The sequence below is a fragment of the Thermonema rossianum DSM 10300 genome (assembly GCF_000426825.1).
Taxonomy (GTDB): Bacteria; Bacteroidota; Bacteroidia; order Cytophagales; family Thermonemataceae; genus Thermonema; species Thermonema rossianum.
The window spans coordinates 1-47,284 of record NZ_AUGC01000018.1 but is presented as its reverse complement, the minus strand read 5'-3'; the positions used below and the strand labels follow the sequence as shown (position 1 = coordinate 47,284).

The 47,284-nt window shown below is 49.9% G+C and carries 37 protein-coding genes; 16 read left to right on the top strand and 21 right to left on the bottom strand.

Annotated features, from left to right (window positions below; translation table 11 throughout):
- Nucleotides 1–344 precede the first annotated feature (344 nt).
- Both K384_RS11130 and K384_RS11125 read right to left on the bottom strand, forming a co-directional pair.
- On the bottom strand, nucleotides 345–1,766 hold the full coding sequence (locus K384_RS11130) for a hypothetical protein (RefSeq protein WP_038032392.1): 1,422 nt from the start codon (nucleotides 1,764–1,766) through the stop codon (nucleotides 345–347).
- 84 nt (nucleotides 1,767–1,850) lie between these two features.
- Nucleotides 1,851–2,657 carry a CHAT domain-containing protein gene (locus tag K384_RS11125; RefSeq protein WP_051633352.1) on the bottom strand — a complete coding sequence of 269 codons (807 nt, stop codon included), beginning with the start codon at nucleotides 2,655–2,657 and terminating at the stop codon, nucleotides 1,851–1,853.
- 148 nt (nucleotides 2,658–2,805) lie between these two features.
- Between K384_RS11125 and dut the strand changes: the two genes are divergently transcribed.
- The 3 genes from dut (at nucleotide 2,806) to K384_RS11110 (ending at nucleotide 5,817) form a co-directional block, all read left to right on the top strand.
- Nucleotides 2,806–3,240, top strand: a complete 435-nt coding sequence (gene dut, locus K384_RS11120) for a dUTP diphosphatase (RefSeq protein ID WP_456243268.1) — start codon at nucleotides 2,806–2,808, stop codon at nucleotides 3,238–3,240.
- A 78-nt stretch (nucleotides 3,241–3,318) separates the two neighbouring features.
- Complete coding sequence (locus tag K384_RS11115; RefSeq protein ID WP_038032405.1) at nucleotides 3,319–3,969, top strand: oxidoreductase; 651 nt, start codon at nucleotides 3,319–3,321, stop codon at nucleotides 3,967–3,969.
- A gap of 39 nt (nucleotides 3,970–4,008) precedes the next feature.
- Entirely contained in the window at nucleotides 4,009–5,817 is a 1,809-nt protein-coding gene (locus K384_RS11110) for an acyl-CoA dehydrogenase (RefSeq protein ID WP_038032390.1), read from the top strand.
- A 111-nt stretch (nucleotides 5,818–5,928) separates the two neighbouring features.
- Here the strand turns inward: K384_RS11110 and K384_RS11105 are convergent, their stop codons facing one another.
- From K384_RS11105 to rsmI, 4 genes are all read right to left on the bottom strand, one after another.
- Entirely contained in the window at nucleotides 5,929–6,771 is an 843-nt protein-coding gene (locus K384_RS11105) for a hypothetical protein (protein WP_038032387.1), read from the bottom strand.
- A 43-nt stretch (nucleotides 6,772–6,814) separates the two neighbouring features.
- On the bottom strand, nucleotides 6,815–7,261 hold the full coding sequence (locus K384_RS11100) for a hypothetical protein (RefSeq protein WP_038032385.1): 447 nt from the start codon (nucleotides 7,259–7,261) through the stop codon (nucleotides 6,815–6,817).
- 108 nt (nucleotides 7,262–7,369) lie between these two features.
- Nucleotides 7,370–8,329, bottom strand: coding sequence for a magnesium/cobalt transporter CorA (gene corA, locus K384_RS11095; protein ID WP_038032382.1), 960 nt, complete (start codon nucleotides 8,327–8,329; stop codon nucleotides 7,370–7,372).
- A gap of 72 nt (nucleotides 8,330–8,401) precedes the next feature.
- Nucleotides 8,402–9,127: a 16S rRNA (cytidine(1402)-2'-O)-methyltransferase gene (gene rsmI / locus K384_RS11090; protein ID WP_038032381.1), complete on the bottom strand. Its 726-nt coding sequence runs from the start codon at nucleotides 9,125–9,127 to the stop codon at nucleotides 8,402–8,404.
- A 167-nt stretch (nucleotides 9,128–9,294) separates the two neighbouring features.
- Here rsmI and K384_RS11085 point away from each other — a divergent pair, with 167 nt between their 5' ends.
- The 3 genes from K384_RS11085 to K384_RS11075 all read left to right on the top strand — a co-directional run bounded on the left by K384_RS11085 (nucleotide 9,295) and on the right by K384_RS11075 (nucleotide 11,378).
- Nucleotides 9,295–9,777 (top strand): GNAT family N-acetyltransferase, encoded by a 483-nt coding sequence (locus tag K384_RS11085; RefSeq protein WP_051633351.1) that lies wholly within the window; start codon nucleotides 9,295–9,297, stop codon nucleotides 9,775–9,777.
- Between the two features lie 105 nt (nucleotides 9,778–9,882).
- The gene (gene purE, locus K384_RS11080) at nucleotides 9,883–10,392 is read left to right on the top strand and encodes a 5-(carboxyamino)imidazole ribonucleotide mutase (RefSeq protein ID WP_038032380.1); all 510 of its coding nucleotides are present in this window, start codon (nucleotides 9,883–9,885) and stop codon (nucleotides 10,390–10,392) included.
- Nucleotides 10,393–10,409: 17 nt separating this feature from the next.
- On the top strand, nucleotides 10,410–11,378 hold the full coding sequence (locus K384_RS11075; protein ID WP_038032379.1) for a D-2-hydroxyacid dehydrogenase: 969 nt from the start codon (nucleotides 10,410–10,412) through the stop codon (nucleotides 11,376–11,378).
- A gap of 731 nt (nucleotides 11,379–12,109) precedes the next feature.
- Here K384_RS11075 and K384_RS13620 read toward each other — a convergent pair.
- The 3 genes from K384_RS13620 to K384_RS11060 form a co-directional block, all read right to left on the bottom strand.
- Entirely contained in the window at nucleotides 12,110–12,583 is a 474-nt protein-coding gene (locus K384_RS13620; protein ID WP_071837496.1) for a MerC domain-containing protein, read from the bottom strand.
- 99 nt (nucleotides 12,584–12,682) lie between these two features.
- Nucleotides 12,683–13,174: an NUDIX domain-containing protein gene (locus K384_RS11065; protein WP_038032377.1), complete on the bottom strand. Its 492-nt coding sequence runs from the start codon at nucleotides 13,172–13,174 to the stop codon at nucleotides 12,683–12,685.
- The gene (locus K384_RS11060) at nucleotides 13,167–14,378 is read right to left on the bottom strand and encodes a CaiB/BaiF CoA transferase family protein (protein WP_038032375.1); all 1,212 of its coding nucleotides are present in this window, start codon (nucleotides 14,376–14,378) and stop codon (nucleotides 13,167–13,169) included. Before K384_RS11060 ends, K384_RS11065 begins: the two co-directional genes overlap by 8 nt.
- 47 nt (nucleotides 14,379–14,425) lie before the next feature.
- Here K384_RS11060 and K384_RS11055 point away from each other — a divergent pair, with 47 nt between their 5' ends.
- Nucleotides 14,426–15,610 carry a tetratricopeptide repeat protein gene (locus tag K384_RS11055; RefSeq protein ID WP_038032372.1) on the top strand — a complete coding sequence of 395 codons (1,185 nt, stop codon included), beginning with the start codon at nucleotides 14,426–14,428 and terminating at the stop codon, nucleotides 15,608–15,610.
- A gap of 1 nt (nucleotide 15,611) precedes the next feature.
- On the opposite strand, the gene K384_RS11050 is transcribed toward K384_RS11055, so the two are convergent.
- From K384_RS11050 to K384_RS11025, 6 genes are read right to left on the bottom strand one after another with little or no spacing between them, the layout of a single operon-like run.
- Nucleotides 15,612–21,794 (bottom strand): PKD domain-containing protein, encoded by a 6,183-nt coding sequence (locus K384_RS11050; protein WP_038032370.1) that lies wholly within the window; start codon nucleotides 21,792–21,794, stop codon nucleotides 15,612–15,614.
- Between the two features lie 16 nt (nucleotides 21,795–21,810).
- Nucleotides 21,811–23,091 carry a hypothetical protein gene (locus K384_RS11045; RefSeq protein WP_038032368.1) on the bottom strand — a complete coding sequence of 427 codons (1,281 nt, stop codon included), beginning with the start codon at nucleotides 23,089–23,091 and terminating at the stop codon, nucleotides 21,811–21,813.
- Between the two features lie 36 nt (nucleotides 23,092–23,127).
- Complete coding sequence (locus tag K384_RS11040) at nucleotides 23,128–24,252, bottom strand: hypothetical protein (RefSeq protein ID WP_157630144.1); 1,125 nt, start codon at nucleotides 24,250–24,252, stop codon at nucleotides 23,128–23,130.
- Nucleotides 24,188–27,304 carry an nSTAND1 domain-containing NTPase gene (locus K384_RS11035; protein WP_038032365.1) on the bottom strand — a complete coding sequence of 1,039 codons (3,117 nt, stop codon included), beginning with the start codon at nucleotides 27,302–27,304 and terminating at the stop codon, nucleotides 24,188–24,190. Before K384_RS11035 ends, K384_RS11040 begins: the two co-directional genes overlap by 65 nt.
- A 1-nt stretch (nucleotide 27,305) precedes the next feature.
- On the bottom strand, nucleotides 27,306–28,562 hold the full coding sequence (locus tag K384_RS11030; protein ID WP_038032362.1) for a hypothetical protein: 1,257 nt from the start codon (nucleotides 28,560–28,562) through the stop codon (nucleotides 27,306–27,308).
- Between the two features lie 5 nt (nucleotides 28,563–28,567).
- On the bottom strand, nucleotides 28,568–31,414 hold the full coding sequence (locus tag K384_RS11025) for a hypothetical protein (protein WP_157630143.1): 2,847 nt from the start codon (nucleotides 31,412–31,414) through the stop codon (nucleotides 28,568–28,570).
- A 295-nt stretch (nucleotides 31,415–31,709) separates the two neighbouring features.
- Here K384_RS11025 and thrS point away from each other — a divergent pair, with 295 nt between their 5' ends.
- Nucleotides 31,710–33,668, top strand: coding sequence for a threonine--tRNA ligase (thrS, locus tag K384_RS11020; protein WP_038032357.1), 1,959 nt, complete (start codon nucleotides 31,710–31,712; stop codon nucleotides 33,666–33,668).
- 3 nt (nucleotides 33,669–33,671) lie between these two features.
- The gene (locus tag K384_RS11015; RefSeq protein WP_038032354.1) at nucleotides 33,672–34,451 is read left to right on the top strand and encodes an alpha/beta fold hydrolase; all 780 of its coding nucleotides are present in this window, start codon (nucleotides 33,672–33,674) and stop codon (nucleotides 34,449–34,451) included.
- Here the strand turns inward: K384_RS11015 and K384_RS11010 are convergent.
- The 6 genes from K384_RS11010 to K384_RS10985 form a co-directional block, all read right to left on the bottom strand.
- Nucleotides 34,431–35,705 (bottom strand): PP2C family protein-serine/threonine phosphatase, encoded by a 1,275-nt coding sequence (locus tag K384_RS11010; protein WP_038032350.1) that lies wholly within the window; start codon nucleotides 35,703–35,705, stop codon nucleotides 34,431–34,433. The two genes, K384_RS11015 and K384_RS11010, sit on opposite strands and share 21 nt — an antisense overlap.
- The gene (locus K384_RS11005) at nucleotides 35,683–36,180 is read right to left on the bottom strand and encodes a Rab family GTPase (protein WP_038032346.1); all 498 of its coding nucleotides are present in this window, start codon (nucleotides 36,178–36,180) and stop codon (nucleotides 35,683–35,685) included. Before K384_RS11005 ends, K384_RS11010 begins: the two co-directional genes overlap by 23 nt.
- Entirely contained in the window at nucleotides 36,119–37,021 is a 903-nt protein-coding gene (locus tag K384_RS11000; protein ID WP_051633350.1) for a hypothetical protein, read from the bottom strand. The genes K384_RS11005 and K384_RS11000 overlap by 62 nt, the downstream gene beginning before the upstream one ends.
- Entirely contained in the window at nucleotides 37,014–37,664 is a 651-nt protein-coding gene (locus K384_RS10995; protein WP_084147212.1) for a peptidoglycan-binding domain-containing protein, read from the bottom strand. Before K384_RS10995 ends, K384_RS11000 begins: the two co-directional genes overlap by 8 nt.
- Before the next feature lie 106 nt (nucleotides 37,665–37,770).
- Nucleotides 37,771–38,505: a LytR/AlgR family response regulator transcription factor gene (locus K384_RS10990; protein ID WP_038032339.1), complete on the bottom strand. Its 735-nt coding sequence runs from the start codon at nucleotides 38,503–38,505 to the stop codon at nucleotides 37,771–37,773.
- A gap of 58 nt (nucleotides 38,506–38,563) precedes the next feature.
- Nucleotides 38,564–39,082: a DUF4296 domain-containing protein gene (locus tag K384_RS10985; protein WP_038032335.1), complete on the bottom strand. Its 519-nt coding sequence runs from the start codon at nucleotides 39,080–39,082 to the stop codon at nucleotides 38,564–38,566.
- Between the two features lie 43 nt (nucleotides 39,083–39,125).
- Between K384_RS10985 and K384_RS13490 the strand changes: the two genes are divergently transcribed.
- The 7 genes from K384_RS13490 to K384_RS10950 form a co-directional block, all read left to right on the top strand.
- Nucleotides 39,126–39,986: a DUF58 domain-containing protein gene (locus tag K384_RS13490; protein WP_051633349.1), complete on the top strand. Its 861-nt coding sequence runs from the start codon at nucleotides 39,126–39,128 to the stop codon at nucleotides 39,984–39,986.
- A gap of 79 nt (nucleotides 39,987–40,065) precedes the next feature.
- Nucleotides 40,066–41,553, top strand: coding sequence for a Na+/H+ antiporter NhaC (gene nhaC / locus K384_RS10975; protein ID WP_038032397.1), 1,488 nt, complete (start codon nucleotides 40,066–40,068; stop codon nucleotides 41,551–41,553).
- 139 nt (nucleotides 41,554–41,692) lie between these two features.
- Nucleotides 41,693–42,133 (top strand): hypothetical protein, encoded by a 441-nt coding sequence (locus K384_RS10970; protein ID WP_038032330.1) that lies wholly within the window; start codon nucleotides 41,693–41,695, stop codon nucleotides 42,131–42,133.
- Nucleotides 42,134–42,137: 4 nt separating this feature from the next.
- Nucleotides 42,138–42,794, top strand: a complete 657-nt coding sequence (locus K384_RS10965) for an SCO family protein (protein ID WP_038032327.1) — start codon at nucleotides 42,138–42,140, stop codon at nucleotides 42,792–42,794.
- On the top strand, nucleotides 42,781–43,197 hold the full coding sequence (locus tag K384_RS10960) for a c-type cytochrome (protein WP_051633347.1): 417 nt from the start codon (nucleotides 42,781–42,783) through the stop codon (nucleotides 43,195–43,197). The genes K384_RS10965 and K384_RS10960 overlap by 14 nt, the downstream gene beginning before the upstream one ends.
- Before the next feature lie 114 nt (nucleotides 43,198–43,311).
- A complete protein-coding gene (locus K384_RS10955; RefSeq protein WP_038032393.1) occupies nucleotides 43,312–44,238 on the top strand; it encodes a hydrogen peroxide-inducible genes activator in 927 nt (308 codons plus the stop codon).
- 131 nt (nucleotides 44,239–44,369) lie between these two features.
- Nucleotides 44,370–47,284: Ig-like domain-containing protein (locus K384_RS10950; RefSeq protein WP_169737650.1), on the top strand; the 2,915-nt coding region annotated here is incomplete at its 3' end.

The window sequence follows — 47,284 nt, the reverse complement described above, 5'->3', positions numbered from 1 at the left end:
CGTCATTTCAATTCCACATTGGTGCGATTAAAAGTACTCCGTTCACATACAAAGCCGTTTGTTCCTGCTCATTTCAATTCCACATTGGTGCGATTAAAAGCCGTAGGAAATATAGAAGAAAAGTGTGAAAAAGGCAAGAGCAGGCGGTGTTTTTTTGTGAAAGAAAATTAAAAAGTCGTCGAACGGCAGTAGTGCAATTTTGCCCGGGCTTCGACGACTTTTGTTAATTTATTGAAAATCAGATATTTATGTATTGTTTCTCAGGAAAGTAGTCGTTACTTTATGCCTTTTTCCTTTCCGGAAAGTGGCGATCGACGACCATTGATTTTTTAAAGTATTGATAATCAATTGTTTATCTCCATATAGGTGTCTCCACCCTCGAAGCTGTCGCTGCGCAGGGCACGCAGGCGCGCGGCTTCTTTCAGCTCAAAAGCCGGCTGTTCGAAGCGGTAAATCAAGCTGCCGTCGTTTTGTGCCACAGCCTCGCCATGCCAGTCAACGATGAGTTCTTTCATTACTTTGCGGGCTGTAGCCTGTGGCACCTTGATGCTGTTTTTAGGGTCATGGAGCAGTTGTGTTTCGGGCAAGGTGTCGTTGCCGCTGCTGATATTGGTAAATATGTTTTTCATGACCAGCTTGCGCACATTGTTGCGCAGGCGCTCTTTTTCCTTCCGGCTTACCCAAAACGCCCGCAAGACAGGCACAGTGAAGAAAATCACCGAGAACAAGAAAGGCACCCAGCCCAGTATGATGTCGGCATGTGCCCAAAAGCCGCTTGCTACCGGAGAGGGCTTGTAGGCAAAAGCAAAGAAGGCAGCAAAAAGCAAGTTGAATGAGTTCATGGCAGTGATGCCTACATTGCGCCATGTGCTGTTGCCGGTCATGAGGTAGGGGGCTTCGTATTCGTTCCAGTACCACACGACCGGATGGTCGCCTTCTTTCGAAACGCTGCGCGTGAGCTCTTCGAAGTCGCCGTACAAAACACCGTTTTCAGATATGCGGGCTTGCCCGTCGTAGCGCACCAGACACTCGGTCAAGAAATCATTGGCTTGGTCTTCGTTCCATCCTGCCAAGGCTTTCACTTCCGGTATCACCACAATGCCTTTGTTTTGGCGGGCAAAGGCAGCCAGCTCTTTGGGATTGTTCAGCGGGTCTTCTTTGGGGCGTGGCGGTCCGAACACAAAATCATAGACCGAAGCAATGAAGCTTTTCTTTTTGGTCTTGCCTATCTTTGCCGTACGCGGCTCATGAGCTTTGTAGGGGAAGCCGTACGGGTCTTGGCGGTAAACGGTGGCATCGGTGAGGGTGTTCCAAATCCATATTTCCTGAAAGATGCGCGCAATCATGTAAAACACCCCCGAGAGGTCGGGACCCCGGTCTTTGTCGTCGCGATTGGCAGAGGTGAGTGCCAGCAAGCCTGCAATGAGCAGAAGCACAAAAATGACGAAATAGACGACCAAGGTAACGGCAATCCATGCTTTAAAGAACACCTGAAACCCTTTCCAGAGGGCAGCTTTGATTTCGTCCCAGCGCTCGCTCCATGTTTTTTCGTCGCGACGGCGCAAGCTGTTGCCGAAATCATAAATCAAGTCGCCCCCTTGGGTTACCCTCAGGCGGCAGTGATAGCGCTCCATGAGCAGCTGCATGGCTTCGCGCACGTCGTCGAGTGGCAGGCCGCTTTGGGCAGCGGCGTCGGTCAAGCTGAGGTGCTTGTTTTTTTCTATTACATTTTCAAGTGTTTTTACTTTTTGTTTCAGTTCTTCCATTTCGAGTACGTCCGTTTTTTTAGTTCTGTATCAGCATGAAGGCGCTTTGTTAGCATATAAAAGTAGTCTTTCTTGTCGTTTTTTTTAGTTCTGTATCAACACGAAGGCGCCCCAGTAGTAAGGGGCAGGATATTCTGCTTTGAGCATTTGTATGGCATGGCTGAAGGCTTCGTCGATGCTTTGCTTTTCCCGAATATAGAAAGAATAAAACAATTGCATCAGCTTTTGGGTGGCTTGGTCATCTACGCGCCACAGACTCATGATGACGGCTTCGGCACCGGCTTCCATAAAAGCCCGCTGCAGACCATAGACGCCTTCGCCGTTTTGCAGTTCGCCCAAGCCGGTTTCGCAGGCAGAAAGGACCACCAGCTGGCAACCGAGCAGGGGCAACTCTTGCACCTCGGCAGCAAACAAGATGCCGTTCTCTGCTTCGCCGCCGGTGTCGCCACGCAAAGTGTTTTCGGCGCCTGCCAGTAACAAACCTGTACGGTAGAGCGGGTTTTGTATGATTGATTGCCCGGGTGCATCGCCCCACTGCATAAAACGGAAGGCCTGCATTTGCTCTACGGGCAGGAAAAAACCGTGTGTGGCTATGTGTAGAATAAAAGGCTGTTTGATTTGCTTGAGCAATGCTTTTCCGGTTTGCTGCATTTTTTCATAACCGGAGGCTAAGAGGTAAGTAAGAACTGCCAAGTCAGTGGCATCGGGCGATGCTTCCTTTTCGAGCAATTGTAAACTTTTTTCTAAGAAAGGGGCTGCTTCTTGGTAGCGTTCCGCTTGGTAAAGTGTCCATCCTTGTTGGAAGGCTTCCTGCCATGTTTGAGCTTGGGCTGTGAAGGGGAGCGTGGCGCCACACAGCCACAGGATAAAAAAGAAGAGAGCAGGTTTCATTATAGGGAGTGTAATTACGTTCTTTCCTGAAGATACAAAAAGAGAAGGCTACTTTAGCTGCTGACAAGAAAAAACCTTTCTCTTTTTATGCCTTTCTCCTTTAGTGAAGCTGCTTTGTTTTCGTTAGCTTTGTCGAAAAAAAGGAATGTTGAAAGTAAAGATTGTCAACAAATCGAAACACCCTTTGCCTTCTTATGCTACTGCGGGCTCGGCAGGCATGGACCTGCGTGCCAACCTTAACGAAGCCGTTACCTTGCAGCCCTTGGAACGTGCACTCATCCCCACCGGCTTGTATGTGCAGCTGCCCGAAGGCTATGAAGGGCAGATACGCCCACGCAGCGGACTTTCTATCAAAAAAGGCATCACGCTTATCAACTGCGTGGGCACCCTCGATTCGGACTATACCGGCGAAATCAAACTGGGCGTAGTGAACCTGTCCAACGAGCCCTATACCATAGAGGACGGCGAGCGTCTGGCGCAGCTGGTGGTTGCCCGCTACGAGCAGGTAGAATGGGAGCCGGTAGAGACCCTCGAAGCAACAGAAAGGGGCGAGGGGGGCTTTGGCAGCACCGGCATCAAGTAGTTGTTTTTCGCAAGAAAAAGCCTTGCCGGCAATCTTTTGCTTGTCTTTTGGGTTTTCTATGAAAAAACACGTTTTACTATGGAAAACAAACAAGCAGCCGTTGCCGGCGCTACGGGTTTAACAGGCAGTTATCTCTGTCAATTATTGGGAAAAAGTGATGCTTACGCAAAAGTGTGGGCGCTCGTCAGGCGGGAAACAGACCTGCCCCAAGGGGTGAGCCCCTTGCTTGTCGATTGGGAGCACATCGAAGCGACACCCCCGGATGCCCCGCTCGATGAAGCCTTTTGTTGCTTAGGCACCACCATGAAAAAGGCCGGTTCCAAAGAGGCTTTTCGCAAGGTGGACCATGACTATGTGCTTGCCTTTGCCCGTTGGGCTTATGCGCATGGTTGCCGCCGTTTTTTTGCGGTTACGGCTATGGGGGCAGACAAACGCTCTGTTTTCTTTTACAATAGAGTGAAAGGAGAAGTGGAAGAGGCTTTGGCTCAAATAGGCTTTGAAAGCCTCTATATCTTTCGCCCTTCCTTGCTCTTGGGGCAACGCCACGAGTCGCGCCCCGCAGAACAAATCAGCGCCCGCCTGTCCGCCTTTTTCCGCCCCCTCATACCGCTGCGTTACCGTCCTGTGGAAGCCGGGCGGGTAGCTTGGGCTATGTATCGTTGTGCGCAAAATCCGGAAAAAGGAAAATTTATTATTGAAAACGACCAAATATTGAAATTATCTTCCTGATATGCTAACTTTCGCACAAGCATTAAACCCACCAATGACATGGAAGAAAAATATGTAGATCTCAAAAGCCTGCAATTCGTTTTGTATGATGTTCTGAATGCAGAGCAACTTAGCCGGTACGAGCACTATAAAGACCATGACCGCAGCTCGTTCGATATGGTCATAGAGGCAGCCAAACAGATAGCAGACCGCCTGTTGTATCCCAACTATCGTGAGATGGACAAGCAGGAGTCTGACTTTGTGGATGGCAAGGTGACGGTGCATCCGGCTATTTTGGAATACGTGAAAGCCATGGGCGAAGCCGGCATGATTGGTGCCACCTTCTCGTATGAAGACGGAGGGCAGCAGCTGCCTCAGCTGTTGCAGATGGCAATGAACTACATTCAAGGGGCAGCCAACAACGGCGCTACCATGTTTGTGGGCTTGACTGCCGGTGCCGCCCGTCTGATAAAAAATTTCGCCAAACAAGAGCTGAAGGATATTTACCTTCCCAAAATGTTGTCGGGTGAGTGGCAAGGTACCATGGCACTTACCGAGCCGCAAGCCGGCAGCTCATTGTCTGATATCAGCAGCTCGGCAAGCCCCACAGACCAAGAGGGGGTGTATAAAATCAAGGGGCAGAAAATATTTATTTCGGCAGGTGACTACGAAGGTGCCGAAAATGTGGTGCACTTGATGCTGGCGCGCATCGATGGGGCACCGGCAGGTACCAAAGGCATTTCGCTTTTCATAGTGCCCAAGTACCGCATAGAAAACGGACAACTCGTAGACAACGATGTGGTGACTGCCGGTATTTACCACAAGATGGGACAGAAGTGCACCCCCGCCGTGCACTTTGTCGCCGGCGACAAAGACAACTGCTACGGTTGGCTGGTAGGTGAGCCGCACCACGGCTTGAAGTACATGTTCCAAATGATGAACGAGGCACGCATAGGCGTGGGCATCATGTCGGCAGCCATCGCTTCCATGGCTTATCATGCTTCGCTGAAATATGCCAACGAGCGTCCGCAGGGACGTCGCCTCAGCGAAAAAGACCAAAAAACCACGCCGCAGACCCTCATCATCAACCACCCGGATGTGCGCCGCATGCTGCTTTTCCAAAAAGCGGTGAGCGAAGGCGCCTTGATGCTGACGGCACAAGCCGCTTTCTATGCCGATATGCTGGAAGTAACCGAAGGCGAGGAACGCGAGCGCTATCAGTTGCTGCTCGACCTGCTCACCCCCATAGTCAAGACCTATCCTTCGGAGTATGGCATTCAGTCGGTAAGTGCCGGGCTGCAGGTGCTGGGTGGTTACGGATATACGACCGATTTCCCGCTCGAGCAGATGTATCGCGACATACGCATCACCACCATTTACGAAGGGACCACAGGCATTCAATCATTGGACTTGCTGGGGCGTAAAATCGTTGCCAAGAACGGCAAGGCTGCCATGTTGTTGACCGAAGAGATAGGCAAAACACTGCAGGAAGCCCTCACCTTTGACGACTTTAAACCCTACGCAGAACTGCTGCAAAAAGAGATGGGGCGCCTGCAGCAAGTCATGCAAAAGCTGATGGGCTATGCCATGAAAGGCGACGTGGAGCGCTACATGGCTGATGCTGTTTTGTTTATGGAGATGTCGAGTCTGATTGTTGTGGCGTGGATGTGGCTGAAGATGGCAGTGGCTGCCAAGCAGAAGTTGGTTGCCGGTGGCTTGGACGAAGAAGCGCAGCGCTTCTATGAAAGCAAGGTGCATACCATGCGTTTCTTCTTCCACTATGAATTGCCCAAAACCAAATGGCTTGCTACCCGCCTCATGGATGATGTGTTCTTGACCTTGCCCGAGGAAAAAGAGGTAATCATTTAAGCAAGTATGCAGGGCATACGCCCACTGTAGTTGAAAAGCCTGCTTTTGCCGTGAACAGACAAAGGCAGGCTTTTTTTATTGTGCCGTTTCGTCTCTTGAAGCTTACTTTGTTTATTCCTCTTCTTTTTGTGAAATGTTGATGACAGTAATGGCGCCACGCATCTTTTTGCAGTACGGTTCTTCTTTGACGGCATTTAATAGTGCGTCATAAGCCGCTTCATCCAAAGAACTCACCACACTCAGGCATTCGTAGATATAATCCTTGAAGGCGGGACTCTGCACATAGGCGAGGTCTTGCGATGCCTTTTCTTTTTCCTGCTCGTTGAGTTTATCGTAGCGACGGTTGTAGTTGCTCACGATGTGGTCGCTGTCTTCGAGGTCTATGAGCTCAATCAAAAACTCTTGCACGATGGGGTGCAGGCGGTCTATCTTCCTGTAGGCACAGTCGCATATGTCCTCGGCAAGGGCACTTGCTTCTTGATTGGGGTCAATGGCAGAAGGGGTGTCTTTTTCTTTTTCTTCCGTTTTGCTGTCATTGCTGTTGGTGGCAATGTAATAAAGCAAAGGGTAGCATTGTTTGTTGTCAGACAGCTCTTGTTTGAGTACATCCATTTGGGCATCAGACAGGTTCATGCCTTTGATGGTGCTCAGGCAGTTGCCTACTATGCTGCCAATTTCGGCATCCAGAGCGTTGATATCTTCTTGCACCTGCTGTTGGGCTTCGGCACTGAGTCCGGCATAGCGCGATTTGAGGTTGCGCCCTGCAGTTTCTTCGCCCAGGTCCACATAATCGTACATATATTGCACGATGATTCGATGATACTGCTTTACTTTGCTATCGATGCATGCGCAGGCTTCGCCGGTAAGCCGGCGGATGTCTTGTGCCTGTGTGGGTGCCCACAGCAAAGCCATGAAGCTGAAGGCTAAAGAAAGGGAAGCAAGGGGACGTTTCATAAAGTTGAGGGTTTGGAGGTGAGAAATGAGAAATAAAATGAGTTTACTCGCTTGCTTGCCGGGCTTGTCCCAGCAGCATGAAGGTGCGCATAAGACTGCAGGCAGAAGCATTCATGAGGTAGTTTTGAAAGTCAAGTGCTTGCTCATCGCTCATGGTAGCATCCTGCACCAGTTGAGCACAGCGGGCAAATGCCGGGTCGTTGGCGATGTCTTGCATACGCTGCGCATCTTGTTGCACTTTTTGCTGCTCTTCGGCAGACATGTTTTCTATTTTTTCACTGAACAGGCGGGTGGCTTCTGCTTCCCCCAATTCCAGCATGTCTTTCATGTAGCTCTGAATGGCGGGGTGCATGCCTTCAAAATAATCGGAAACGCAGGTGCAAAGGTCATGTGCCAACTGTTCTGCTTGGTTTGCCGGCGGTGTGTTGTTTTGAGCATAAGTAAAAGAAAGGCTCAGCAAAAGAAAGAGGAGAAGGAGAGGGCTTTTCATAATAAACGGTTGTTTGCTTATACTCTTGAATATAAGCAAAATTGATACCGTACCCAATGGGTCATCGCCTTTTTGGGTGTAAAAATTATTTTTTTATCGCCGCCGGCTTTACAGCCACTTCTTCTGTTTGAAGTACCACAAAAACAAAAGGGAGGAGGTAACCATCATAATCAGTGAAAGCGGATAACCATAGGTCCATTTAAGCTCAGGCATGAATTCGAAGTTCATACCGTAGATGCTGGCAATAAGGGTGGGGGGCAAGAAGACCACCGTCACCACCGTAAATATCTTGATGACGTGGTTTTGTTCTATGTTGACCAAGCCAAGAAAGGTGTTTTGTAAATACTCGAGCCGTTGAAAGCTGAAATCAGCGTGTTGGAGCAGTGAGTTGATGTCTTTGATAACAATACGCAGGCGCTCTTTCTCTTCGTCCGGAATCATGATGCTTTTGAGCAGAGACGATACCACCCGCTGTTTGTCTATGATGCTTTCGCGGATAAGGATGGTGTTTTCCTGCAGCTCGGTGAGTTTGAGCAGTATCTCTTCTTGGTACTCTTTGTCCCGGATGATTTTCTTACTGATGTGGTTGGTTACCCGACTCAGATACTCGATGAAGTCGGCATCCAGGTCGATGCGGGTTTCCAGTATCATCATCCATATTTGTGTGCCGCGGCTAATATAACCGGGCGGCATGGTTTTGAGCCGGCGCACCACGTCGGCAAAGGCTTTGAGGTCGTTGTTGCGCAGCGTAAACAAAATACCGCCTTTCAGGATGAAAGACACCTGCCGTGCCACATAGAATTTGTTTTCATACACAACAAAGGTGTTGTTGGCTTCAATCACGCGCTGGTCTTCGTAGTAACGCGAGCTGCTCTCGATTTCGGCGGCTTCTTGTGGGGTGAAAAACTCTATGCCGTAGACTTCTTCTACGATGCGCTTTTCCTGTTCGCTGGGTGACTGCAGGTCAATCCAAATGACGTTTTGAAAATCCTGTATTTCATCTTCCGGATTGTTCAGTTTCACCCATTTGATTTCTTGTACTTCATTGAGGTAAAAAACGCGAATCATACCCCCGCTTGTTTTAGAGGTTCTACCATGCGCAACAAAGGCATCGGCAAGTTAATACGAAATTTATTGTAATCATAACATGGCAGCCTGTTTGTTCTTTTCCTTTTCAAGCCCCCCTATAACCAAAACAAATTCGCCCTTGATGGTGCCGCCTTCTGCATAATGAGTAAGGACGGAATCGATGGTGCCGCGTATGGTTTCTGCAAACAGCTTGCTTATTTCGCGCACGACCGCTATGGGGCGTTCACCCCCGAAATGCTCTTTGAGCTGCTGCAGGGTTTTGAGCAGGCGGTGGGGCGACTCGTAGAGCACGATGGTGCGCGTTTCGCCGGCCAACTCTTGCAAGCGGGTTTGGCGCCCTTTCTTATGAGGCAGGAAGCCTTCGAAAACGAAGCGGTCGCAAGGAAGACCTGACTGCACCAAGGCAGGGACGAAGGCCGTAGCGCCGGGCAGGCATTCTACTTGCAGCCCTGCTTGCACACAAGCACGCACCAACAAAAAGCCGGGGTCTGAAATAGCCGGTGTGCCGGCGTCGGATATAAGCGCCATGCGTTCGCCCTGCTGCATGCGGGCAATCAACTTATTGACTTGGGTGTGCTCGTTGTGGGCATGGTAGCTCTGCAGAGGGCGTTGTATGTCGAAGTGCCGGAGTAGCTTTTGGGCATTGCGTGTGTCTTCGGCAAGGATGGTATCTACACTTCTGAGCACATCGACAGCCCGGAAGGTCAGATCCTGCAGGTTGCCAATGGGGGTGGGTACCAAGGTGAGGTGAGCGACGGTAGGTTCATGCTTGCTCATACTATGTTTACTTAAAGTCTTCAATCATTTTTGCAAAGGTAGGACTTTCTTAGGTGAAAAGCAGCGTAAAGAAAAGAGGCACTTTCCTTCTTTCAGGCAAAAAGGCAGGGAAGGGGTTTTTGTTAGCCTGTTGAAATATGTAGATTTGAAACCAAAACTTTTTGCTTATGGAATCAAATGCTTGTACAATACGGGCAGCGGTGCTCGACGACATGCCGGCCGTGCACGCACTCATTGCCGAGCTGGCAGCCTATGAAAAGGCGGCGCATGAACATACCAATTCACCGGAACAGCTCAAACACGATTTCGCAAATGGTTATTTCGGCTGCCTGGTGGCAGAACAAGAAGGGGAAGTAGTGGGTATTTTGTTGTACTGTTTCCCTTATTCTACCTGGAAAGGGCGCGTGTTCTATGTAGAAGATATTGTGGTGAAAGAGTCGGCACGCGGGCAGGGAATTGGCAAACGTTTGTTCGATGAGGCTTTGCGCTTGGCTCAGGCCGCAGGTGTGGGGCGGGTAGCCTGGCAAGTGCTGGAATGGAACGAGCCGGCCATTCGCTTTTACAAACGCATGCCGGTAACTTTTGATGCCGAATGGATCAATTGCCGCATGACACCCGGACAAGTGGAGGAATATCTGAAAGGGCTTTAAAGTAAGGGGCTCACTTGCTTTGTTTGAAAGGGTTTGAAGTACCAAACAGATTTAGTGTGCCATTGACAAAAACAAAAGTTTTACAATCGTTAACTGTTTCATTTTATGAAAGATATTTCACCAAAAGTAGGGATTATCATGGGCAGCAAGTCCGATTGGCCTGTGATGAAAGAAGCAGCCGCCTTTTTGGACGATATGCAAGTGCCATACGAAGTGCAAATCGTATCGGCACACCGCACACCCGAGCGCATGTTTGATTATGCCCGTCAGGCACGGGCACGTGGCATACGGGTGATTATAGCAGGGGCAGGCGGTGCCGCACACTTGCCCGGTATGGTGGCTTCGCTTACCACCTTGCCGGTTATAGGCGTGCCCGTGAAATCGCGCAATTCCATAGACGGTTGGGATTCGGTCTTGTCTATTCTGCAGATGCCCGCAGGTGTGCCGGTAGCTACGGTGGCACTCGACGGCGCGCGCAACGCCGGCATTTTGGCAGTTCAAATATTGGCTACTTCCGATGACACACTTGCCGGCCTGCTGGAACAGTTCAAAGAAGCACTGAAAGAGAAGATATACCGGCAGCAACAGGACTTGGATGAAGAAAGAGATGTATAGGGTTTGAGTTTGTGAATATGAAAAAGGAAGAAACACTTGAAATTGTGGTGTTGGACAGCCGCCCGCTGGATGTGGGCGATTTGGACTGGTCCGAACTGCATGCTTTGGGGCACTTGACTTTGTATGAGCATACTGCCCCCGAAGAGGTGCTTGCCCGGGCTTCGGCTGCCGATGTGTTGCTCGTCAACAAGGTGGTGCTGGACCGCTCAATCATTGAACAGCTGCCCAAGTTGAAATACATAGGTTTATTGGCCAGTGGCTATAACAATGTGGACATAGTGTGCGCACGCGAGCGTGGCATCATAGTAACCAATGCTTCGGGTTATGGCACCATGTCGGTAGCGCAGCATACACTGGCTTTGATGCTGGCCGCTTGCAACGAGATCCCTTTGCATCATGAAAGCACACATCGCGGTGAGTGGAGCAGCAGTTGGTGCTATTGGAAACGTCCCATCGTGGAGTTGGCAGGCAAACAGTTGGGGGTTGTAGGGTTGGGCAATATTGGTTATCAGGTGGCGCGCATGGCACGGGCTTTGGGTATGTGGGTGGTGGCATACCATCCCGACAAAGCGGAGGTGCAACGCAAAGGGGCACGGTGGGTACCCTTGGACGAGCTCTTTGCCACCAGTGATGTAGTGAGCCTGCATTGCCCCCTGACACCTGAAACGACAAAGCTGGTCAATGCACATCGTTTGTCTTTGATGAAGCCCACGGCCGTGCTGGTCAATACAGCCCGGGGAGCTCTTATTGATGAGGTGGCTTTGTTCGAAGCCTTAAGCAACAACCGTATCAAAGCAGCTGCATTGGACGTATTGGCACAAGAGCCCCCGCCGCCCGGTCATCCCCTGCTTACGCTGCCCAACTGTATTGTGACACCACACAACGCATGGAGTAGCCACGAGTCGCGCAGCCGTTTGCTGGCTATAGTGGCAGACAACCTGCGTTCGTTCATAGAAGGGAAGCCGAAAAATGTGGTCAACGCCTGAAAATGATAGCATTCTTTACTATGCGGTAGGCGGTGGCTGGGGGCATGTGCATCGTTCATTGCGTATTATCGAACAGCATTTATTCTCTGTTGCCAGAGTCTATTTGGTAACGAACCATCACCGCTTTGGGTATGTGCCCCCTGCTAATGTAGAGGTGGTGTATATGCCGCCTTCTTTGGCATACGATGCAGATGCTTATGCCCGTTATTTCCGGGAGCTGCTGCAGCTGACTGCCTGCCGCACCTTGTGGATAGATGTATTCCCTTGGGGGGTACAAGGCGAACTTTTGCGGGTGCTTCCTTTTATAGAGCACCTGCCGAAGGTGCTGGTGAGCCGTTATGTGCAATGGGAGCGCTACATGGGGCATTGCGCGTGCAAGCCCCCTGCTTTGGAGGGGGTTTATTTATTGGAGGAATGCCATCCGTTACAAAAAGCCACCTTTGACGCTTGGAAGGTAGAAAGGCAACCACTGACTTTAAACTTCCCTTTGCCGGAAGGCGATTGCTCTTTGCCGGAGCAGCCTTATGGGGTGGTATTGCATACAGGGAACCATCACGAGTGGCAGTGTCTGGCTGCCTATGCCGGGCAACGGGCGCCCCATCTGCGCTGGTATTACGTGGCGCCCCGTCCCTGTCCTGTATTGGGGAGTGCTTGGCACTATGCGGGGAGTCGCCCTTTGCGTTTGTTGTTGGAAAATGCCAGTTGTTTGGTATCGGCAGCAGGCTTCAATACTATGAAAGAACTTGTTCCTTTTCGCGAAAAGCATCATGTGCTGCCTTTTGCCCGGAAGTACGATAATCAATTTTGGCGATGGGGGCGCCATCGTTTGAACAGCCCGTTTCACGATAACGCTTGAAGTGCGTCCATGCCAGCATCACCGAGGCGAAATAAGAAAAGTATTCGAAGAAAGGATATCCGGAGTGCCCTATGAGCAGGCTTATGGCGAAAATACTTGCCCATAACCAGAGCCAGCGTATGGTAGGGGTGTAAGCCGGCGACTTCCGGGCTACACGCCACACGGCAAAATAACTGATGGCAATAAAAACCAGGTCCAGCCATATGCTTTCAAGCAGCAAATGGCTGAAGCTGCCTATGGTGGCCAGCAGGGGTAATGCCAGGCAGTGTACCAGGCAAATCAGGGCATTGAGCATGCCCAAGCGGTCAGCCCAACGAGTGCCGGAGGTAGAAGAAGAAGAGACAGGCATGAAGATGACAGTTAAGTATTGAATATGCCGTTCGCGACGGTTAAATAACCATTATTTTTGCAACAAAGTTGCAAAAATAAGCAAAATGCCCCAAGTCTTTCAGTTGGAAGTGATGAAATATCCTTGTAAATCAAGGATTTGTTGAAGGGAAAAGCGCCGCAGCAGGGGGTGCTTCTGCTCATGAGGCAGCCGGCTGAGCTGCATGTCATCGAAAAAAGCCAGTTGATCTATGATGGGCGTGTTTACTTCCGGGTCGTGCCCCGGCTGTAAGATTTGGGGAAGCGCTTGTGCAGGTGTTACTTCAAAAAACAACTCGATGCCATGCAAAGGCGGAAGCAGCAGCTCGTGCACAAAAAGGAAACGCCGCGGGGTGACATCCAAGCCACATTCCTCTTCAAATTCCCGTTTGAGGCAGTCGCCTGCCGTTTCGCCGAAAAGCATGCCACCGCCGGGCGGTGTCCATAAATAGCGCCCTTCGCCCATGCGATGGCGTATGAGCAACAGCCGATTATCATGAAACAGCAATCCGCAACAGCGCACGCGCAGACGGTTGCCGAAAGTATCTACTACTTCTTGTGATAGTTCAGACACAGCGAATCACCTTTTTTTCTTGTAGTACTTCTATTTTAGCGGCATCTATGCCCAAAGCGTGCAGCAGCTCACGGGTGTGTGCGCCCAGTGCGGGTGCCGGTGTGGGGGCTGCCGGCACATGATTTTTGAAGCCAATGGGCAGGGCAATGCTGCGGTAGCTGCCCAATACCGGGTGAGGGATTTCCACGAATGCCTGCCGGGCTTGCAGGTGCGGGTCTTTTTCCAGCTCATCGAGTTGGTACACCGGGCTGATGAGCAGCTCGTGTTCGGCATCGAGCCGCAACCATTCGTCCCGCTCTTTGCTTTCGAACAGGGCAGCCAGCCGGGCTTTGCATGCTGCCTTCTTTTCGGGCGAAGTGTTTTGCTCCAGACCTAAGCCTATCAATTCGGGTTTGCCGACGGCTTCGCAAAAGCGCATCCAGAACTTGGGTTCAAGAGCTGCAAAAGCAATCCATTTTCCGTCTTTGCAACGATACACCTCGTAATTGATGAGACCGCCCGAAAGCGGCATGTTTTCGGGCTCGGGTACTTGTCCATTTGCCCAATACTCTGCCATCAGCAGGTGCAGCATAGGAAGGGCGCCTTGGGTCATAGATACGTCCACGTGCTCGCCTTTGCCGCTTCGATGCCGCGCCAAAAGAGCGGCCAGGGTGCCCATGACAGCCATATAGCTGCCTCCGGCTATGTCGGCTATCTGTATGGGGGGTAACAGGGGCTTGCCTTGATGCGTATGCAAGCCCAGAATGCCGGCATAAGCAATGTAATTGAGGTCGTGTCCCGCGCGTGAGGCATAGGGACCATGCTGCCCGAATCCTGAGATGGAGACATACACCAATCCCGGATGTATGGCGGCGAGGGTATTGTAGTCCAAACCGTATTGTGCGAGATAGCCGGGACGAAACTGTTCTACCACTACGTCGGCCATCCGTATGAGTTCTACGAGCAGCTCACGTCCTTCGGGGCGCGTGTAGTCGATGGCTATGTTTTTTTTGGAGTGGTTGAGCGTGAGGTAGTTGGCAGAGAAAGTGTCGCCTTGGGCGGTGGTATAGAAAGGAGGGTAATGGCGCACGTAGTCGGGTTGTTGGGGCAGCTCTACCTTGATGACCTCGGCGCCCAGGTCTGCCAAAAAGAGCGTTGCCAACGGGCCCGGCAACAAACGGCTTAAGTCAATGACGCGTATTCCTTGTAAAGGGGCTTGAGGCATGGTGTATGGGATTTTTTCTTTAACATTGCTTGAAAATACAAAAACTCATGAAGTGGCGCTACCTTTTACCAGTCTTATCGTTTGCTTGCCTTAGCCTGGGGGCTTGCAGTGGGTATGAAGCAAGTGATGACCGTATTTATCCGATGCCCGAACAGGCAGCCGTTACAGGAGAAAAAGCGAAGGAAGTACTTGAAGAGGCAGCCGAAGAGGCGCCTTCTGCCTATGTATATACCAAGCTGGCACAGTGGGCATGGCACAACCGGCGTGTGCCTGTAGCAGCTGCTTATGTAGAAGAAGCACTGCGTCTGGATTCTACCTATGCTTGGGCATGGTATTGGCGTGGTCATTTGCTCTTGCAACAAAAAAAAGCAGGGGAAGCACTCCTTGCGCTGGAAAATGCCCACCGCCATGGCTACGCCGATGCTGCTTTGTGGCTGGATATGGGAGAGGCTTATCGTGTGACAGGTGATTCGGCCGCTTGCATGCAGGCGCTCTTGGAGGCACGTCGCTGCATGCCCTATAGTGCTTCCGTTTTCTTGGCTCTGGGAAAGGCGTATGTGCACTTTGGAGCACCTGCCGAAGCAGAGCAAGCATTGCGTACTGCCTTGGCACATGACAGTCGCAAGGCAACGCCTTATTATTTCTTGTTAAAAGCATTGGAAATGCAGGATAAAAAAGCGCAAGCCGACAGCCTGCTGGAGGTGGCTTTGCGCCGGGTGCCCCGCTCCGATACCATTTGGTATTATCATGCACAACGCTTGGTTAGTAAGGGCATGATAGATAGTGCCTTGGTGTGCTATAAAAAAACTTTGCAGTTGAATCCCTTGCACGTGGCAGCACGCTATCAGTTAGCAGAGCAGTTGGCTCTACGCTATGCGTGGGAAGACGCTTGCGCGCATTTTCGTTATCTGGCAGACCACGGCCAATTGCCTGTACGCACAGCTTTTTACCTGGGACGCTGTGCCATCAAGGAGAAAAAATATGAGGAGGCGGTGGAGTGGTTGGAAAAAGCAACGGAATTGAATCCGTCGGATACGCAAGTGAAAAGCTACTTATACTATGCACGCAGCCTGCGCGACGGTACTTGGGTGCCACCTGCACAAGACTCTGCTGCCGGCGAAGCGGAAAGCAGCGAGGGGGTGCCCATGCCGGCAGTGCCGCCCCCGCCGTCTTTGGAGGTGCCGCAGCCGGTCATTCGAACGCCGCTCATGAAAAAAGATTCGCTTCCTTAAACTACCATTTCACCAAGCGCAGGATGGTGGGCTTGCCGGTGAGGATGTGCAGACTATAAACCCCCGACGGTAGCGCTTTGACGTCCAGCCAGTATCCTTCCTTTTGGGCAGGAAGCGACTTTGACAGCACCAACTTCCCTTGTGCGTTATACAAACGTGCCGTTGCCGCTTGCGCTTTGTTGCCCTGACGGGGTATGAGAAAACATTTGTCTTCTGCCGGGTTGGGATACAGCAGCCATTCATTGTCTGTTTGGGAAGGCATGGTGGCTGTAATTCCACCACCGGTGGGGCTATAGTTTATAGCCCCCCACACTGATTGATATACTTCTTTGGAGTTTGTGTTACTGTTTTGCACCCAAGCTACTACCCACAATTTATCTTTGTCATATAAGTTTTCCGGTAGCCAGGAGAAGAGATATTGCCGCTGTTCGCCTGCTTGGATGGGCATTGTCAGCGGGGTGCCCGAAGGGTCGGGTATCATCTGACGCACTACATAATAAAACCGGAGTCCACTGAGAGAGCCATCAGATAGTGCTTCGCCCTCTATGACAGGCTCGACCGCCGCCACAAAGAGGTTTAAAGTAGTATCTATTGCCGACTGTGCATCTAAAGTGATTTTAGCATTGACGCTTTCTACCGGGTTGCTGATAAACTGTAAGCTCAATTGTAGGGGAGATTGTATGAGTGTTTGCCGGTTGTAATAAGTGCTGCCCCAGTTGTCAAATGCTTGTGATTCGGTGTATCCGTCAATGATGGTTTTGGGCACTGCCGATACCCCGTAGAAAAGCCCACGGGCACCTGCGGCGGCACTACTGCTCTGGTGCAGAGGGTCATTGGCAGAAGGGAAAGAGGTGTGATAGCTGATGAAAGTAGCTTCAGAAAAAGTAGTACTCAGCCCATTGTAAATGCTGCTTACCTCCTGAATGGCATCGTTGTCATAGGTGTTGGTAAAGGTTTCGATGAGTACGTTTCTGTTTCGCTCGCCAATGAATATGTTGTCAATGGCTACTCCATCAAAACTACCGGCACTCACATTGTCGGCATTGCTGCCAAAAGCCAGGCGCAAGCGCAATTGTCCGGCACCTGAGAAGGCATCCAGCGGATAGGCGGCACGCACCCAGCCTTGGCTATTGCCCGACCAACCGACCAAGGCTTGCCCGCCCGGTTGCCCTGCAATGCCTGCGGCATTGTACCATGCAATCCCTTCATTGATACTGCCGACGGTTTGCCAGCTAAGGCCGTTGTCTGTGCTTGCCTGTACTACCAGTCCATCGCTGATGTCGGTATGATAGTAAAGCTCGAAACGCAGCATGGGACGCTGCAGCGTACTGATGTCGAAGCAGGGACTTTCGATAAATGACTGCTCGTTGTGGGCATAGGTACCCCCCTGTGTTTTGTTGAGCCAACAGTTGGTAGCACTTGCAGCACTTAGTGTGGGAACGCCATACGCCCAGCTGTATTGGTTATTTTGTGTTGCGATGCTGCCGAATGGAAGCCAGCCGCCGTTGCCACTTTCGAAGTCTTCGTAGTAAGGTTGAGTGGCTTGTATGCTTATTTGCGGGAATACAAGCACGTAAAGGCTGTCTTGCGCGCTGCAGCCCACATCACTGGTTACAGTTTGCACGATTTTGTATTTGCCCGGCGCCGCATAGTGGTGTGTCGGATTGGGAAGAGAAGAGGTATTGCCGTCACCGAAATCGTAAAGATAGGTTTGTATAAAATCGGGCGAGGTGATGGAAGCCGTGCTTTGAATGTCAATGCCTTCGTCTATGCAAAAATTCTGTACAGTAAAGCCTGCCTGCGGGATGGCACCCACCCGTATCACTTGGCTGTAGTTTTTAGTACAAGCTTGGGCAGTCGTAACCGTGAGGGTTGCATTGTAATTGCCCGCATTGGCATACGTATGTTGAGGGGCATATCCATCATTCAAGGTGCTGCCTTGGTACACTTCGGTTTGGTTGTCGCCATAGTCCCACTGTATTTGCGTGATGGGGTTGTTCCCGTCGAAGTCATTAAGTGTGATGGAAGCATTGAATTGAGAGGGGCTGCCAAAACAAACGACAGGTGCCGAGAAAGAAAGCTGCGGGACGTCATAGATAGTAAGTGTTTGCGGCACTGAACTGTTCGTGCAGCCGTTTTCATCGGTATAATGATAGGTTAGCTGGTAAATACCGGCGCCATCCAGCTCGCTGCCTATGTCCACGGTATTGTCGCCTGTATTCAGTGTGTATGTAAAAGAGCCTTTGATGAACCGGAAATACCCGCCGGCAGGTGTAAGTGTACCGTTGCTGCGTGTGGGAATAAGCGTAACTTCGCCGGCATCTATGCAATAGCTGCTCTGTCCGCCGGAAAAGCTAAAGCTTACTTGTGGTAAAGGGTTTATGTCAAAGGTATAGGTAGGGCTCCGGTCACTACAATTGCCATCGTCATAGGTATAGTAAACGCTGTAGGTGCCTGTGCCTGCTTGGGCTACCAGTTCACTGCCAATCGACACGTTATGGTCGCCGTTGTTTAGTTGCAGGTTGAATGCCCCCTTGGTAATGGTGAAATAACCGGAAGAGGGCGTGATTGTACCTCCATTTACAAAAAAGGGAGAAAAGCTGACTTGTGTATCGGATTCGCAATAGCTGTTACCGCTGGGCAAGGTGAAATCGACTTCGGAGAGTGGGTTGACATAAACGGTTTGAACAGGGCTTGTTCCGGTGCATCCATTCCCGTCTGTGAACTCATATTTGATTTCATAAGTACCTGCACGCGCATTCCGGTCGGCGTCTGCCGGTGCAGGAGGAAGTGGCTCGGAAGGCAAGGGCTCGTAGGGTTTAAATACATTGCCCGCTAAGCTTTCCCAAGTGGACAAAGACGGGCTTATGCGGCGTATGTAGAAGGTGCCGCCCGATGCCGGCAAGGGCGTAAGTGCAATATTTTGTTGGTCGTTGACACAATAAGTGCTTGATAAGCCGGTAAAAGAGGGATTAGGAACTGACAAAATATATAAATCTTTGGCTACGGAGGTGTTGCTGCAACCGTTTTCATCGGTGTAGTGATAACGCACACGGTAGGTGCCCGGTCCTGCAAGTTCACTCCCCGGAACTATGTCGTTATCGCCATTGGCAAGCCTTAAAGAAAATGCGGGGCTGCTTCTGCTGATGGTAAAATAGCCGTTGGCAGGTGTAAGCGCTCCATTGCTACGCGTGGGAGAGAGTTCGATAACAGTCGAGTTGGCGCAATAAGTATCACTGCCATTCGTATAGGCAAAATCTACATCAGGTAAAGAGTATATGGCAAAAGACTGCGTACTGCTCCGGTTGGTGCATCCGTTGGCGTCCGTGTATTCATAATAAACTTCATAAGTGCCGGCATGGGCATTGCTGTCGGCAAGAGTAGCGCCCGGGGGGAGCGGTTCCGATGGCAAGGGGGCTGCCGCAGAAAAAGTGTTGCCGGGCAGCGCTTCCGGTGCAGTAGAAGACGGTGATAGCCGGCGTATGTAGAAGGTGCCACCGCCAGGCGTGCCGCTCAACGTTACATTTCCGCTATTTAAACAATATCCGCTTGCCAGTCCACTGAAACTGACAGTGGGTAAAGTAAGAATAGTAAAGGTTTGCTCCGTAAAAGCGATATTACAATTTTGATAGCCGGTATAGGTATAGCGCAGCTTGTAATTACCGGCAGTAAAAGCAGGCAAACCTAAGCTTAAGATGTGTTCACCGTTGGAGTAGTTACGAAGCAGGTTGCCGCTATTATCGTAAACACTAAAATAGCCTTTGGCGGGGTCAAAAGTGTTGCTTGGATTACTGACGTAGTCAGGATGGGAAGGATCCGTGGTAGTTGAAGGGTCTAATACAAGCACCGCGCTGCCTTCGCAGTATATGCTGCTGCCGGTGAAAGTAAACAAAGGAAGAGGATCCGGATAAGTAGATATGGTCACGGTCTGTGTCGTTGTGCAGCCGCTGCTTCCGCTGCTGCCTCTTACTTCAATTTCATAGTCTGTGCCTGCAGAAAGCATAGACGAAGGCACCACATTGGTAGGCAGTGCCTGCCAGACACCGCCGGGCAGTTGACGTATGCGATAACTTAAATTGATACCGGCGTTGCCGTCCTGCGAGCTTGTAATTGAAATGTTGGCATCCGTGCAATGGTAGCTGCCATTGGCCGGTGCCGTAATGCTTAGTGAGGGGGCGTCATAAATGACCATATCATGCGATAAAGTAGCTTGTCCGCTGCCGCCGCCGTTAAAGCAGTAAGCCAGTTCGAGGGTGACAGTATGGGGGTAACTGCTTATTTCACCGGCTTGTGGGTTGATATAATAGCCCGGAGGATAGGAAATGCCCCCCACTGTGGTTGTGGTGTTGAAGTATTGAAGCACCTTGGCGGGAAAATAGCCGGGCGTACCGCCGTAGCTTCCACCGGCTGTAATATTTATTTTGTACTCATTGGCAGTGGCAGTGCAGTTGATGATATCGCCGGGTGCCAAAATAGTGGGGCTGCCTGAATACAGGCTTGGGTTAGGCGCTATCCTACGCAGGCCGTTGTTGCTGCAGAGCGGGTCGGTAGAATCCAATACGATGGGGTCGGTAATAGCCGGTTGCACTTCAAAAGTGGCTTGTGCCGATGCTGTACATCCGTTGCCGTCGCTATATTCATAAGTGATGACGTAGTTTCCGGGCGAAAGAAGTCCGGGGTAAAATGTATTGGAAAAGACACCGGAACCACTGTAGTTCCCACCTGCAGGTGCCCCCCCGGTCAAAGTAACGGGGTTCTGATTTTGATAAAAGACAGTAACAGGCGGGACGAAGCTAACAGTAGGGAGGGGGTGAATGGTAAACGGTATATTTTGTGTGGAAGTGCATCCGTTTTCTTCTGCTTGTACTTGCAGCGTATAAGTAGCTGACGCCAGTGATGAGGAAGTGGTGAATAAAAAACCACCGCTATAAATATTCAAGGTGCCGTAAGATGCGGCAGGGTTGCCATCTACGGTTACTGTCAAAGTGCCGGCATTAGAAAAGCCGGTGAAAGTAATGACTTCACCTTGGCAGACTGCGTTATCACCATCGGAGCTGCTCACATTCAGCGTAGGCACATTCTTAATGCTGACGGTTATTTCGGTGGCGGGGCTGAGGCAGTTGGTAAGGCTGTTTTGTCTTACTATATAAAACACATAATCTTGTGCCGAAGCAGTGTTAACGCCTAAATCCGAAGCAGTTGCCGCATCGCTGCCGGTTTTACTGACAAGGAGAGTGGAAAGCGACGCATCGGCATACCAGTGGTATGTGTCACTACCGGGCATATCTATTGGAAAAGTGACGCCCGAAAGGTCGTCGCCCACACAGAAGGCGGTAGGAGTGCCCGTTGCCAAAGCAGGTGCTGCCGGTGGTGCATTGGCACTTAGACTTGCCAGGATACTTGTGCCATTTAAGCCGGCTATAACGGAACTGCTGAAGGCAGCACGCCGTATGTTGCCACTGCTTGCTCCTGCCAAGGCTTTTACCTCTAATCCCGAGATGGTAAGCGTATTGACAGCACTATAATCGTTTATGTTGTACTCAATGAATATATAATTGGAAGTGATGCTGTAGCTTTGCAAACTGACACCATTGCCCGTGAACGAGACCGTACCTGTGCCCGGCTTTAACTCAAAATTGTTGGGCGTCTGCAGAATAAGCCATTGTCCGTTGCCTATTTCAAAATTATCTTTCGATACCTCTTCAATGACGATGGCGCCCAGAGGCTCGTAGTTGCTGCCGCCGGCACACAGATTGTTTAACACCGGCGCAGTGATGTTGATACTGCCGGCAGTAGTAAATTGCCAGCCGCCGCTAATGGTGCCGTCATAAGCATCGGCAGAATTATTGGCATCGACAAAAGCACCCGCATCAATCGCCACGCTGTATTCCACATTTTCTATCAAGGAAATACCGGTCACTGTCACCGTATTTCCGCTTATTGTTACATTGCTGCCGGAGACGGATATGTTTACGATGGGCGCTGTACCAAAGACGGGTGTCAGCGTAATGTTGCCACTTCCTTTGCTTACATTTATGTCAAAATGAAACGACAAGGAAGTAGAAACCGGCACATTGATAGCCCCTTGACTTGGAGAGAGCGAAGTCTCCAGTAAATCGGGAGGGGCTGCCCGGAGTGCCGTCAGCGGCAGCCAACATATGAGGTATAAAAGAAGCGTTTTCATAATAAAAGGGAAAAGGTTATTCAATGAATGAGCCGTCAGCAGTGAGGCGTATTAAGGTGATCATGTCGTTGTTTTCGAAGAAGAACGTGCCCAACAGCAATATCTCTCCCGACGGTAATTCTTGTATAAGGCGGGCATGGTCATTGCCTCTGCCGCCAAAGGTTTGCTCCCAAAGCAAGGTGCCGCCCGCAGAGTAGCGGCCTACATAAATTTCTTCATTTTGAGAGGTAGAGCTTATATCGCCGGCAACGAGCAAGTCGCCATTCGCTGCTATAAACAGTGCGATGCCTTCATCCTCGCCGCTGCCGCCTATCGTTTTCTGCCATGCTTTGTTCCATGCTATGATATTACCTTGGCTGTCGCGCTGCAAGTCGATACGCGCCAGGAAAATGTCTTGGTTGCTACTGCCTATCAGGTAAAGATTGCCGTCAGTGCCCACTTGCAGGTCACTGCCCGTTTCATTTTTAAGCGGGTCGCCCAGCGTAAGAATATCAAAGATGGGGGTGGTATTGTTGTCTTGGCGGAAGCCGGCCACTCTGATGCGAGGCGTGCTGCCTGAGACCACCGTAGTGCCACACCAGAAAATGATGTTGTCTTGTTGCCGGATGCGGGCGATGGTGTTGTCGTAGTTGTCCAGCCCGTAGCGCTGCACCTTGGAAAGCAGCACATTGCCCGATAAATCAGTATAAATAAACAGAGCCTTCTGACACAGCTGTGAGGCGCTGCTTTGGCAGTTGACATTATAGGTGGCAGCTATGATGATTTCCTGCCCTTTTATCTCCAGTTGAATAGCCTGCTGTATTTGGTCATTGGGAAAGAAAGTAGCCGATACGTTTTCATCATAAATTTTAGTCCATTCCACGGTCCCGGTGGCGAGGCTTACTTTGCTTAAAGCTACTTTGGTGATGTTTTGCCCGTTGATTTTGGTTGTAATATAGTCGGTAGCTACATAGGCAGCCTCTTGCCCCTGAACACGAACAGCTTTAGCTGTTTTGCCCGGCACCTCTGTTTGCCATACCAAAGTGCCGGCATCTGTGAGCCGGTACAGCATAGCCCGTGAGACCTCCACGGGCAGTTGAGATGCTTCATCGGTAATGATATTGACTTCGGCGCCTGCTATGAGAAAGTCGCCCTGCCCGGTGAAGGCAATGTCGTAGGCAACATCGTTGAGTGCACCGCCCAGCAGCTTGAAGTAGGTGGTTTCGGGCGTAAGAGGTGGTGACAGCCATTGGCATCCGGTAAGGAACCAACATAAGCATGCCGGCAAGAACAATATAGTGCGGGGAGCGACTCTCATATATTTGAATACTTTTTTCTTCTGTTTTGTAAGCTGTTAATTGTGAACGACTTTTATGTTGTTGCCCGAGTGCTTTTTGCGTTTGATTTTCGGGCGGTAAAGCGGATACATGTAACCGAAGTTGATTTGCACCTGTGCCCAGCTGAAGTTATTGTCTATGTAGCCATAACGGGCTATCAAAGCCGTGTCGCTGAATCTGTTTTGAGGGTTGTTGGCAAGGTTAACCGGGTAGTAGGCGTTGACTGCCAACAGAAGATGTCCAATGCCCAGCTTATATTCGAAGCCCATACCTGCTTGAATCCATAACAACAGGGGGGTACGCAGCTTGTCTATTGCATAGTTTTTGTCTTCTACCGAGCGATTGATATTGCCCACTGCATCGGTGCGTAGAAAGTCGGCAGTGCTGCTTAAGTGGCGGGCCATAGCAACACCGCCTTGCAGGTAGAAATTATGCCCTCGAAGCGAGAAGTTGTATTTATTGTTTAAGTTATACTGTACGCTCAGTTGTGCTTGCAGGCTGTTTTGCCGCTCTATAACCTCCAAGCGGCTATAACCAAAAAGAGCTTGCGAAGAAGCATAACTTCTGCTTGTGAAGAACAGCTGTGCATGCATGGCCCAATGAAAACTGAGAGGCTTGGCAAGGTAAATGCCACCTTGATATGCCCAGCGTCCTGCATACTTGGTTTCGGATGGCTGAATGTCGGTACTATAATATTCCTGCACCAACAGACGGGAATAGTTTAAGCCACCTCCGCCGCCCACTATTAAATGAGGGATGATGCGAAAACGACGGTGCAGCATTTTAAACTCATTGGGCTCGTCGCTGCGGTATTGGTATTCCGGGGCGAGGGTAAGCAGTTTTTGCATGGCCTCTTCTGCTTTTTGGGGGTAGTCTTGGTATAGGTACAGCAAACACAGCAGCCTGTAGGCACGCACCTTTTCTTCCCTGTTGAGCTTGCCGCCACGCAAGCAGGGCAGCAGGGCCGGCTCTATGTTGTCGAACAAGCCATCGTCAAATGCTTGCTCTGCTTGGTTGAGCGCCAGCGCACAATCGAGGGTCTGGCTGAAAGCAGGGAGCGCCAGCAGCCAAAACAGGCTACTCCATATGACGAGGCGGTAAGCCTGCACAGGTTTCTTCGTAAGGAATATCTTCAGATACATAGCGTTGCCATTCTTCTTTGCTTAGGTTGTGTTTGAGGTATTGGCACAGTTGTGTGCCCATGTTTTGTATATCTAAGAACCAAAACCTTATTTGGTGGTCATGAGCACCGGCAAACAGGCGCAGGCCGTCAGGGGTGAAGCAGAGGGCAGTTGCCCAGCTCTGATAATCATCCAGCAACAAAGGCTCTTCATTGAGGGCCCGGAGGCGCCATACGCGCACGCTCCGGTCGCGGGAAGCCGTTGCCAAATGTTCGCCGGAGGCATCAAATGCAATGTCTGTAATTTCACGGCTGTGTCCGTAGAGCCGTACTTTTTTGTGGCTGTCCAAGTTCATGAAATATACTTGCCCGTGGAAGAGCCCTATGGCAATATGTTGCCGGTCGGGGCTTATAGCGAAAGCCGACACGGGCAGCCGGCTGCTCCATATCTCCTGTGTTTGTCCGTCTGCAAGTGTGTATTCCCATATTTTTCCTTCTACGGTACTGAAAAATATTTTTTGCGCATCGGCAGTGAGTGCCACGTCTGTAATATGAGCTGTAGTAAGCGGCAGCTTTTCTACAGATTCATCGCCATGGCGGTAAATGTAGAATGTGTTGTCTGAGAGGACAAAGAGCAGTACGGCTTGTCCGTTGTGCATACCGTAGGCAAGAAAGCGGGCGCCACTTCCGGCGGGCAGCTGTATGGTGGTGTGCAGTTTCAGGCTGCCGGTTTGGTATATCTGAATACTGCTGTTGTCGCCGCCCACGGCCAAAAATTGACCTTCAGGAGTAATTGCCAGACTTTTTTGCACGCCGGGCATTTGTGCAATGAGCTTGCTTTGCTGCACTTGCCCGGTATTGATGGCAAACACACGCCCATCGCTGCCACAGCTGTAAATCACAGCCCGTTGAGGATGAGACACCATGCTTCTTACCATATCTTGATGAATGGCTAAACGGTTGAAGTCGCTTCCTTTGTAATTACGCAAAGCATAATAAAGAGCGCGGTATATGTCGGGGTCATAAAGCGAGCCCCCATTGTTCAGATGAAAAGAAGCAGCCTGTTGTGCCAATAGCCCTTGCAGCTCGGCATCTTCTACTACTTGCAATGACTTTAACGCCATGGCTTTGGCAATGGAGAGCAACCGTTGCCGCCGGGCGCGGGCGCGTTGGCGCTCGGCTTCCAGGTAGTTTTGCTCTGCTTCTATTCGCTTTGCTTCGGCAAGCGCAGCATTTTGGCGTGCGATGCCCTCCTGTTCTATTGCTATTTGTTCGTTTTGTAAAGCCAGCTGCCGTTGGCGTTCGGCTTCTTGTTTTTGAAACTCAGCGATACGCCGTTGGCGCTCGGCTTCTTGCTTTTGCGCGATGGCACGCTGTTCTTCTTCGCGTGCTTTTTGAGCATTGCGGCGTGCCTCTTCTTCGCGTTGTTCTGCCAGCAGGCGTTGTTGTTCGGCTTCTTGCTTTTGCTCTATGGCAATGCGCCGTTGCTGCTCGGCTTCGGTTCGTTTCACGAAAGCATAAATCAGAAAGCCAAGCGATATGATGGTAAGCAAGGCAAAGAGTAAGGCTGTTTGCCTTGCTCTGCGCAGGCGTTTTTTTTGCTGACGCCGCTTGATTCGCTCTTCGGTTTCGTACTCTTGTAGCGAGAAGTCCAAAAAAAGCATGGCACGCTCAAAGGCGGGGTGGTGCCGTATGCCCCACTCTAAGGTGGGCTGATTCTTTTCGCGCCAGTTGAGCGCCAACAACAAATCCGGGGGGCGCCACAGGTTGGCTTTGCCTATTTGGTAAAGTTCCGAGGCTTCGCACAAGCGCAAATACATGCGTATGGAGTCGCGCTCTTCTTCTACCCATTGACGCAAGCGCCGCCATATGCGCATCAGGGCTTCGTGCGACAGGTCTATGACACTGTCTTCGGTAAGGGGCGCGGGAAGGGCCGGGGTGAGAAAAGAGCGATCGGACCGGCGGAAATGTTCTACTACTTCTATCACTTCCTGTGGCGGGCAGCCGGCAATCTTGCTTATGACGCCTACAGAGGCCGGCCGCCGGATTCCCAAATTGCTGTTCCCACTTTTTTCTGTTATGGTTTTGAACAGTTTCTCACAAATGAGCTGCTGCCGCTCACTGAGCTCGCTAAAAGCCTCTTCTGCATGAATCGACAGCGCTTCTTGCATGCCGCCAATGGCAAGGTAGTGGGGCAAATCAAGCGGTTCCCCGGGGCTGCTGCGGTGTTGTTGCCAGTATTGCCAGGTGCGCATGAGGGCATGCTGTAGCACGGGGAGTTGGTCGTTTTGCTCACCTATATCGTTCAAAAGGCGTTGCACAAGCCGGGGGGTAATGCTTGCGCCGGCCAGTTGTATGGGTCCACAAATTACCTCTTCGCGCTGTGTGCGGGTGAGCTGTGGCAGCATGTAGCTCCCGCTATTGATAGCCTCAGTTAATGCCGGATAGTTGGCACATTCGCCTATGAAGTCGGCACGTAAGGTCAGGCAAACGAATAGGCGGCTGCCGGCCAACTGACCAATGACTTCTTCCAAAAGAAGTAAAAAGTGTTGGGCTTGGCGGAAGGCGTTGCTTTCGGAAGGGGTGGACAAAGCACGAAACAGCTCTTCAAATTGATCAATCAACAGCAAAACGGGTCGATGGTCATGGTTATGCGCTTGCAAATATTGCCACAGGCTTTGGGTATGACTCATCAGGTGGGCAGCAAGTGCCGGCGAAGCTTGTGCCGGCATTGACGAAAGGGCGAATGTTTGTTCCAGCGCTTGCGCCAGGGCCATGACGGCCGCTTGCCCCGGTCGAACGTTGATAACATGCCAATGAGTGCTGCCTAAAGAGGTGCTTGCTCTGTAGAGGGCCGGCAGAAAGCCGCAGTAGGTAAATGAAGACTTCCCACTGCCGGAAGGGCCTACTATAGCCAAAAAGTGATTTTTAAGCAGCAAAGAAGCCGCTTCGTCGCTTTGTTCATTGCGTCCAAAGAAAAGAAAACTTTCTTCGGCTTTGAATGGGCGTAAGCCGGGAAAAGGGCAAAAGCGCTTCGGCCGGTGAGTAGTAGTATGTATTTTTTCTTTTAGCACTTTAAGATAGTTTTTCTTCCCACTCTTTCAGGAGGTGAGGCAGGTCGCCTGTAGTTTGCAGAGGCATGATTTCTATTTCCAAAGGCAATGCTTGTGTAGTGGGGCTTTTTACAAACTCGTGCGTGGTTATTGCGCAAAGTGAACGAAGGGCAGCAGCATGCCCTTTTATCTTCAAGATATGAAAAATATTCGAGCTTAGCCAATCTGCCGACCCATTGATGCACATAATTAATACATGGCGGCTTTGTTGCAATTTTTGATTAAGAGTTGCCGGCTTGTCTTCGCAAGCAATGTGCAATTGGCTTTGCGTACCGGGCGAAAGGGCGTACTTTATTTGTGGCACAAGCGCCTTGTCTTCGGGTGGCAGCAAGAGCAGTATGGGCAGCCCGTCGGAGGTGTTGGTGCTGACGGGCTGATGGTTTCGTTGCAATCGATCTTTTAAGTATCGCCCGGCTTGCCCTATGGGAAGCACCAGCACTTCCGTTATGGGAACTTCGCTTTCTTTTTGCTCTATTTCATCAATTAATCGCCGGGTATGGCTCTGCCGGCTTTGCTCGGGCGATGCCCAAAAGAAACGGTAAAAAATGTCTTTCTGTCCGTTGAGTTGGCTTTGTTGATATATATTCAGGGCATGGCTACGGCTTTGTGTATGAAACTGCTGCCACTCGCCTCCTGCTTCTGACGATAGCAGGTGTAGTGCTGCCCGGCAATGAGGCAGTAGCGATGACAGTTCCGTGCCGGTATGAGAGGCATCGGGCAATACTCTGAAGCCCCGGGCATAAAGTTCTTGTTTGATGCGCCCGCGTATGAGTGCTTGCCGGGGTGTGGTGGGGTAAAGAAGCAGGGAAGAAAAATAGTCTTGTGCTTGTTTTTGCCTTTGCAGCAAGTCGCTCGCCAACTCATGGGCTATCCGGTGCAGCGTCTCGCCGTTTTTACCGCTGAGCAGAGGGTAAACAGGATAAAAATGGAACAGCGTGTCCGGAGAGCTTTCGGCGTCCAAGTGCAACAAAAACATATCGCTGCCCCTTTCTTTTAGCCTATGCAATAATGCTTCAACGGGCATTATCCCCATATCAATCAGCAGGGCTGTGTTTTGGGGCATGCCGGCATGTTCTATATTGTTCAGCAAGTGAATTTGTGTGTCCGGCACATCAGTGCCCAGTAGCAGGAGCGCACTACGAAGCGAGTCGGCCAATGCTTCTGCCATGGGGGTGTATGCATCGCGTACAATGATATGTATCTCTTGAAAGTTGGGCATGGCTTTTAAACGTTATAAGACACAGCTGCTTTATTTTGCGTGCGTAACCTTAAATAATTGGTGAGCAGGGAGGGGAAGTAGGCGGCATAATACTCAACCACAGCCGGTGGCAAGTATAGAAGCACACTTCCGGGCGCAAGCCGGATGTTTTCTTCTTGTAAGGCAAAAAATATGTGCCCATTGGCTGCTGCCCTGTTGCTACCGTCTTGGGAAGAATACACAGCCCAAATACCTGTTTTAGGGAAGGAGAAAGTGCTATCTTCTGCACGATAACGCTCGCAGTACAAGACAATTTCTTGAATGACCTCTTCGGCCGTATCTTTAAAAAGAGCCGACTGCTGTAGAGAAAAGCCGCAATCCAGCAAAGTAGGCAGGTTTTGCCTGATAAGTAACTGTAGTTCTTGCCTATGGATAGCGGGTAGCCGTTGCAGCACGCCGGCGGCTTGCTCTGCGGATAAGGCATGCAGCGCATGAAAGCTGCTTTCGCGAATCAAACGGTTCGTGTGAAACACATTGGCAATCAACGGTGCCAAATTCTGCGTACTGCCCGCTTGGGCTATGTAGCGGATAGCACATGCGCGGGTCCAAGCGGTTGTGTAGGCATAATCCCTAATGATGAGCGTTTCCACCACTTTTTGAGCAGGCATGGGTTCTATGGGGTAGTATTCCCCCAAATGCTCCAGCTTTTTATTGACGGGAAGAGTGTCAAAGAAGGGTACCAGGCGTTTTTTTAGGTGTTCGTTGAGCAGGGTGCCCAATAGCTCAATAGCCAATACCTGTGATTCAATGTCTTCTTCTTCTATATTTTGCCGGATGGTGTGCACGGCTTCCTTGTCATACAGGGCAGTGAGTGCCTTGAAAATCGTCTCATAGTTTTCTTTTATTTCAGCCTGCAAAGCATGGCGAAGCGGCCGGGCAACAGGCGAACCGGCAAGCACCTCCAGCGCTACTAAGTCCCAAAGAGCATCTGTTATTTCTTCATCTATCAGGCGATATACGTATTCCTGCAAGTCGTGATGTAGCGGGTTATCCATTGCCATGATTAGGTGGAAGGCTTGTCTGTGTATTGCCGGGTTGGTAGAATGCAGGTACTTGTAAAGCAGCTGAAGGGAAGCTGGTGTGCCCATGCGGGCATATACTTCAAGAATATGGCACAATAAAAAATCGTTTTGCCCTGCTTTGACAAAAAAAGACTCCAAGACAGGCAATGCCCGCTCGCCGGCACGGCAGAGTAAGGCAGCGGCCAGGTGGGCATGCCTGGGCGAATCCATGGCTTCCACAACCATCAGCAATTGATTGTGGGTGAGGCTGTCATTTCCTGAAAATAACTGCCACAACCTTTGCTCTCTTATTTCCTGTGTGGTTTCTACAACAGGGGGAAGGGGTAGGTGGGCAGCACTTATTTCAGGCGCCATGCGAAAAAGTACCGGCGCCACTTGCCGGGCATATACGGCTTCATGAAGGCACAACGCTTCGATGAACTTGTAAGATGGGGGCTGATAGTATTGGTTTGAAGTTGATTCTATGGGGGCTGCTTCCTGCGTGTCTTTGTGCAAAAGACGATGGAGTTGTAAATGGTAAGCTTTACTTAGCTGAAACACACTACCCAGCCACAACAGACTGAGCAGCAAGATGCCTGTGGTTAGGAGCAATAAGTTTGACAACTGCCAATACTGAAAAGCAAGCAGCAGCAGGCCGGCAACAATACCGGCACCGGTGCGTATGTTGCCATCTATTTGGTGCAGTACGCTTAGGCGTGCTTCGCGAGGGATGGGAAAATAGCAAAACTTAAAAGCCGTATCTTCATTAGACTCTTTTAGAGCTGCCAGTGTCATGCGGCTTAATGCAAGCATCATGAAAAAGAGCAGAAAGGTGTTGGAATATTGCTGCCAATCGGGCGCGAAGCCCTCAATGATGAGGCCGGTGGTCAGGAATAAAAGCAACAGAGCCGGAGCAATCATCAGCGTAATGCCAATACCGTATTGCTCAATCAAACGGTCAGTAATGAAGGACTGAAGCAAAAAGGCAAGCAAGAGTGTGCTGCCTTCAAACAAAGCAATAAAATTCTGCAGGTCTTTTTCACGGGGATACAGCACGCCGGCAGAGTTTAAAAAAGTGTAGTCAAGCAGTTGATAACTGATAACAGACAGAAAAATGAAGCCAACCATATAGCGCGTGTATCGATGCCGGAAGATGAACCCGATGCCCCAGTGTTCCTGGCTTGTCTGTGATATGCTGCTGGTGCTGATGATTTGCTCCCGTTTAAGCCACAAGAAGACGGTGTATAATATCAAAATGCCAAAGCTCATGAGCACTCCTATGTCTATGAGATCTTCGGTTTGGGGGAAGTAGTGGCTAAACAAAGGAATGGCAAAAAATGCAGCCACCCCCGCGATGCTTTTCCCGACATCGATGTTGCCGATGATGCGTTTTTGCTGTTTCAGGTTGTAGTAGTGATAAATGGTGCCCCAGAATATCAAGTTCACAAACACAACAAGCACGGCACCCACGACAAAGCTACCAAATACCAGGCGGGTGCGTTGTGTGGGCGTATCGACCCAGGCAAACAGCAGCCGCAAGCTGAGTGTGCTTATGGTGAGCAGCAGCAACACCACCCATGAAAGGCGGTAGTAACTCATGCCGCGCTGCATCTGGTTGAATAAGTTGATGGTGGTAATGCTCAATATTGCCGTAAGCAGAAAAGCCAAGGCAAGATAGCGGCTTTCGTCCAGTTCATTCAAAAATAGCGTGAGTGTGCCCACTTCCATGCCGGCAATATAGATGCCTGCCAGAAAGCCCATGCCTATGAATAACCATAAGGCGGGGTCACGGACAGCAAGTTGAAAACGCATAGGCATAAAACAAAAGATAAAGCGAGGATGTATTCTTATTAAAAGTAAGAAAAAAATACAGAAGCTATTGAATGACAGCTTGGTTATACATGCAAAAGTTGCTAAACCATAGAGATTGGCAGGAAATGCCCGGTTTATAATGCTTGTCCCCTCTCTTTTTTTGAAAGAAGCGCATAAAGGCATGCAGCCGCCGCAGGCGTGCGTTTGTCTGTTAACTCTGCTGACTTCTTTCGCACTTCTTTTATAAAATTTTTAGCTTTGCAAACCAAAGACAAACGAAAACGAAAATCCTGCAATGGAAGAAAAAATAAAAATTACCCTGCCCGATGGGAGTGTGCGGGAATACCCCAAAGGCGTAACCGGCTTGGAAATCGCCCGGTCGATTAGCGAAGGGCTGGCCCGCAATGTGTTGGCTGCCTTGGTCGATGGCGAGATATGGGATGCCACACGCCCCATCGAAAAAGATGCCCAAGTACGCTTGCTTACCTGGAACGACGAAGAAGGGAAATATGCTTTCTGGCATTCCTCGGCGCACCTGTTGGCTGAGGCGCTCGAAGCGCTTTATCCGGGCGTGAAGTTTGGCATAGGACCTCCTTCCGAGCGTGGAGGCTTTTACTATGACGTGGACCTCTCGGAAGTGGAATCGCTGAAAGGACGTGGCCTTTCCGAAGACGATCTGCCCAAGATTGAGGCTAAGATGAAGGAGTTGGCACGTCAGAAAAATCCTTATGTGCGCAAGGAAGTGTCCAAACAGGAAGCCATTGAGTTTTTCAAGAAAAAAGGCGACCCTTATAAGCTGGAGCTGCTCGAAGAACTCAACGATGGCGAAATTACCTTCTATCAACAGGGCAACTTCATAGACCTGTGCCGGGGGCCGCACATCCCACATACCGGCTTCATAAAAGCGGTGAAGCTGCTCAACGTGGCCGGGGCCTATTGGCGTGGCGATGAAAAACGTCCGCAGCTTACCCGCATCTATGGCATTACTTTCCCGAAAGAGGCGGAACTGAAAGATTACTTGCATAAGCTCGAAGAAGCCAAAAAGCGTGACCACCGTAAGCTGGGCAAAGAGCTGGAGCTCTTTACCTTCTCTGACAAGGTGGGGGCAGGCTTGCCCTTGTGGCTGCCCAAGGGGGCGGTGCTGCGCGAACGCTTGGAGAACTTCCTGCGGCGGGCACAAGTAAAAGCAGGCTACCAACAGGTGGTGAGCCCGCACATCGGAAAGAAAGACTTGTATGTAACCTCGGGACACTGGGAGAAATACGGCAAAGACTCTTTCCAACCAATTCGCACCCCCGAAGACGAGGAGTATTTGCTCAAACCCATGAACTGCCCGCACCACTGCGAGATTTACAAGTCGCGCCCGCGCTCTTATCGTGACCTGCCTTTGCGCTTGGCAGAGTTTGGCACAGTCTATCGCTATGAGCAAAGTGGCGAGTTGCACGGCTTGACACGCGTGCGTGGCTTCACACAAGACGACGCCCACATATTTTGCCGTCCCGATCAGGTAAAAGAAGAATTCGCCAAAGTGATTGACCTCGTGCTGTATGTGTTCAAAGCCTTGGGCTTCGATGAATATACCGCGCAAATTTCGTTGCGTGACCCCAACAACAAAGAAAAATACTTTGGCAAAGACGAGGATTGGGAGCGTGCCGAACGCGAAATCATTGAGGTGGCACAAGAAAAAGGGCTCAATACGGTGACTGTGGAAGGCGAAGCTGCTTTCTATGGACCCAAGCTCGATTTCATGGTGAGCGATGCACTGGGGCGTAAGTGGCAGTTGGGAACCATTCAGGTGGACTATCAGCTGCCTGCCCGCTTCGAGCTCGAGTATATCGGTGCCGATAACCAACGCTACCGCCCTGTGATGATTCATCGTGCACCCTTTGGCTCGCTGGAGCGCTTCGTGGCTGTATTGCTTGAGCACTGTGCCGGCAACTTACCGCTTTGGCTGGCACCTGAGCAAGTAGCTGTGCTGCCTATTTCAGACAAATATGCAGACTACGCCGATCAGGTGATGAGCCGCCTGATGGAAGAAGATATCCGGGGCTTTGTGGACCACCGTGCCGAAAAAATAGGGCGCAAAATCCGCGATGCCGAAGTGAAGAAAATCCCTTACATGCTGATTGTGGGCGAAAAAGAAGCAGAGGAGGGGAATGTAGCGGTGCGCCGCCACGGTGAAGGCGACAAGGGGACCTTTAGCTTGGAAGACTTTATCAAGCACTTTAAGGAAGAAACCAAAATCGCAGACTAACTCATGAAGCTTTATTTCCAAGAAGTAGGGGCGGGCACGCCCCTTTTGATTCTGCATGGTCTGTTTGGCTCCGGCGATAATTGGATGACTATTGCACGCCGCCTGGCAGAGGAAGGTAACTATCATATTTATCTGCCGGACTTGCGCAACCACGGGCGTTCACCCCACAGCGAAGAGTGGACCTACGAAGCCATGAGCGAGGATGTGCGGGCGTTTATAGAAGAACACGCTCTGCAGCGCCCCATTGTGCTGGGGCATTCCATGGGGGGCAAGGTGACCATGTGGCTGGCTTGCCGTTATCCGGAGTTGCTACGTGCCATAGTAGTAGCCGACATTGCGCCGCGCGCTTATCCGGTTCATCACGATACCATCATAGAGGGCTTATTGGCTATTCCTGTGGAGACAATCAAAAGCCGCAGGGAAGCTGACCAAATACTGAGCCGCTACGTGCCGGAAACGGGCGTGCGCCAGTTCCTTTTGAAGAACCTGTATCGTACGGAAGAGGGAGGGTATGCTTGGCGCATGAACCTTAAAGTTATAGCCAATCAGCTGTCCAATGTGGTAGAGGGCTTGCCCGGTAATTATAGGGCTGATTTGCCGGCGCTTTTCATCAGAGGCTTAAACTCCGATTATGTGCGTGATGAGGACATCCCTGTGATTAAGCAGCACTTTCCACGTGCACGCATTGCCGATATAGCCGGTGCAGGGCATTGGCTGCATGCCGAGCAGCCGGAGCAGTTTCTGCAGCACTTGAAAAGTTTTTTACAAGAGTTGGATGCCTAAAACCAGCACATCATCGATTTGTGCCTGGTTGCCTTTCCATTGATAGAAGGCTTCTTTGACATGCTCTTTGTGTTCGTTGAAGGGCTTCCCGGCAAGCCTTTCAACGAGCTTGATGAAGCGGCTTCGTTTAAACCTTCGGTTGGATACAAAGCCTATTTGGTCTATATATCCGTCGGTGCTTAATATGACTTCGTCGCCTTTTTGATAGGGAATGACCTCGCTTTTGTATCCCTTTCCGTTGTTAAAGATGTTGTTGATGCCGGCTTGTTGGGGGGTATGACCGGATACCTTGCCTTCGTGCAACAAATAAAGTGGGATGCCGGCACCGGCATATTCAATATATTGTTCGGTGCGGTGGATGCGCAAGACTGCCAGCTCCATGCCGTCGCGCACCACTTTGTCGGGCGAGCTGTTTTGGGTGTGGTCGAAAAGTGAATGTATGTTCTCATCAATGAGCCGGATAAGCTCATGCGGCGGAATGTCGGGATGCAAAATCAGGGCTTGACGCAGTGCCATAATGCCTATGCTGGTGAGAATGCCGCCGGGCACACCATGGCCGGTGCAGTCGCCCAAAATCACGTAAATGAAGTCTTCGCTGTAATGCAGGTAGTAAAAATCACCGCTGATAAGGTCGCAAGGCTGCCAGAAAACGAAAAAAGGAAAAGGCATTTGCTGCAGGGCATCCTGTGAAGGCAAGAGTGCTTCTTGTATTCGCTGCGCATAACTGAGGCTCTCTATGATTTTGCGCTTCTCTGCCTCTGCAAGATTTTTCTGCTGCTGTATCTCTTCAATCTTTTTGCGGATATTCTCTTTTTGCTGATTTTGCGCTTTTTGCAGCTCCTGCAGCTCTTTTTCTATGAGGGCTTTATTTCTTTCGCTTTGTACTTTAAACAAATAATAATTCTGGTCAGAGGTGTCGTTGATTGTGCAGAGTATATAGGGGTGACCGTCAATTAGTTTGGCGTAGAAGCTGTAATCATAGACGCCTTTTTCCTTACCGAAATGAGCGGTCTCTACACGGGGGAAAAAGACGGGGGCGTCCTCGGGTACCATGTGTTCGAAAATACTTTGCAGGCTGCCTATAAACGGGTCAGCCTCGTAAATAGAGTGCTTGTCCTGCAAGGCTGCTTGCAGATCGGGGGTGGCTTCTACTATGCTGCCATCTGCCTTGAACAAGATGCCACTGCTGTAATAGGTACCGTCTTTATGGTTCAATAGGCGCTCCAACAGACTATATGTTGATTTTCTTTCCATCTTGCTCTAATAACTTTTGTGCCATGCTGCGAAACATAGCCTCTACATTTTCCCCGGTTTTGGCACTGGTCATAAAGTCACAGGGGACAGGCGATTGCTCCACCAGATCCTTTTTGTTACCGATCAGCATGTACACCGCATCGGGAAGCATATTTTTTACATAGGCAATGTCTTCTTCTATGTGTTCATAGGTAGAGGGGCGGGTCATGTCGAAAACATAAAAGACGCCCTTTGAGCCTAAGTAATAGGAGGGAGGCACCTTGTCTTGGCGCACTTCGCCGGCCACGTCCCATATCATCATATTCAAGATGCAGTCATCGAACTCTACCACTTTTCTGTCCACTTTTACGCCCAGGGTCGTGTGGTATTGTTCAGAAAAGCGCGAGTGCACGTAGCGTTGTACGAGTGATGTTTTACCAACGCCAAAATTTCCAATCAAAATGACCTTTTTGCTGTAGTTTTTTTTCGATGTCATGGTACTTGTTTTTTAGCTTGTAAAAGTAGTCGTCCGATTTTTCGCAGTGTTCTATAAAGGCTTCTTTGAGCTGTAAGTCATCGATTTCCTCTTTTGGGCGGTTCAGCTGCCTTCGCTCGAAATCCAGCAGATAATCGAGCATTTGTTCTTTGTATTGCGTGGTTACCGTGCCCGATACCACCACAGCCAAATAGTAGCTGCCCGAATCTTTGATGATGATGGTTGTGTCGCCATATTCAATGGCGTTCAAGCCGCCTTTGTCTTTATGAAAGGCATCTTTTACAAAGCTTTTGATGGCTGTGAGCATGCCGGCAATCATGTCTTCATCGATGGTGTGGTTGCGGGTATAATGTGCCAGCAGTATGCCTGAATCTTGTTCTATGATAAAGCCTTCTTCTATGACCGGGCGCTGGGCATTGGCCAATAATATATCTTTCTCCTTGATGCCGAACAGAGATAAAAACTCCCGTTTGATGCTGCTCCAGGAGAAGGTATCGTTGAGTTGTTTGTCTATTTGTTCGGACAGTTTCGCCAGCTCTACTTGTATGTATTTGCGCACCAGCTTGCCAATGATGGGGTAGAGGGCGTCCACCATCTCGTGTTGTGAGTTTTTGATTTGCTGGCGGATGGCTTGTGCCACATTGGCGCCGGACATCTCAGCCAAGCGCTGTTCTATATTTTTTATTTTTTGGTCAACAACGGGCTCCAACACCTTGGGCAGCTCCTTCTCTTTAAGCAAACGGAGTTCCTGAAACACCATTTGCTTGACTGCCTCATTTTGTCGCTCAATCACTTCTTCAAAGAGGCTAAAGAAAACATCTACTTTGCGTTCTTCATTCATTGCGGTCGTGGTTTTGTAGCAGTTTATTCACAAAGTCCATATCCACAATGCCCGAGGGGTACATATTCCACTTGGTTTGTAGTGCCTTGACCGCGTCTTCGGTTTCTTGGTTAAAGATGCCGTCGATGCGAATGGGCTTATATTGTTTCGCAATCAGTTTTTGTATATACCAAACTGCCTCACCTTCATTGCCACGGTGCAGTGTTTTTCCATTTAACAAACGATGTGCATGGTAAAGTTGCGGGGCAATTCCGTTTTCTTCTATATAACGGATGGCGCGGTTATCGAATCCTTTTGATTTTAGTTCTTTGGATTGAATCAAGCGTGCTTCCAGTAGCTTGACTTCTTTGAGCAGTTGCCGGTAGTGGAGCGATGCTTGTACACTCTGCGGCTTGCTTTCATCGGGAAAACGCACATCGATGCCGTGGTTATACCAAGCTTGGCGTGCAAATCGCCCTATTTCATAGCATAATTCAAAGTAACGCTCTACAGCCTGCATGTCATAATAATTGACATCGATGGATTTGGTCTTTGCCTCGTAGTCATAGTGGTTAGGAGGCGAGAATTTGCGAAGTTGTCGATATTGATTGTATCCGATGGTGCCCAACATGATAAGAATTAATAGGAATAAAACCTTCTTCATATTTCTTTAATATTAGGTGATTGATTACTCAATAATAACAAAAGTCGATGAATTGACTCATCGACTCGATAAACGAATTGCCCGGCTCTTTGAATGAATAAGGCTTTTATAGCTTGTTGAGCTGGTTGAGAAACTCTTCACGATAGGTTTTCCCTATGGGAATGTATTTCTTCCCGATGACAACACTGTTGTCTTCTATGGCTTCTACCTTTTCCCGGTCTATAATGTAGGAGCGATGGATGCGACGAAAACGGCCGGGGGCATGCTTTTCCAGCTCTGCTTCAAAATTTTTCATGCTGGAGTAAACCACCAATTGCCGTCCCGTAGTGGTATGAATCACCACATAGTCGGCCATGGCTTCTATGTACATGATGTCGTTTAGGCGTACTTTGACTAACTTCTGGTCTATTTTTACGAAAATCTCTTGATTGCCTGCCGCTTCCTCTTGGCTTTGCCCGTTGGGTTTGTGGCCATGCATGCCTTTCAAAAAAGACTGTGCTTTGTTGAGTGCTTTCAAAAAGCGGTGGAACTCCGGGGGTTTTACAATGTAATCGACGGCATCCAGCTCAAAAGCTTCCACGGCAAAGTTGGGATTGGCTGTTACCAATATGGTAGCCGGCGGGTTTTTGAGCGATTTGAGCAGCTCGATGCCTGAAAGCTGGGGCATTTCTATGTCTAAAAACATGATATCTACCGACTCCTCATTGAGGAAACTGTAGGCTTCTTGTGGATTGTTAAAAACTTGTTTACATTCCACTATGCCGGATTTTTCCGCAAATCCCCGCAGTATGGTAGTCATTACGGGGTTGTCGTCTACGATGATACAACTGAGCTTTTTCATAATTCAAGTATGTGTAGTTTGTGTATGTACGCTTGATGTTATTGTGGTTATACTGCCCCTACCGGGTAGTGGTTTCTTTAGGAATAGATATTGCCTTTTTTTTGATCTTTTCTATTTTCTTTCTCAACAAACTATCAGATGGTTCGCGTTCTTTGGTAGCAGAAGAGGTGTTTTGTTGGGGTGTAATTTCTTTTTCTATTTGCCACAAATCAAATTGCTTGGTGTTGGCACGCAGGTTTAAAGAATCGACGACAGCACTGTAAATTTGATTGATATGGCTGATGTCATGTTCAAGATAGTAGTAATAGGTTTGATAGAAATGGGCAGAGTCGGTGTGATATTTGGCAAATAATTCTTCCCGCAAGGCCTTGAAAACTGCTTTGGCGGTGTCGTTGTTGGGGCGCGAAAACAGGTAAGGCACAGTGGCATCGAGCGTATGCAGGTCTATGAGCAGACGTATCATGCTTGTGTCATCTAAAGCTTCAAAAGCTTTTTGTTGAGACTGTTTGGGGGTGTTGCAGCCCGATAAGGCGATTATCCCAACTTGCAATATAAAAAAAAGCTTGATTTTATGCATCTTGCACAAGATAAATCTGTTGAAAATAGAATAAAAGCAGACGATGCAGGAGCACCTTCACCATATAGTTGCGAAAATAAAAAAAATAGAGTTATCCATCCGGCGTAATGTGTTCAATGAGCTGAAAGGGAACTACCGTTCTTTTTTTAAAGGCAGCGGTTTGGAGTTTACTGCCCTGCGCGAATATCAGTATGGCGACGATGTGCGTTATATCGACTGGATGGCATCGGCCAAAGGGCACGGGGTGTTTTTGAAGGAATACAAGGAAGAGCGCGAGCTGAGCGTGTATATCCTTTTGGACATGAGCGCCTCCATGGCTTATCCGTCAATGCAGAAGTGGCAGACAGCCCGTGAGATTGCGGCTGTCTTGATGTGGTTGAGCCTGCGTGAGCGCTGTGAGGTTACCTTGCTGGGGGCACAGACGACCGCACCGGCTGTTTTCCCGGCGCTGCGTAAGCACCATGCCTTGATGGCTGCACTCGAAAGGTTGTGGGGCTATGCCCCTGCACAGGAGGATGCTTATTTCTCTTGGCAACAGGCTTGCCGGCGCCTGCGCCGCCATTCGGTTGTCATTGTTGTTTCGGATTTTATTCATCCGTTGCGGCAATTTCGCGACTTGGGTGCCTTGCTTTCCTTTCATGAACTGTATTTGGTGCACTTGTTCGATGAGAGCCACTACAGCTTGCCCCCGGTGGGTGTGGCACCGGCCAAAGCCTTGGAAGCGCCCGTCCGGCAATATTTGTATTTCAACAAAAAGCAGGAGCAGGAGGCATACCGCCGCTTTTTTGAACAGCGCTGCCGCCACTTGGATGCCCTGGTGAAGCGGGGACCTGCCCGCATAGCCCATGTGCATACCGGACGGCCTTATGAGCGCGCCCTCTCGCAGTTGTTTATTCAGCTTTGATAGTACTTTACAGACTAAATTTTTACCTTTGCAAAGATTTTTACTTAAAAAATGTGCTTTTCAAAATCAAATGCCAATGATGAATGAACAAAACTCTACACCTGTTCCCCCTTTGAGCATAGCTTTGCTTCCCATCCTTTTTTTAATAGGCTTGCTGAGCATTAATATCAGTATTTTTGGTGATGACGGTTTGAGCGGTTCCAATCAAATTGTTTTGATATTGTCCGGGGCAGTGGCTGCTTTGCTCGCCGGCACACAAGGAGTGTCGTGGAAAGTCATGCGGGCCGGCATCCTGAAAAGCATCGACTCTTCGATGGGGGCTATTCTTATACTGCTGCTCATTGGCTCCTTGGCCGGCACTTGGATGATTAGTGGGGTGGTGCCTACCATGATTTATTACGGCTTGAAAATCCTGAATCCGACCATATTCTTATTTGCCGCTTGTGTTATCAGCGCAGTGGTTTCGCTGGCTACCGGCAGCTCCTGGTCCACCATTGCCACGGTGGGTATTGCCCTGTTGGGTATAGGCAAAGCCTTGGGCTTGGAAGAAGGTGTTATTGCCGGGGCTATCATTTCCGGGGCTTACTTTGGCGATAAGATGTCGCCCCTTTCCGACACTACCAACCTGGCACCGGCGGTGGCCGGCACCGACTTGTTTACGCACATTCGCTACATGACCTACACCACCATTCCTTCCATCACAATCACACTCATTATCTTTTTGATTTGGGGCTTCAACCTGGAAGTGGCAGACCAAGCAGTAGATGTAAGCCATATTCTGAAAGCAATAGAAACAAAGTTTTGGATTCACTGGAGCCTGCTGGTGGTGCCTCTGATTGTTATTTTCATGATAGTGAAGGGGGTACCGGCCTTGCCTTCCCTGCTGGCGGGTACTTTATTGGGCGCACTGGCGGCGCTGTTGGCACAACCTCAATTGATAGTGGAATTGGGGGGCGGCGTCAACTCCTGGAAAGTCTATTATGAAGTACTGATGAAGTCTATTTATACAAGCATGCAAATAGAAACGCCCGAGCCCGTGGTAACAGAGCTGCTGAGCACAAAAGGGATGGCCGGCATGTTGCCCACCATTTGGCTGATATTATCGGCTATGGTATTTGGGGGAATCATGGAATCGAGCCGCATGCTTGAGGCCATCACCCGGCGTATTGTACGTTTGGCGCATTCTACCGGGGCGCTTATTGCCTCTACGGCCGGCACTTGTATCTTTTTCAACATTACGGCCTCTGACCAATACTTGTCTATAGTTGTGCCGGGGCGTATGTTTGCCGACACTTACCGGAAGCGCGGCCTGGCACCCGAAAACCTGAGCCGCACCTTGGAAGACTCGGGCACGGTTACTTCGGTACTGGTACCCTGGAACACTTGCGGGGCCACACAATCGTCGGTGTTGGGCGTAGCCACGCTTACCTATGCGCCTTTTGCTTTCTTCTGTATTTTAAGCCCTCTGATGACCATGTTGTTTGGTTTTCTGAATATAAAAATACGTCGTTTGGAAGAAGCAAAGGATGAATCACCGGTGGCCAAAGACATAGAAATTACCTGGTAGTGGAAAAGCCGTGAAGGACCGGCAGCCGTAAGGTTGCCGGTCTTTGTTTTTTTAGAGCCTTGCCCTGTAAAATAGAGTACCATCATTGGCCGGGCTTGTAACTTTTCATAGTTTTGCCTTGTTAACAAACCGGAAGATTATGTTTTTTAAAAAAATTGCATTCGTATTCTTGGCAGCTGCTTTCTTTGCCTGTGGAACAAACAATGAGCAACAGGAAGCAGAAAAGGCACAAAGCCGGGCAGACGTGGCCCGGCAGGAAGTAGAGCAATTGCACGACAGCATTATGGTGCGCATGGGCGAAATTCACCGGCTTCACAAACAACTGCTGTACAGCCGCGATTCTTTGGGTGTGGACAGTAGCCGGGTGGCTGTATATGCTCGCTCGCTTGATGAAGCTGAAGAAGCCATGATGCGCTGGATGCGCGAATACCGCAAACCGGAAGGCGCCTCTGAGGAGGAGCTGCTTCGGTTTTTTGAGCAGGAAAAAGAAAAAATCAAGAGCGTAGGGCTGCAGATGGAAGAAGCTATCGAACAGAGCAAAGCTTTTTTGGACTCTTTGAAACAAACCAAACCGGAATAAAAGCATGAAATACAGCTTGAAAAAAACATTTTGGGTAGCCGGACTTTTGCTGGCATGCGTGGCATGCAAACAAGAAGAGCGCCGCCTGCCTTATCTGGGTGAAAAGAAGGTGGTAGCCAAAGAAGACGGCAGCGGTGTAGATACCGTTTACCATCAAATTCCCCCTTTCCGGTTTGTCAATCAGGAAGGGCAAACCATCACGGACAAAGATTTTGCAGGCAAAGTATATGTGGCTGACTTCTTTTTTACCACCTGCCCAACCATTTGCCCGAAAATGTCGGCAGAAATGCTGAAAGTATATGAGCACTTTCAAGACGACGAGCGCGTGCTTTTGCTCTCACACAGCATCGATACCAAATACGATTCGGTGCCTGTTTTAAAAGCTTATGCCGAAAAACTGGGGGTGTCGGCACCTAAGTGGCATTTTGTCACGGGCAAGCGCGAAGATATTTATGATATTGCAGAATATTATATGGTTACTGCCGGCGAGGACCCGGCGGCGCCCGGTGGTTACATACACAGTGGCGCTTTGATTCTGGTAGATGGGCAACGCCATATTCGTGGCGTGTACAACGGCACTGACCCGGAAGACACAAAAAAACTGATAGAAGACATTGAACTGTTGCTGAAAGAAAACGCCTCTGTCCATGATGAAAAATGAAATATGGTGGTGGAGCCTGATTCCTTTGCTCTTCGTTGCTTTATTTTTACTGAATTTGTATGTGTTCAGCGGAGAGCATAAGGGCAAGGCGCTTTATACCCGGCATTGCGCAAGCTGTCATGGCGACCAAGGCGAAGGCCTACGCCAATTGATTCCGCCACTGAATGCCTCTGATTTTGTACAGAAGTATCCTGGCCGCATAGCTTGCATCATCCGCTATGGCATGCAGGGCGAAGTGGTGGTAAATGGCAAAACATTCAACCAACCCATGCCGGCAAATCCGCAACTGTCGGAGGTGGAAATAGCCAACATCGTAAATTATGTACTGACTGCTTGGGACAACGACTTGCCCGACCGCTCCCCGGCGCAAATAAAAAAAGACTTGCAGCAGTGTAAGGAATAAAGCCGGGAGTGAACCCCAGCCTTGCTAATCAAAAGCGGTCCGCAGTGGGCTGCTTTTGATATTTTTTTTGATTATGTTTTTGTTGTTGGTATAAATGAAAGTTATTTTAGCGCTATGAATTTGCAACAAATTCACTATTTGGTAGCCTTAGACGAGCACCGCCACTTTGCCAAGGCAGCCGAAGCTTGCTGCGTTACACAGCCTACTCTGACCATGCAACTGAAAAAGCTGGAAGAAGAAATCGGCTTTCAGATCTTTGATCGCAGCAAACGCCCCGTAGAACCCACCGAACACGGGCATATTGTAGTAGAAAAAGCCAAGCGTATTTGGAACGAGTTGAGTCAACTGCGGGCATGGGTGTCCGAAGAGCGTAATCGCCTGGAAGGGTACTACCGAGTGGGGGTCATTCCTACCTTGGCACCTTACCTGTTGCCTCGTTTTTTGAAGGAGTGGAGCAGCCGCTATCCGGAAGCCTTCTTCGAAATACAGGAAATGACCACGGGACGCATCATAGAAGGGTTGCGCAGTGGCGACCTGGATTGGGCACTGGCAGTAACGCCCCTCAATGAAGCGGACTTGCGGGAAGTGCCTGTGTTCTATGAACCTTTTTTGCTCTATTTGCCGGCCAATAGTTTGTTGTTGGCAAAAAAAGAAATAACATTAGATGACCTGGCAGAACAAAGACTGCTCTTGTTGCAGGAGGGGCACTGTTTTAGGGAGCAAGCCTTGCGTTTGTGCGGGCAAGCGCATCGTGAAAGGCCGGCTGTTTTTGAGTTGTCGGCCGGAAGCATAGAAACGTTGAAAAATATGGTCAAAGAAGGCTTGGGATATACTTTGGTGCCTTATCTGAGTGTGTTGCACGAAGCCGGCGCACCTGTGCGCCCTATTCAAGAGGGCGATGCCGTGCGGGAAGTAAGCCTCATCGTTCACCGCTCGTTTATCAAAGAGCAGTTGTTGGCTTCTATTCATGCCTTGCTGCGCAGCCTGGTGCCCGATAGCCTGAAGGAAGCCAAAGCATACCGTAAGGTAGAGTGGCGATGAGTGACCGGGCGGCGTTCGTTCGTCGATTAAAAGTGTTCGTTCGTCCTTGGAGAGTGTATCCTTAAGCGAAAAGCGCAGTCCTGTATTCGGTAAGTATTTAAGTTTAGAGCAAACACAAAAAATAAATGTTTATGAAGACACCTCTCATCAAGTACATCACCTTGGTGCTCTTGTTTTGGCTGCCACTACTGGGCTTTGCACAAGAGACCAACTGCTCCAACGGAGTGGACGACGACGGCGACGGGCTGGTAGACTGCTTTGACGTGCAGGACTGCAATTGTCCCGGTTTTTACTATGGGCAGCCGGAGCCCGGCTGCCAGTACATCCCTGCACCTCCGGGGTACTATGATATGGGCTTGGTTTTTAAGACCGATGTCAGTACGGCAGCCCTGGATCAGCGCTCGGGGGTCTTTGTGATGGATATGGACAACGACGGGATTCCTGAATTGGTTGGTAAAAATCCCCAAAATGGCAATATATACGTCTTCAACGGAAGGGATGGCACGGTGAAGTTTACCTTTTCCGGTCCTCAAACACACCAATATACACAGGTAGCGTTGGGCGATGTGGACAAAGACGGCTTGGGCGATGTGTTTGTAACAGCCAACGATGCGACAATACACCGTTTCGAATACGGAATGGCATCTGCTGTATGGAGTTCAAGCTTGGCGGCAGAAGCCGCAGTGATGTCGCCCCAGCTGGCAGACTTCAACCAAGATGGCATTCCGGAGGTATATGTGGGCAATGCCATTTTCGACGCTTTGACCGGTAAGCGTTGGGTTGCATTCGATGCCAACAAAAATAGCGGTAAACATGAAGGAAGTATAAACAACGATAGGGATGCTTGGCCTTTGGCTTTCGATATCTTTAAAAACGGGGACCCCAAGCCCGGAGGGGATGCTTTTGGTCCTGAAGCAGACGGACTGGAATTAATCGTGGGTAATGAGGTGTATTTGGTGGATTTGGGAGACGGCACCAACGAAGACAGCGGCTCGTTGACGTTGGCGGCCACCGTGTCGGGAACCAACATAGGGGATGGTTTTGTGAGTATTGCCGACTTCAACGGCAACAAAAAAGCAGATGTAGCTGTAATGAGCAAGGGACATATTTATATATGGGAGCCCTTTTCGCAAACATTATTGACACCCTCGCCCTATAAAATTACAAATACCAATTTCGGCGGGCGCATCAATATTGGCGATTTCAATAATGATGGCGATGTGGAGTTGGGTGCTGCCGGCCGGAATATATATGTAGCCCTCGACTTCGATGCCAATACCGGTGCTTTAACAGAACTTTGGACCAAGTCCAGCCTTCAGGATGGGTCTCAGCGTACGGGCAGTACGCTGTTCGACTTCGAAGGCGACGGCATCAATGAAGTAGTTTATTCCGATGAAACCACACTGTATATATGGCGTGGTTCAGATGGGTATGAGCTGGCAGCCATTCCTTCTGCTTCCGGCACCCGTACAGAATACCCACTGGTAGCCGATGTCAATGGTGATGACCAGGCCGAAATCATTATTGCGGCACAAGGAACGCCCGGTCCCAGTAATTCGTCCAATAATGGATTTATTGAGGTGTACCGGGCACTGAACCGCCCCTGGATTACGGCACGAAAAATATGGAACCAGCATGGCTACTTTGTAACCAATGTAAACGATGACGGTACCATCCCGGCCATGCAACAAGACCCTATCATAGCAGGGGTGAACAATGTCTTTAACCGTTTCTTGGTGCAAACCACCATTCTCAAGCAGAATGGAATACCTACCTATGCCGCGCCCAATGCGCAAATTTCGTTTGACCCTAATACAGACATAGACCTGACGAACTGTCCCACGACTATAGATGTCACCGTGACCATTTATAATACCGGCAGTGCTGCTTTGCCGGAAGGCGTGTATATCACCTTCTTTGGCGGCGATCCCTTCAATGGTACGCCTCCGGTACTGCACGTTGCCCAGACTACCCAAGTGGTGCCCCCGGCCGGTTCCACTACACTTACGGCTACGTTTTCACCGCCGGGCAACAACTTCCAGCTCTTTGTACTCATCAACCATGACGGAAGTAATCCTAATGCTTCCCTCCCCATCTCACCACCCGAAAATCTGTATTCGGGGGTAGGCGAATGTGACTATACGGACAACTCTACCAATGGAGCTATTGACATTACCGGGTGCTCTTTAACTGTAACCCCCTGTCCCGATTTAGCGCAAATAAGTCCTGTCAATCAGTGTGCTGCCAGCTTTGATTTAGCTACGGTGCCGGTGACAGACAACAACAGTACAACCGGTACCTTATCCTATTACACCAGCTCATCCGATGCCTATGCAGCTACTAATGCGTTGAGCAGCACTGTGGTGACTACTTCAGGAAGTTATTATGTGCGAAAAGATGCTAACGGTTGCTATGATGTGGCAGAAATTAAACTAACGCTCAACTGTACGCCAACCCCGCAGGATGACAACTTAGTTGTAAACATAAATACTTCCGGTGGTGGCAATCTGCTTGCCAATGACACAGACCCCGACGGTGACCCGTTGACGGCAATGCCGGGGAACTTTACTACGGCACAAGGGGGCACACTGGTGATTAATACAGACGGTTCTTATACCTACACGCCTCCTTCAGGATACACAGGTACAGATAGTTATGTATATACAGCCTGCGACGATGATGGCGTTTGTGCAACAGCTACTTTGAACATCCGGGTCAATTCACCTCCGGTGGCCGGAGACGATATCTTGACGGTGGATGAAGACACACCGGGCAGCGGCGATTTGAGCGGCAACGACAGCGACGTGGACGGTACCTTGACCTACACTTCGGGCACGTTCACGACAGCGCAGGGTGGTACGATCACCATCAATGCTGATGGCACTTACACCTACACGCCTGGGGCGGATTACAACGGTCCGGACAGCTATGTTTACCAGGTATGTGACGATGACGGTGCTTGTGCAACTGCGACCTTGAACATCACGGTGAATGATGTAAACGATCCTCCGGTGGCCGGAGACGATATCTTGACGGTGGATGAAGA

Coding starts and splice junctions, on each gene's coding strand:
- thrS (WP_038032357.1), top strand. CDS start 31,710: ATGGAAGAAAAAATAAAAATTACCCTGCCCGATGGGAGTGTGCGGGAA.
- K384_RS11105 (WP_038032387.1), bottom strand. CDS start 6,771: ATGAAACGTCCCCTTGCTTCCCTTTCTTTAGCCTTCAGCTTCATGGCT.
- K384_RS11085 (WP_051633351.1), top strand. CDS start 9,295: ATGGAATCAAATGCTTGTACAATACGGGCAGCGGTGCTCGACGACATG.
- K384_RS11000 (WP_051633350.1), bottom strand. CDS start 37,021: ATGAATGAAGAACGCAAAGTAGATGTTTTCTTTAGCCTCTTTGAAGAA.
- K384_RS11005 (WP_038032346.1), bottom strand. CDS start 36,180: ATGACATCGAAAAAAAACTACAGCAAAAAGGTCATTTTGATTGGAAAT.
- K384_RS10995 (WP_084147212.1), bottom strand. CDS start 37,664: ATGAAGAAGGTTTTATTCCTATTAATTCTTATCATGTTGGGCACCATC.
- K384_RS11030 (WP_038032362.1), bottom strand. CDS start 28,562: ATGCCCAACTTTCAAGAGATACATATCATTGTACGCGATGCATACACC.
- K384_RS11040 (WP_157630144.1), bottom strand. CDS start 24,252: ATGTATCTGAAGATATTCCTTACGAAGAAACCTGTGCAGGCTTACCGC.
- K384_RS11055 (WP_038032372.1), top strand. CDS start 14,426: ATGAAGTGGCGCTACCTTTTACCAGTCTTATCGTTTGCTTGCCTTAGC.
- K384_RS11010 (WP_038032350.1), bottom strand. CDS start 35,705: ATGGAAAGAAAATCAACATATAGTCTGTTGGAGCGCCTATTGAACCAT.
- rsmI (WP_038032381.1), bottom strand. CDS start 9,127: ATGAGCAAGCATGAACCTACCGTCGCTCACCTCACCTTGGTACCCACC.
- K384_RS10985 (WP_038032335.1), bottom strand. CDS start 39,082: ATGCATAAAATCAAGCTTTTTTTTATATTGCAAGTTGGGATAATCGCC.
- K384_RS10965 (WP_038032327.1), top strand. CDS start 42,138: ATGAAATACAGCTTGAAAAAAACATTTTGGGTAGCCGGACTTTTGCTG.
- K384_RS11115 (WP_038032405.1), top strand. CDS start 3,319: ATGGAAAACAAACAAGCAGCCGTTGCCGGCGCTACGGGTTTAACAGGC.
- K384_RS11045 (WP_038032368.1), bottom strand. CDS start 23,091: ATGAGAGTCGCTCCCCGCACTATATTGTTCTTGCCGGCATGCTTATGT.
- K384_RS11100 (WP_038032385.1), bottom strand. CDS start 7,261: ATGAAAAGCCCTCTCCTTCTCCTCTTTCTTTTGCTGAGCCTTTCTTTT.
- K384_RS11125 (WP_051633352.1), bottom strand. CDS start 2,657: ATGAAACCTGCTCTCTTCTTTTTTATCCTGTGGCTGTGTGGCGCCACG.
- corA (WP_038032382.1), bottom strand. CDS start 8,329: ATGATTCGCGTTTTTTACCTCAATGAAGTACAAGAAATCAAATGGGTG.
- K384_RS11130 (WP_038032392.1), bottom strand. CDS start 1,766: ATGGAAGAACTGAAACAAAAAGTAAAAACACTTGAAAATGTAATAGAA.
- K384_RS13490 (WP_051633349.1), top strand. CDS start 39,126: ATGCAGGAGCACCTTCACCATATAGTTGCGAAAATAAAAAAAATAGAG.
- K384_RS11060 (WP_038032375.1), bottom strand. CDS start 14,378: ATGCCTCAAGCCCCTTTACAAGGAATACGCGTCATTGACTTAAGCCGT.
- K384_RS10960 (WP_051633347.1), top strand. CDS start 42,781: ATGATGAAAAATGAAATATGGTGGTGGAGCCTGATTCCTTTGCTCTTC.
- K384_RS10970 (WP_038032330.1), top strand. CDS start 41,693: ATGTTTTTTAAAAAAATTGCATTCGTATTCTTGGCAGCTGCTTTCTTT.
- K384_RS10955 (WP_038032393.1), top strand. CDS start 43,312: ATGAATTTGCAACAAATTCACTATTTGGTAGCCTTAGACGAGCACCGC.
- K384_RS11050 (WP_038032370.1), bottom strand. CDS start 21,794: ATGAAAACGCTTCTTTTATACCTCATATGTTGGCTGCCGCTGACGGCA.
- K384_RS11075 (WP_038032379.1), top strand. CDS start 10,410: ATGAAAAAGGAAGAAACACTTGAAATTGTGGTGTTGGACAGCCGCCCG.
- K384_RS11015 (WP_038032354.1), top strand. CDS start 33,672: ATGAAGCTTTATTTCCAAGAAGTAGGGGCGGGCACGCCCCTTTTGATT.
- K384_RS11110 (WP_038032390.1), top strand. CDS start 4,009: ATGGAAGAAAAATATGTAGATCTCAAAAGCCTGCAATTCGTTTTGTAT.
- K384_RS13620 (WP_071837496.1), bottom strand. CDS start 12,583: ATGCCTGTCTCTTCTTCTTCTACCTCCGGCACTCGTTGGGCTGACCGC.
- K384_RS11025 (WP_157630143.1), bottom strand. CDS start 31,414: ATGCGTTTTCAACTTGCTGTCCGTGACCCCGCCTTATGGTTATTCATA.
- K384_RS10990 (WP_038032339.1), bottom strand. CDS start 38,505: ATGAAAAAGCTCAGTTGTATCATCGTAGACGACAACCCCGTAATGACT.
- purE (WP_038032380.1), top strand. CDS start 9,883: ATGAAAGATATTTCACCAAAAGTAGGGATTATCATGGGCAGCAAGTCC.
- nhaC (WP_038032397.1), top strand. CDS start 40,066: ATGAATGAACAAAACTCTACACCTGTTCCCCCTTTGAGCATAGCTTTG.